This window comes from bacterium, from assembly GCA_035308905.1.
Taxonomy (GTDB): domain Bacteria; phylum Sysuimicrobiota; class Sysuimicrobiia; order Sysuimicrobiales; family Segetimicrobiaceae; genus DASSJF01.
The window spans coordinates 1-57,671 of sequence record DATGFS010000072.1; the positions used below are offsets into that span (position 1 = coordinate 1).

Sequence of the window (57,671 nt, forward strand, 5' to 3'; positions counted from 1 at the left end):
GGAGGTCCTGCGAAGACGGGACAGGAGGCGCGAAGGCGCCGGAGGTCCTGCGAAGACGGGACAGGAGGCGCGAAGGCGCCGGAGGTCCTGCGTAGACAGGGGGAGATGGTGGCCATGGCCGAACGGACGCCGGCAAGAGGCCGCTCTGCGGCCGGAGGTCCCGCGCGAGACGGGGCAAGAGGCCGCTCTGCGGCCGGAGGTCCCGCGCAAGACGGGGCAGGAGGCCGCTCTGCGGCCGGAGGTCCTGACCGGATCACGCTGCGCCTGCCGGACGGATCGACGCGCGCCTTTCCGCGCGGCGTCGCGCTGGCCGAAGTGGCGCGGGAGACCGGGGCGCGCGACGCGCTTGCCGCGCGCGTCGACGGCGAGGTGCGGGATCTCGCGTTCCGCCTGGACGGCGACGCCGCGGTCGAATGGCTGACCTTCGCCGACCCCGGGGGCCGCGAGGTCTACTGGCACAGCACGTCGCATCTCCTGGCGCAGGCGGTCCGCGAGCTGTTCCCCGAGGCGAAGCTCGCGATCGGGCCGCCCATCGACGACGGCTTTTACTACGACTTCGATATCGGCCGGCCGTTCACGCCGGAGGACCTCGAGCGCCTCGAAGCCCGGATGCGCGAGCTCGCCACGCGCGACCAGCGGATCGAGCGAATCGCCGTGCCGCGCGGCGACGCCGTCCGGCTGTTTCGCGACCGGCAGGACGTCTACAAGAGCGAGCTGCTCGAGGGCATTCCCGACGACCCGGTCAGCTTCTACCGGCAGAACGGCTTTCAGGACATGTGCCGGGGTCCGCACCTCCCGTCAACGGGCCTCATCAAGGCGGTCAAGCTGCTCAGCACGTCGGGCGCCTACTGGCGGGGCGACGAGCGGCGGCCGATGCTGCAGCGGATCTACGGCATCTCGTTTCCCACGCAGCAGGCGCTGGACGAGTACCTGGCGCGCCTGGAAGAGGCCAAGCGGCGCGACCACCGCAAGCTGGGCCGCGAGCTCGGTCTCTTCGCGTCGGTCCAGGAGGTCGGGCAGGGGCTGCCGCTGTGGCTGCCGCGCGGGGCCACGGTGCGCCGGATCCTCGAGCGCTACATCATCGACCTCGAAGAGAGCCTCGGCTACCAGCACGTGCACACCCCGGATCTCGCCAACGTCGAGCTGTACAAGATCAGCGGGCACTGGGACCACTACCGCGAGAACATGTACCCGCCGATGAAGGTCGACAACGAAGAGCTCGTGCTGCGGCCGATGAACTGCCCGCATCACATCATGGTCTTCAAGCAGGGCCAGCACAGTTACCGCGACCTCCCGGTGCGCATCGCCGAGCTCGGCACGATGTACCGCTACGAGCGGTCCGGCGTGCTGACCGGCCTCGCGCGCGTGCGGGCGATGACGCTCAACGACGCGCACATCTTCTGCCGCCCCGACCAGCTGATGGACGAGTTCATCAGCGTCGTGCGGCTGATCCAGCGTGTGTACGCGGATCTCGGGCTGCATCCGTTCTGGTACCGCCTGTCCACCCGCGACCCGCACGACCGCGAAAAGTTCGTGCAGAACGACGCGATGTGGGAGTCGGCGGAAGGGCAGCTGCGGGCGGCGATGCAGACGCTCGGACTCGACTATGTCGAGGCCCCGGGCGACGCCGCGTTCTACGGCCCCAAACTCGACGTGCAGGTGCCCAACGTGATGGGCAAGGACGAGACGATTTCGACCGTGCAGCTCGACTTCTACCTGCCGGAGCGGTTCGGCCTCGAGTACATCGGCGAGGACAGCCAGCCGCACCGGCCGGTGATGATCCACCGGGGCGTCATCAGCACGCTCGAGCGCATGATGGCGTTTCTGATCGAGCAGTACGCCGGCGCGTTTCCGCTCTGGCTCGCGCCCGAGCAGGTGCGCGTGCTGCCGATCGCCGACCGGCACCTCGCCTACGCGCGCCGAGTCGCCGACACGCTGCGCGGCCGGGGCATCCGCGTCGAGGTGGACGTCAGCAGCGAGCGGACCGGGCACAAGATCCGGGAAGCGCAGTTGATGAAGATTCCGTACATGCTCGTCGTCGGCGACCGCGAGGAGGCGCAAGATGCCGTGGCCGTCCGCAGCCGGGCGAAGGGCGACGAAGGCACGCAGCCGATCGCGGCGTTCGCCGAGCGCGTCGGCGCGGAGGCCGCGCACCGCGCACCGGCGGCCTCCTAAGGGGCGCGGGCGACGATATGCAGGGTGACCGTGACCGGATCCCGCGCCACGAAGATGAACGCGCGCGGGTAGGGGATGCCGTAGTCGGCCATCCGGACCGTCGCGGTCGCGTCGGCCGCGTACTCGGCGGCGAGCGCGAGCACGCGGGCCGTAAAGGCGGTCTCGCGCGCGACGTCACGGATGACGAGGCGCCCGCGCACTTCCGCGGGGAACGGCTCGACGGCGAGGCCCGGGCGCGCCGCCGCGGTGCCCGTGAACGTGATGGTGGGATACGTGCCGGTCTGCAGGAACGTTGCGTGCATCGCGCGGTCGCGCATCCCGATGCCGGTGGTCAGGCTGCGCGCGTCGACAACGGCGGAAATCCGGGCCGCATAGGCGTCGCCGTCGGCCGGCTCGACCTCGACGCGGCCGCTCACCCGGGCCGTGTGGCCGGAAAACCCTCCGCGGTTGTCGGGGACGGCGAAGGTCACGGACGATTCGCCAGGCACGATCGCGAAGCCGTGGAGCGGGATGGGCGCGGCGCGCGGGGGCGTCGCGGGGACCGGTGCCGCGGCGGCACGCCACGCCATCGTTGCGGCGATCGCCGCCGTCAGCAGGACAATCCGCCGGGTCCGGGCCGAGGTGAGGGTGCGCATCGCCAGATTCTTACCGCGTTCGTGTATCGGGCGCGTCACAGCGGCGCCTCTTCTCGCCGGCGGAAGCATCGCGTGCCGATGTCGCTGACATCGGGTCCGCGGCCGTGAGCGGCCCCCCCTCCGCGGTCTATCTGCTCCTCGGCGAGGAAGACGTCCGCGCGGACGAGGCGCTGCGGACAATTCTGCACGAGGTGGTGCCGGACGAGGAGCGCGCGCTCAACCTCGACGTCATCGACGCCGGCACGATGCCGATCCAGGACGTGATCACGCGGTGCGAGACGCTGCCGTTCTTCGGCGCGCGGCGCGCGGTGGTCTTCCACGTGCGCAATCCGGAGTCGTGGCGCGCGGCCGAGCAGGACGCCCTCGCGGACTATCTGAACCAGGGGGTGCCGCCGTCCGTGCTCGTGATCGTGGCCCCGCGGCTCGACCAGCGGCGCCGGCTCGCCGGGGTGCTGCAGCGCAAGGCGCAGGTGATTCGGTGCGACCCGCTCGACCCCGGGCAGCTCCCGGCGTGGCTCGTCGCGCGCGCCCGCGAGTCCGGCAAGACGATGACGCCGGAAGCCGCGAATCTCTTGGTGGAGCTGGCCGGCGGCGGTCTGCGCGCGCTCGGGCTCGAAGTCGCGAAGCTGGCCGCCTACGCCGGGGACCGCGAGACGATCACCGCCGCCGACGTGCGCGAGGTCGCGAGCCACGTCGCGGCGCAGGTCACGATCTTCGAGGTCATGGATGCCGTCGGCCACCGGCGTCCGGACGACGCGTTTCGTCTCCTCGATTCGCTGATCGCCCTCGGCGAGCCGCCGCTGCGCATCCTCTATATGTTGGAGGATCAGGTGCGCATGCTGGCCCGCGTCCAGGAGCTCGTCGACCGCGGCGTGCGGAACCGCTCAGACGTGCAGAAGGCGCTCGGGTCGCGGGCGTGGCGCTACCGCGATTATCAGAAACAGGTCGATGCGTTTGGGCGAATCGACGTGGAGACGCTGCTGGGACTGCTGCTCGAGACCGACGGCGCGATCAAGACGGGGCAGATGCCCCCGCGCCTGGCGCTGGAAACCTTGGTCGTGCGGATGAGCGGGGTGTAGGGCCGGGTCCTACGCCGACGCGCGCGTCTGCGAGTTCGCCCAGCGCGTCAACCGCGACTTCTTGCGGGCCGCCGCGTTGGGATGCAGGATGCCCTTGCGGGCCGCGGCATCGAGTGCGCTGATCGCGGCGAGCAGGGAGTCTCCGCCGGGCTGCTCCGTCGTGCGCGCGTCCTTGACGACCGTTTTGACCCTGGACCGGATCGCCTGGTTGCGGACCGCGCGCTTGACGTCTTGACGCTTCCGCTTCAGGCCGGACTTCGTTCGCTTCGCCACACCGCCACCTCCACATAATCCCGCCGCGGCGTCGTGCGGCCTCCGCAGCGGGCGACGCCCATTGTAGCACAGGGGCGGCGGGTGCGCGCGCGCTCAGTCCGGGAGGGCATCGGCGTGCTGGAGCGGGTGCCCGTCCATGTCCGCCGCGGGCAGATCAAGATGGCGCAGCACCGTTGGCGCGATGTCGAGCACGGACGTCGGTTCGAAGTGTGCCGCGGCGCCGTCGAATCCGCGGCCATCGATCATCAGGAACGGCGCCTGCTCGTACGCGCCGAGGCCGCCGTGCTGGCCGAATCCAAGGTGGTGCGACTTGCCCGGCCCCGGAAGCGCCTCGAGGCTCAGCCCGGGCACCCCGAAGTCGTTGACGCCGTCCTCGGCCGGCATCGAGACGGCAAAAGCCAACCCTTCCCGCGGCGCCTGGCCGACCTCGCCCAGCCGGTCGGGCGGGAACACCCGGCCCGCCCAGTCGGACGACATGAGGAAATCGCTCAGCGCCGGAATTCGCGTGCCGTTGTCGGGATGTACGTACACCAAGGCGGCCGTCCCGCTGGACACGGACACGACGTCTCCCGACGAGGGCCCGGCTTTGAGACCCGCCGCGATCAGCTCCGCCTCCACGTCCACGACCCCTGTGACCGTCTGGTGCCCATGGTCGGATCCGATCGCGACGAGGACGTCGTCGCCGGCCGCGCGCAGACGGTCCACGGCCGCGATGACGAGCGCGGCATGCGCGTCCGCCTGGCGAAGCACGGCGAGGTGCGCGGGCGAGCCGAGCGGCAGTTCGTGCTGCATGTGGTCCGGCTCGTGCAGCCACAGCACGGCCAGCGCCGGGCGCCTCTCGAAGAGGACCTCGGCGATGAATCGATCCGTCATCGCCCGATCGCCGGCGAGATCGCCCGTCACCCGGAGCTCGTCGGCGGCCGGCACCGGCACCCGCCCGGGCCCGAACGATCCCGCGCGATTGTACAAGAAGCCGTGCCCGTCGGGATCGTGGGCGTAGGCCGCGCCCGGCGAGGCGTTGCTGAACGTGATCGCCGCGCCGCGTCCCTCGAGCCGTTCCGTCATCGTTGGGACGGCGAGCGAGGTCCCGGTGATCCGGCGCTTATGCTGCAGAAAGTCAGCGCCCCCGGCGTCGTGGCGGACGAACACGCCGTTCTCGAGCAGCGCGACCGAGTTGCCCTGCACGCCGTGGCGGGCGGGGTGGCAGCCCGTGGCAAAACTGGCGGCGACGACGCGCGTCGCGGATGGAAAGACCGAACGGTGCGCCCGGAAGTCTTCCGCCCGTGCGCGGAACGCCGCAAGCGACGGCGTATACGCGGCGGTGACGAGATCCCGCCGCAGCCCGTCGAGGATCACCACGACGACGCGTGTCACTCCGTAAAGATACCTCCACGTGTCTTTGGGCGTCCAGGCGCGTGGTCTGAGCCGCGCGTGGCGAAAACGGTTGTCCGGCGGTATAATGGCCGCGATATGACAGCTCCGGATGTGCCCGCGGCCGTGTCCGCCACCCCGGGAACTGCCGCCGGCGCATCGACCGCGGGGACGATCGCGCGGTCGGCGGGACTCATCGCGGCCGGGACGGTCGCCAGCCGCGTGCTGGGTCTCGCCCGCGACGTCATGATCGCCGCGATCTTCGGCGCGACCGCCGCGCGTTCCGCGTTCGTCATCGCCTACTCGCTTCCGTTTTTCGTGCAGCGGCTCTTCCTCGGCGGCACGCTCAGCATCGTGTTCATTCCGGCGATCACGCGCGTGCTGGTGCAGGGCGATCAGGACGAGATCGACCGCGTCGTCTCGAGCACGTTCACCATGGTGCTGCTGATCGGCGCCGCGATGGTCGTGGTCGGCGTGATCGCGGCGCCGCTCCTCGTCCCGATCGCCGCGCCAGGCTACCTTCGCACGAACCCGGGCGTGCTGACCACCGCGGTCGAGCTGACGCGGGTGATGTTCGTCTCGATGGCGTTCCTCGCGCTGTCCGCGTTTGCGACCGGCTACCTCAACGCCCACCAGCGGTTCGGCACGCCCGCGCTTGCCCCGGTCGTCTTCAACGTAGTGATCATCGCGTCCGTGTACGTCCTCGCGCGCAAGATCGGCATCCTCGGGGTGGCGGTGAGCTTTCTCCTGGGATGGGCCGCGCAGTTTCTCGTGCAGCTGCCGGAGGCGCGCGCCGCCGGCTTCCGGTGGCGGTTGTCGATCGACCTCTCCCATCCCGCCGTCCGGGAGATGGGGCGGCTCGCGGTGCCGGCGATGCTCGGCCTCGCGGTGATCGAGATCAACTCGAACGTGGGACGCTTTTTCGCCTCGTTCCTGCATCCGCAGCCCGGGGTGGACTATCTCGCCGTCCTCGACTACGCGTTCCAGCTGGTGCAGGCGCCGGTGAGCATCTTTGCGCTCTCGATCGCCACGGCGCTGTTCCCGACGATGGCGCGCCACGCCGAGTCCGACACCTGCGCGCTGCGCGACGCCACGTCGCTCGGCCTGCGCGGCGTGCTCTTCACGATGATGCCGGTGATGGCGTGGACCCTTGTCGCGAGCCCGCTCATCGTGCGCGTGATCTTCCAGCGCGGCGCCTTCGGCCCCGCCGCGACCGCGGCGGTGGCCGTGGGCTTCGTCGGCTATGCCGTCGGAGCGGTGCCGTACGCCGCCTACTACATCGTCACCCGCACGTTCTACGCGCTGCACGACACGCGCACCCCGGTGAAGGTCGGGCTGTACATGGTGGCGCTCAACGCGCTCGGCGACTACCTGCTGATGCGGTGGTACGGCCACCTCGGCATCGCGCTCGCGACGTCGATCGTCGCGTTTGCCAACGTCGCCGTGCTCATGTGGTTCTTACGGAAGCGGCTCGGCCGGCTCGACGGCAGCGCGCTCGCCTCGACCGCGGCGCGGACCGGCATCGCGGCGCTCGGCCTTGCCGCGGCGATGGCGGTGGTGCTGCGCGCCGGTCCCCATCTCGTGTCGACGGTCCGGCTGGGCGGCGCGGTCACGGTGCTGCTCGCGGCGACCGCCGCCGGGGGGATCGTCTATCTGGCCGTGTGCCGGCTTCTCGGCGTCAGGGAGTTGCGGCTGCTGCGCTTTGGCCGTCCAGGCGCGGCATAGGCGCGCCGGCAGGGGCGCCTTTTGCGACGTCGCGGCTTGACACCCGTTTCGTGGGGATGATACGCTCGGTCCCGGACGTTTAGCACTCTAAGGACGTGAGTGCTAAATCGTTGCGATAGGCATGCGGCGGAGGTCCGGCGATGGAGCCCATCGAGGGCCGGCGGCGCGAGATTCTCAGGATCGTGATCGACGATTACATCGCCACCGCCGAGCCGATCGGCAGTGAGGCGGTGCGGGAGCGCCATGGCCTGAACGTCAGTTCGGCCACCGTGCGCAACGAAATGGCCGCGCTCGAAGACATGGGATACCTGAATCAGCCGCACACTTCGGCGGGACGGGTGCCCACCGACCGTGGGTACCGCGTCTACGTCGACTCGCTCGTCCCGGAAGAGGCGCTGCCCTCCGCCGAGCAGACGCGGCTGCGCGAGACGTTGTTCCTCCGGGAAGAACCGCACCGCGCGATCGCGCGCGTCGCCCACGCGCTCGCGGCCGGCACCGAGTACGCGTCCGTCGTTGAAGCGCCGCACCTGCACGAGCAGGTGATCCGCCACCTCCACTTGATCCCGCTCACGGCGCGGCGGGCGCTCATCGTCGTCGTCACGGACGCCGGCGTCTTCGAGGGGAAGACGGTCGAGCTGGAAGCGGCCACGTCGCCGGACGAGTGCGACCGGCTGTCGCAGGAGATCAGCCGCCGGGTGGCCGGCTGGCGCCTCGGCGATCTGACCGTACGGGCGATGGATCAGGTGATCGGCGAGGTGGCGCTGTACCGCCAGGTCGTAACCGAGGTCGGCCGGCTCATCGGCGATCAGATCGCGGCATCGTCCCGCATTCACACCGAAGGGCAGGCGAACATCTTGAAGCAGCCGGAGTTCCGCGACGCGCGGCGCGCCGAGCCGGTGCTGTCGGCCCTCGAGCGGCACGAGGTCGTGACGGAGATTCTGCACGACGGCGGTTCTGCGCCCGTGCGGATCACGATCGGCGCCGAGCACCGGCGCGGGGAGATGCGCGACACGAGCGTCGTGGCCGCGACCTACTACGTCGGCGGCCGGCCGGCCGGCGAGCTCGCGATCGTCGGGCCGACGCGGATGCGCTACGGACGCGCGATCTCCCTGGTCCGCTTCCTCGCCGATACGCTCGGCGAAGCACTCGGCCGGCTCTAGTCCCGTCGCGATGCCGCGAACCGACTACTACGAAGTGCTCGGGGTGCCGCGCGCCGCGTCCCAGGACGAGATCAAGCGCGCGTTCCGGCAGCTGGCCCGCGAGCACCATCCCGACGTCAACAAGGATCCCGGCGCGGCCGACCGCTTCAAGATCATCAACGAGGCGTATCAGGTGCTCGGCGATCCGGAGCGGCGCGCGCGGTATGACCGCGGCGATTTCGTCGCCGCGGGACGGCCGGACGGGCGCGGCGGCCCCTTCGGCGCGGGCCCGTTCGAAGATCTGTTCGACATGTTCTTCGGACAGACCATGGGCGCCGGCATGCGGTCGGGCGAGCCAGGGCCGGAGCGCGGCAGCGATCTGCGCGTGGCGCTCGAAATCACCCTCGAGGACGCGGCGCGCGGCGCGGAGCACACGATCCCGATCGTCCGGGAGGAGACCTGCCCGGCATGCTTCGGCACCGGGGCGGAGAAGGGCAGCGCGCCCGAGACCTGCCCGTCGTGCCGCGGCGCCGGACAGGTCCGGTACAGCCGTCAGACGCCGTTCGGCTCGTTCCAGCAGATCACGACGTGCCCGGAGTGCCGCGGCGCCGGCAAGGTCATCCGCAAGCCGTGCCGCGAGTGCCGCGGCCGCGGCCGGATGGATACGAAGCGCAAGATTACGGTCGCGGTGCCCGCGGGGGTCGAGGACGGAACGCGGCTGCGCCTGCAGGGCGAGGGCGAAGCGGGCATGCGGGGCGGAGGGCGTGGCGACCTGTACGTCGACCTCCGCCTTGCCGAGCATCCCGTTTTTACGCTCGAGGGACGCAATCTGCACTGCCGTGTGGACGTGTCGATGGCGCAGGCCGCGCTCGGCGCCGAGGTGGAAGTGCCCACGCTCGACGGACCCTCGGCCCTCCGCGTGCCGGCGGGGACGCAGCCCGGCGCCACGCTCGTGCTGCCGGGGAAGGGCATGCCCCGCACGCGCGGGGGCGCGCGGGGCGATCTCGTGGCCCACGTGCGCGTCGCGATTCCGACCCGCCTGACCGCGGAACAGTCCGCCGCCCTCGCCGAGTTCGCCAGACTGCTGGGCGAGGCGCCTCGGACCCGGCGGTCCGGGCCGGCCCGCCGGAAGCCCCTCTTCGGTAAACTCCGTTCGGCCGACTCGTGACGGCGCCGCGGCGGCGTCCCGCCGTGATTCGCTCTCCATGGGTCGAACTGCGCGTGACGGTCTCCGCGGAGGCCGCCGAAGCCGTCGGGGAGATCCTCCGTGACCTGCGCGGCGGCGGGCTCGTTGAGGAACGTCCCGCCGCCGGCCGCGTGCGGTTCCGTTCCTACCTCCCGCCGTCCCGGCTGCTGGACGGCCCGCTGCGGGCGGCGCGCCTCCGGATCCGCGAACTGCCCCGGTACGGGCTCGACCCGGGACGGATCACGATCGCCCGCCGGCGCCTTCCGGCGCAGCGGTGGGGGACGGCCTGGCGGGCCTATGCCAAAGCCGTCCGCGTGGGGCGTCTCCTCATCCGGCCCTCATGGGTGCGCGCGGCGCCGCGGCCCGGCGATCTCGTCATGGCGATCGATCCGGGCATGGCCTTCGGCACCGGGATGCACGCGAGCACGCGCCTCGCGCTGCGCGGGCTCGGGCAGGCGCTTGCCCGGCGGCAGGGCGCCGCCGTCTTCGACGTCGGCACCGGCTCGGGGATCCTGGCGATCGCGGCGGCCGCGCTCGGCGCGGGTACCGTGTGGGCGGTGGACAGCGATCCGGTCGCGACCGCCGCGGCGCGCGCCAACGCCAGGCTGAACGGATGCGCGCGACGGGTCCGCGTCGCGGACGGGTCCGGGATGGGCGCCGCGCCGGGCCGCGCCGACGTCATCGTCGCCAACATCGTGGCCGCCACGATCATCGAGCTGCTGCCGGAGGCCCGCGCCCGGCTGGCCCCGGGCGGTTTGTTCATCGGATCGGGAATCGTCGCGGGGCGGGTGCGCGGGGTGCTGCGGGCGGCCCGGGCCGCGGGGTTTCAGAAGAGGGCGGTGCTGCGGGAGGGGGACTGGCGGGCGGTGGTTCTTAGTGCGAGGCCCAGATCTGGCTCGCCAGCGTCAGCAGCACGAAGAACCCGATCAGCACGACCGCGGTGATCACGAACGCCCGGCGCGGCGGCCGCGCGGCCGAGCCGGAGCTTTCCTCGTGGACGCGGTGCACCGTGCGGAGGGCGACGAGCCCGACGAGCGCGAGGGCGACCAGCACGGCGCTGAGCCCCCACACGCTGGCGACGATCGACAGCCAGATCGTCCCGAGGCCGAAGGCGATGAGCAGTACGGTGCGCAAAACGGCTAATCCCACTCGAGCCAACGGCGTATCCCCCGGGGGACGACGCCGCGCCACCGGGGCGCGGGGCCATCCATTGACGGCTTGTTCTGTGGCCCGGCTTGCATTTCCTCGTCCCTGCGATAGAATAGACTGCGGCAGCGGACCATTAACGATCTCCGGGAGGGATCGATGGTGCGCCGGGACGTCCTAGGTTACGCCGTAGGCCTACCGTGCGCCGATCGGGGAGCCCCTTCCGGGCTCCCTTTCGTTATGCCCGCGACGCCGTCGCATTCCGACGGCCAGTCCCGCGTCAGCGGGGCGACGCCGCACGAATTGTATTTTTATGCATAACGTAGTATAATCATGCGGCGACGAGCCGCGGAGGACGAGGATGCAGGCACGCCTGGCGCTTGAAGACGGCACGATCCTCACCGGGCGCGCGATCGGCGCGCGCGGGTGGGCGGGGGGAGAAGTCGTCTTCACCACCGCGATGACGGGCTATGAGGAAGTGCTGTCGGATCCGTCCTATAACGGGCAGATCGTGACGATGGCATATCCGCTCATCGGCAACTACGGCGTGAGCGGGGAAGCGTGGGAGTCGTTCCGGCCGCACGTCGAGGGATTCGTCGTCGGCGAGGCCGCGGATCTGCCGCACCACTGGCGGGCCGAGAGCACGCTCGCCGCGACGCTCGCGCGGTGGGACATCCCCGGCCTCGCCGGCGTCGACACGCGCTTTCTCGTCCGCCACCTGCGTTCGCACGGGCTGAAGCGCGGCCTCGTGTCCACCGAAGACGTCCCGGACGAGGCGCTGGTCGCGCGGGCGCAGGCGCTTCCCGACATCGGGACGCTCGATCTCGTGGGCGAGGTCAGCACGCCCTCGATACGGCACCTCGCCGGGCCCGGGCCCAAGCTCGCGCTGCTCGACTGCGGCGTGAAGACCGGCATCATCGAAGCGCTGCGCCGGCGCGGCTGCGACGTGTGGGTGCTGCCGCACCGCACCACCGCCGAGGAGATTCTCGAGCTCGCGCCCGCCGGGCTGGTTCTCTCGCCGGGACCGGGCGATCCGCAGCGGCTGCCGCACCAGGTGGCGCAGGTGCAGCGGCTGTGGGGCCGGACGCCGATGTTCGGGATCTGTCTCGGGCATCAGATCATCGGCCGCGCGGCCGGCGCCGCGACGTTCAAGCTCCCGTACGGGCACCGCGGCAGCAACCACCCCGTGAAGGATCTCGTGACCGGCCGGGTCTGCGTCACCACCCAGAACCACGGCTACGCGGTGGACGAGGCGTCCGTCGCCGGCACGGAACTCGCCGTCACGCACCGCAACCTCAACGACGGCACCGTCGAGGGGCTGCGGCATCCGCGCCTGGCGATCATGACCGTGCAGTACCATCCCGAAGGGCGGCCCGGCCCGCTCGACTCCTCTTACCTGTTCGACGCGTGGATGGAGATGATCGGGGCGGCGCCGCACGAGCCCGGCACGGCGGTGGGGTCCGCCCGAGCCTGATGTCCGGCAGCGTCAGCAAAGTTCTCGTCATCGGCTCCGGACCGATCACGATCGGCCAGGCCGCGGAGTTCGACTACTCCGGCAGCCAGGCGTGCCGCTCGCTCTCGGAAGAGGGTGTCGAGGTCATTCTCGTCAACAGCAACCCCGCGACGATCATGACCGACGTCGAGACGGCCGACCGCGTCTATATCGAGCCGCTCACGGTCGAGTTTCTGACCCGCGTCATCGCGCGGGAGCGGCCGCAGGGGCTGCTCGCGACGCTCGGCGGGCAGACCGGCCTCAACCTCGCGGTGGCGCTCGCCGAAGCGGGCGTGCTGGAGGAGTACGGGGTCAGGCTGCTCGGGACGCCGCTCGAGGCCATCCGGCACGCCGAGGACCGCGAGCTGTTCAAGGACGCGATGCGGGCGTTCGGCGAGCCGGTCCCGGAAAGCGTCGTCGCGACCACCGTGGAGGAAGCCCGCGCCTTCGCGGCGCGGGTGGGCTTCCCGGTGGTGATCCGCCCGGCATACACCCTCGGCGGCACGGGGGGCGGCATCGCCCCGGACGCCAGGGCGCTCGACGAGATCGCCGCGCGGGGCCTCGCCGTGAGCCGGATCCACCAAGTCCTGGTCGAGCGCTCGGTCGCCGGCTGGAAGGAGATCGAGTACGAGGTGATGCGCGACCGGCTCGACACGTGCATCACCGTCTGCAACATGGAGAACCTCGATCCGATGGGCGTGCACACCGGCGACAGCATCGTGATCGCGCCGAGCCAGACGCTGAGCGACCGCGAGTACCAGATGCTGCGCAGCGCGAGCCTGCGGATCATCCGCGGCCTCGGCATCGAGGGCGGCTGCAACATCCAGTTTGCGCTCGACCCCGAGAGCACGCGGTACTACGTCATCGAGGTGAACCCGCGGGTCAGCCGCTCCAGTGCCTTGGCCAGCAAGGCGACCGGCTACCCGATCGCGCGGGTCGCGGCCAAGATCGCGCTCGGCCGCACGCTCGACGAGATCCGCAACGCGATCACCGGCGAGACCTTCGCCTGCTTCGAGCCGGCGCTCGACTACGCCGTCGTCAAGATCCCGCGCTGGCCGTTCGACAAGTTTCCCTACGTGGACCGGCGGCTCGGGACGCAGATGCAGGCGACCGGCGAGGTGATGGCAATCGGCCGGAGCGTGGAAGAGGCGCTGCTGAAGGCCCTCCGCTCGCTCGATCAGCGGGTCGACGGGCTCGACTACCCGCCGGCCGCGGACTGGTCGCGCGAGGCGCTGCGGCAGCGGATCGCGGACCCGTGCGACGAGCGGCTGTTCGCAATCGCGGAGGGGCTCCGCCGCGGCATGCTGCCGCAGGAGATCGCCGATCTCTCGCGCATGGATCTGTTCTTCGTCAATAAGATCGCCAACATCGTCGGGATGCTGCAGGGACTGCGCAGCCGGCGCGATCCCGAGACCCTGCGGGCCGCGAAGCGCCTCGGCCTGCCGGACACCGCGATCGCCCGGGCGTGGGAGACGACCGAGGACGCGGTGCGCGCGATGCGGACGGGGGAGAGCATCCGCCCCGTCTACAAGATCGTCGACACCTGCGCGGGCGAGTTCCCGGCGAAGACGCCCTATTTCTACTCCACCTACGCGCGCGAGGACGAGGTGCCGGAGAGCCCGCGCCGCCGCATCGTCGTGCTCGGGTCGGGGCCGATCCGGATCGGCCAGGGCATCGAGTTCGACTACGCGAGCGTGCACGCCGTGAAGGCGCTGCGCGACGATGGGCTCGACGCCGTGCTGATCAACAACAATCCCGAGACGGTCAGCACGGACTTCGACGTGGCCAGCCGCCTGTACGTCGAGCCGCTGACCGTCGAGGACGTGCTCAATGTCATCGAACGGGAACGCGCCGACGGTGTGATCGTCCAGGTGGGCGGCCAGACTGGGCTCAACCTTGCCGGTCCGCTGGCCGAGCGCGGCGTGCGGGTGCTCGGCACGACGGTCGAGGGGCTCGACGCCTCCGAGGATCGCGGCAAGTTCGACGCGCTGCTCCGCCGGCTCGACATCGCGCACCCCGCGGGCGGCGCGGTGCGGTCCGTGGCGGAGGGCCGCGCGCTCGCGGACCGCCTCGGCTTTCCGCTGCTCGTCCGGCCGTCCTACGTGCTCGGCGGCCGCGGGATGGAGATCGTGGCGGCGGCCGACGAGCTCGTCCGGTACCTCGAAGCGGCGTTCGCCGCCGACCGCGAGCATCCGGTGCTCATCGATACCTACGTCGAAGGCACGGAGGTCGAGGTCGACGCGATCAGCGACGGCGACGCGGTGTTCCTGCCGGGCATCATGGAGCACATCGAGCGGGCCGGCGTGCACTCCGGCGACAGCATCGCGGTGTTCCCGGCGCAGCACCTCGGGCCGGATGAGACGGATCAGGTGATCGACGCCACGGTGGCGATCGCGCGCGCGCTCGGCGTCCGCGGCTTTCTCAACATTCAGTTCGTCGTCAAAGACGGCCGCGTCTACGTGCTCGAGGCGAATTTGCGCAGCAGCCGGACGATCCCGTTCGTGAGCAAGGCGGCGGGGGCGCCGTTGGTCCGCCTCGCCGTCCACGTCATGCTCGGGCGGAGCCTCGCCGACCTCGGCTATCCGGGCGTGACACGCCTGCCGGCGCCGGCGCGCGTCTCGGTCAAGGCGCCGGTCTTCAGCAGCGAGAAGATGGCGCAGCTCGACGTGCTGCTCGGTCCGGAAATGACCTCGACCGGCGAGGTGATGGGGCAGAACAGCAGCCTGCCGGGCGCGCTCTACCGCGCGCTCGTCGCCGCGGGGATCGAGATGCCGGACCCGGCCGCCGGCCGCGCGCTGCTCGCCAGCATCGCGGACCGCGACAAGGCCGGCGCCGTCGAGCTGGTGCGGCGGTTCGTCGATCTCGGGTTTACCGTGTACGCGACGGACGACACCGCGAAGTATCTCGCCGACCACGGGGTCCACGCCATCCACGTCAGCAAGAACGGCGATCCCGAGACGGCGCTCCGGCTCGTGCACGAGCGCGCGGTCAGCCTGGTGCTGAACACGCCGACGCGGGGCCGCACGCCCGGACGGGCCGGCTTCGCGCTGCGGCGCGCGGCGTTCGAGCGGCACCTGCCGTGCTTCACGTCGCTCGACACCGCGGAGGCGTTCCTCGACGTGCTCACCGCGATCAAGGCCGGCGAGATCCCGGCGCCGCACGCGGCGATGGAGGTGTCTCCGCTCTAGCCCTCCGCGATGTCATCTACGCCGGCGGACCGCCTACGGCGGACTCGCCGGCTACGATGTCATCTAAGCGCGAAGCCGCCGCTTCAGCCGCTCCGTCGCCGTCACCAGCTCCCGCGCGGTCGCCGGCTCGAACGCGACGTGCCCCGCGTCCGGAACCAGGATGTACTCGGCTTCCGGCCACGCCTCGTGCAGGCGGTGCGCCGTGTAGGGCGGGCAGTCGAGGTCGTACCGGCCCTGGACGATCGTGCCCGGGATCGACCGGATCCGGCCGACGTCCCGCAGCAGCTGGCCGGGCTCGAGGAAGCAGTCGTGCACGAAGTAGTGATTCTCGATACGCGAGACCGGCAGCGCCTTCGCGTCGACCTCGGACTCCGCCTCCGCGACCGGATCGGGCAGCAGCGTCGTGCAGCGCGCCTCGTAGTGCGACCATACGCGCGCGGCGCGAAGGCAGACCTCGGGGTTCGGATCGTTGAGCAGCCGGCGGTAGCGCTCGAGGAGGCCCGCGGTGTCCCGCGGACCCGCGCCGGAGCCCTCGACGAAGTCGTTCCAGGCCTCCGGCGAGAACAGGCGCATGCCGGTCATGAACCAGTCGATCTCCGGCCGCTCTGCGAGGAAGATCCCCCGCACGATGAGGCCGGTGCAGCGCGCCGGGTGCGCCTCCGCGTAGGCCAGCGTCAGCGTCGAGCCCCACGAGCCGCCGAACACCGCCCAGCGGTCGATCCCGCGCGCCTCGCGCAGCCGTTCCATGTCGCCGACGAGGTGCTGCGTCGTGTTGTCGCCGATCTCCGCGAGCGGGGTGGAGCGGCCCGCGCCGCGCTGGTCGAAAACGACGATCCGCCAGGCGTTGGGATCGAAGAACCGCCGGTGCGCCGGCCCGGCGCCGCCGCCGGGTCCGCCGTGCACGAACACGATCGGGACGCCGTTCGGGTTGCCGCTTTCCTCCCAGTACATCTCGTGACGGCCGCCGAGCGCGAGCCGTCCGCTGGCGTACGGCTCGACCGGCGGGAAGAGGTGGCGTTCCGCGTCGGGGTTCATGGAGGGGAGCATTCGGTCCCGGGTGCGGGCGGACCCTGCCGGCGGCGCCGTCCCTCCGGCCCCACCCGCGGCGGAGGCCGGGGGCGGGCGTTGCAACTTTATTCATGTTCGTGTATGATTATTCCACCATGGCCGTTCGCGTGAGCGTGATTGGGGCGTCGGGCTACGGCGGGGCGGAGGCGGTGCGCCTGCTCGCGACCCATCCCGAGGCGCGCCTCGTCCACCTGACGGCCGAGACGCAGAAGGGCCGCCGGTTCTCGGATCTGTACCCGAACCTGCGCGGCTTCGTCGATCTCGTCACGGAAGAGGCGAACCCCGCGGTCCTCGCCGGGGATTCCGACGTGGTGATCGTCTCGCTGCCGAGCGGCAAGGCAATGGCGCTCGTGCCGGAACTGCTCGAGCGGGGCGTCCGGGTGATCGACGTGGCCGCGGATTTTCGCCTGCGCGACGCGGCGCAGTACCCGGTCTGGTACAAGTTTGAGCACGCCGCGCCGGGGTATCTCGCCGAGGCGGTCTACGGCCTCACCGAGCTGCACCGCGGCGAGATTCGCACGGCGCGGCTCGTCGCCGACTGCGGCTGCTATCCCGCCGCGGCGCTGCTGGCGCTGGCCCCGTTCGTCAAGCACGGGCTCGCGGCCCCGGACGCGATCATGATCGACGGCGTCTCCGGCGTCTCCGGCGCCGGCCGGGGCGGCGCCTCCGGGGGCTTCGGATACTCGGAGACGAACGAGGACCTGCGCCCGTACTCGGTGGGGACGCACAACCACACCGCCGAGATCGAGCAGGAGCTCTCGGCGCAGGCGGGCCGTGCGGTGCGCGTGACGTTCGTGCCGCATCTTGCGCCGATGACGCGCGGCATCCTCGTCACCGCGTACGCGCGTCTCGCGCGGGCGGCGGATGCCGCCGCGGCCCAGGCGCTGCTGCGCGACGCGTACGCCGGGGAGCCGTTCGTGCGGGTCCTGCCGGACGGGGCGCTGCCCCAGACCAAGGCGACGCTGGGCAGCAACTTCTGCGACGTCGCGGTCCGGATCGACGCGCGCACGCAGACGCTCATCGCGATGGCGGCGCTCGACAACCTCGGCAAGGGCGCCGCCGGCCTCGCGGTCCAGAACCTCAACGTGATGTGCGGCTTTCCGGAAGAGACCGGGCTGCGCACGCCCGGCCTCTACCCTTAGCCGGATAAGGAGGACGCATGGCGGGCAGCGTGTCGCGGTTGGTGCAGGGCGGCGTCACCTCGGCGCAGGGGTTCACGGCCTCGGGCGTGCACTGCGGGATCAAGCCGCAGAAGAAGGACCTCGCGCTCGTCTTCTCGCGCGTCGCGGCGGCGGCGGCGGGAGTGTTTACGACGAACAAGGTCAAGGCCGCGCCGGTGCTCCTCGACATGGAGCGCGCCCGCTCGGGACGCGGGCAGGCCGTGGTGCTCAACAGCGGCAACGCGAACGCCTGCACCGCCGAGCAGGGGATGCGGGACGCGCGGGAGATGGGGCAGCTCACGGCGCAGGAGCTCGGCATCGCCGAAGACCTGGTGTACGTGTGCAGCACCGGCGTGATCGGACGGGTCCTGCCGATGGACGCCCTCCGGCGCGGCATTCCCGAAGCGGTGCGCCTCTTGAGCCCGGACGGTGGGGCGGCCGCGGAGGCGATCATGACGACGGACACGGTGCCCAAAACCGCGGCGGTGCAGGTGCCGATCGGGGGGCAGGTCGTCACGATCGGCGGCATGACGAAGGGCGCCGCGATGATCCACCCTCAGATGGCGACGACGCTTACCGTGCTGACGACGGACGCCGCGGTCGCCGTGCCGCTCCTTCACGCCGCGCTGCGCCGGGCCGCCGACGTGTCCTACAATCGCATCACCGTGGACGGCGACCAGAGCACCAACGACACGATCCTCCTGCTGGCCAACGGGGAGGCCGGGGCGCCGGAGATCGCCGAGCCCGGCGAGGCGCTCGATGCCTTCCAGGCGGCGCTCACGGCGTGCGCAACGGATCTCGCCCGCATGATCCCGCGGGACGCCGAGGGCGGGACCAAACTGATCGAGGTGACGGTCCGCGGGGCGCAGAGCGAGGACGACGCCTACCGCGCGGCGCGGGCGATCGCGCTCTCGCCGCTCGTCAAGACCGCGATCTACGGCCGGTCGCCGAACTGGGGCCGGATCTTCGTCGCGGTCGGCGGCTCGGGGGCGGAGGTGCAGCCCGAGCGCATGTCGGTGCGGATCGGCCCGGTGCTCGTGGCCGATCGGGGCGGCCCGGCCGGGGAGCCGGAGAGCCTCGCCGAGGTGGCCCGCTACATGGCCGGCGACACGATCACGGTGGTGGTCGACCTCGGCCTCGGCAAGGCCGAGACGACGATGTGGACGTGCGACTTCACGGAGCAGTACGTGAAGGAAAACGCCGACTACCTGACGTGAGGGCGCGATGAGCCGGACACCGATGGTCGCGACCGGCGAGGCCGTGCTCGCGGGCGGCGTGATCGCCCAAGGGCTCGGGTACGTCAACGCCTGGAAGGGCAAGACGGTCGTCGTGAAATTCGGCGGCAGCGTGCTCGACGCCATCGGCCGCTCGACGATCGCGGAGGACCTCGCGCTGCTGAAGGGCGCCGGGATCGACCCGGTGCTGGTGCACGGCGGCGGGCCCGAGATCACGCGGATGCTCGAGCGGCTCGGCAAGCCCTCCACGTTCGTGCACGGGCTGCGCGTCACGGACGCCGAGACAATGGAAGTCGTCGAAATGGTGCTGGCCGGCCGCGCGAATAAGTCGCTCGTCTCGGCGATCACGCAGGCCGGCGGCCGGGCGGTGGGATTGAGCGGCAAGGACGGACGGATGCTGCTCGCCCGGAAGTACGAGTCGGACGTCGATCTCGGGCAGGTCGGCGAGGTGGCGGCGGTGGACCCGGCGCTCGTGCGCGCCGTGAGCGAGGACGGCTACATCCCGGTGATCGCCTCGATCGGCATCGGAGCGGACGGCACGAGCTACAATCTGAACGCCGACACCGCCGCGGGGGCGCTCGCGATCGCGGTCGGCGCGAGCAAGTTCATCCTGCTGACCGACGTCGACGGCGTCTACCGCGATCGCGAGGCCCGCACGCTCGTGTCCGAACTGCGGGCCACGGAGGCCGAATCGATGACACGGGACGGCACGATCAGCCGCGGCATGATCCCAAAGGTGGCGGCCTGCCTCGACGCGATCCGGGGCGGCGTGCCGAGCGCGCACATCATCAACGGAACCGTCCCGCACGCGCTGCTGGTGGAGCTCTTCACCGAGCGCGGCATCGGGACGATGCTCACGCCGTAGACGTTCGACGCGGAGACGGAGGAGGGTGACGATGACGACGCGGGAGATCATCGAGTTGAGCGGCCGGGTGCTGGCCCCGAACTACCGCCGCGCCCCGGTGGCGTTTCGCGAGGGGCGCGGGATGGTGCTCACGGATCTGGAGGGCAAGCAGTACCTGGACTTCGTCGCCGGCATCGCCGTCGACGTCCTGGGACACGCGCACCCCCGGTTCGTCGCCGCGATCCAGCAGCAGGCCGCCCGGCTCGTCCACGTCTCCAACCTGTACCAGATTCCGGAGCAGGCGCGCCTCGCCGAGCGGCTCGCCGGCGTGACCGGCATTCCGGACGGCCGGGTCTTCTTCTGCAACAGCGGCGCCGAGGCCGCGGAGGCGGCGATCAAGCTGGCCCGCAAGGCCGGCCGGGCGCGGCGCAATGCGGACGTCTACGAGATCATCGTCGGCAGCCACAGCTTCCACGGCCGGACGATGGGGGCGCTCGCGGCCACGATGAACCCGAAGTACCACGAGGGCTTCGAGCCGCTGGTCCCGGGCTTCGTGGAAGTGCCCTTCAACGATCTCGGCGCGGCGGAGCGGGCGGTCGGGCCCAAGACCGCGGCCGTGCTCATGGAGCCGGTGCAGGGCGAGGGCGGCATCAATCCGGGAGACGACGCCTACCTGACGGGCCTTCGCCGGCTGTGCGACGCGAAGGGCCTCTTGCTCGTGCTGGACGAGATCCAGACGGGGTTCGGACGGACGGGCCGGTGGTTTGCCTACCAGCACGCCGGCGTGCTCCCGGACATTCTGGCGCTCGCGAAGGGTCTGGGCGGCGGGGTGCCGATCGGCGCGGTCGTCGCGCGCGACGAGATCATGCAGGCGCTGCAGCCCGGCACCCACGGCACGACGTTCGGCGGGAACCCGCTCGTCTGCGCCGCGGCGCTTGCCGTGATCGAGACGATCGAAGCCGAGCGTCTCGTCGACAACGCGAAAGAGACCGGCGAGTACCTGATGACCCGCCTGCGCGAGCTGGCGGCGAAGACGTCGCTGGTGACAGAGGTGCGCGGCCGCGGACTGATGGTGGCGGCCGAGATCACCGTGCCGTCGGACAAGGTCGTCGCCGCGTGCCTCGCCCGCGGCCTGCTGGTCAACAACGTGCGCCCGACCTCGATCCGGTTTGTGCCGCCGCTGATCGCGACGCGCGCGGACGTCGATCGGGCGATGGAACTGTTCGGCGCGGCGCTCGCGGACGTGGCCGCCGCGCCCCCTTCGGGGACTAGCCTGCGGGATGCGCAGGCGTCGCAGGGCAAAGCCCCGGCGTCGGCCGGATAAGGAGCACGGTTCATGGCGCAGCCTAAGAACATCGCACTCGCGTACAGCGGAGGCCTCGACACCTCCGTCATCATCCCGTGGCTCAAGGAGCAATATTCGGGCGCGCGCGTCGTCGCCGTGGTCGCGGACGTCGGCCAGGGCGACGATTTCGACCAAGTGAAGGACAAGGCACAGCGCAGCGGCGCCGACGCGGTGCACGTCGTGGACGTGCGGCGGATCTTCGTCACCGACTACATCTGGCCGGCGCTGCGGGCGGACGCGATTTACGAGGGGCGCTACCTGCTCGGCACCTCGCTCGCGCGGCCGCTGATCGCCCGGGTGCAGGTCGAGGCCGCCCTCGCCGAAGGCTGCGACGCGGTGGCCCACGGCTGCACCGGCAAGGGCAACGACCAGGTGCGCTTCGAGCTCGCCTATCAGGCGCTCGCCCCGCAGCTGGCCGTGATCGCGCCGTGGCGCGAGTGGACGCTCGGGTCGCGCGAGGAAGAGATCGACTACGCGAAGGCGCACGGCGTGCCGATCCCGGTGACGCGCGAAAAACCCTACAGCATGGACCAGAACCTTTGGCACCTCAGCTTCGAGAGCGGCATCCTGGAGGATCCGTGGGCGGAACCGCCGGCGGACATGTTCCGGTTGACCGTCGATCCGTCGAAAGCGCCCGACACAGCCGAGTACGTCGAGATCGGCTTCGAAGCCGGCACACCCGTCTCGCTCGACGGCCGCCGCGTCGATCCGGTGGAGCTGGTCGCGTCGCTCAACCGGCGCGCCGGCGCCCACGGCGTCGGCCGGGTCGACATCGTCGAGAACCGGCTGGTGGGGATGAAGAGCCGCGGCGTGTACGAGACGCCGGGCGGGACCGTCCTCGTCGACGCGCACCACCATCTGCAGACGATCACGCTCGACCGGGAGACGCAGCACTTCAAGGCGCTCGCCGCGCCGCGGTACGCCGAGCTCGTCTACTACGGCCTCTGGTACTCGCCGCTGCGCCGCGCCTTGGACGCCTTCGTCGCGTCGACGCAGGAGACGGTGACGGGCAGCGTGCGGGTCAAGCTCTACAAGGGCACCTCCACGGTCGTCGGCCGGCGGGCCGAGCGGTCGGTGTACAGCCACGAGCTCGCGACCTTCGGGCGGGGCGCGGGCTACGATCAGAAGGACGCGGAGGGGTTCATCCGCCTGTTCGGCCTTCCGACCAAGGTCTTCGCCGCGACGAATCCGGAGAGCACGAAGGACGCCTCCCCGATTCCGCTGGAGATTCCCGCGCACTCGGGCGGGCCCGGCGCCGCCGTCTCCCGCGCGGCGGGCCGGCCGCGCCGCTGAGGCACTCCCGTGACTGAGCGGCAGGAGGGCCCGAAGGGGCCCGGAGGTCCCGCGAAGACGGGGCGGGAGGGCCCGAAGGGGCCCGGAGGTCCCGCAAAGACGGGGCAGCGCGGCCGCGGCCAGGACGATCCCGCCACCGCCCGGATGTGGGGCGGCCGCTTCCGGGGCACGATCGATCCGACGGTCGCCGCGTTCACGACCTCGCTGCCGTTCGACCGGCGGCTGTACCGCGCCGACATCCTCGGCAGCATCGCCCACGCCACGATGCTGGGGCGGTGCGGGATCATCGAGCCGGCCGAGGCGAAGGAGCTCGTCCGCGGCCTGCGCGAGCTCATTCAAGAGATCGACGCCGGCGTCGTCCGGATCCACGGCGCCGAAGACATCCACTCGTTCGTCGAGGCGCAGCTGCGGACGCGTCTCGGCGACGTCGCGGGCCGGCTCCACACCGCCCGGTCGCGCAACGATCAGGTGGCGACGGACCTGCGGGTCTACCTGAAGGGGGAAATCGTCACCCTCGTCGGCCGCACGGTGGCCCTGCAGCAGGTGCTGTTGATGCTGGCGGAGGCCCACCCGTCGGTGATCATTCCGGGCTACACGCACATGCAGCGGGCGCAGCCCGTGCTGCTGGCCCACCATCTGCTGGCGTACGTGTGGATGCTGCAGCGCGACGTGGACCGGTTCCACGAGGTCTTCGCCCGGACCGACGTCCTGCCGCTCGGCGCCGCGGCGCTCGCCGGCACCTCGTACCCGATCGACCGGCGGATGGTCGCCTCGCTGCTCGGGTTCTCGCGCGTCGCGGAGAACAGCCTCGACGCCACCGCGGACCGCGACTTCGCGGTCGAGTTCATCGCGTCGGGGTGCCTGCTGATGTCGCACCTGTCGCGGCTGGCCGCCGAGATCGTCCTGTGGGCCACGTCGGAGTTCGGGTTCGTCGAGCTGCTCGACACGATCAGCAGCGGCAGCAGCATCATGCCCCAGAAGAAGAACCCGGACGCCGCGGAGCTCGTCCGCGGCAAGGCCGCCCGCGTGCTCGGCGATCTCACCGCGATCCTGGCGATGCTCCGGGGCCTGCCGCTCGCCTACAACAGCGATCTGCAGGAGGACAAGGACGCGGTCTTCGACACCGTGGACACCGTCCAGGCGAGCCTGCAGGTGATGGGGATCGTGCTGAACGGCATCCGCGTCGACACCGACCGCATCGCCGCGCAGCTGCGCGGCGGCCTGATGGGCGCGACGGAACTCGCCGACTATCTCGCGCGGCGCGGCATGCCGTTTCGGGAGGCGCACGAGCTGGTCGGGCGCGTCGTGCTCTACGCGCAGGAGCGCGGCCGCGAGCTGTGGGAGCTGTCGCCGGCGGAATACCGGGAGTTCAGCCCGATGCTCGAGCCCGACGTCCTCGACCTCACGACGCCGGCCGGCGCGGTCGCGTCGAAGCGCTCCGAAGGCGGCACCGCGCCCGAGCGCGTTGCCGAGCAGATGCAGGCGGCCCGCGGCGCGATCACGCGGACCCTGTCCTGGCTCGCGGCGCTCCCGGCCGTGCCGGCCGAGCGCGACGCCTCGCCGTCCGCCGCCGTCCCGCCCCGCAAAGACGGGGCCGGCCGGTCCGCGGCGTCCCCGGCGGGCGGGGACCGGCCGCCGGGCGGCGGCCAGCCGGCCTAGCCGATGGCGGGCCGCCGGGGGCGCGAAGCGACGCGCACAGAGCGCGAGCGGCGTATCCGCGAGATTCTCGGCCGGCACGCGATCGAGACACAAGACGACCTCGTCGACCGGCTCCGCCACGAGGGGCTTGCGGTCACCCAGGCCACCGTCTCACGTGACATCAAGCGCCTCGGGCTCGTCAAGGTCCCGCTGTCCGACGGCCGGTCGCAGTACGTGGCGCCAGAGCGCCCCTCGCCCGCGGATGTGCTGCGGCGTCTCCAGCATGCCGCGACCGAGTACGTTCTGTCCGTGGACGCGGGCGAGGATCTGGTGGTAATCCATACGCTCACGGGACGGGCGAACGCCGTGGCCGCCGCGCTCGACGAGATGCAGTGGCCCGATGCGGTCGGCACGATCGCCGGCGACGACACGATCCTGATCGTGCCGCGCCGGCGCGCGGCGCGCGCCAAGCTCCTTGTGATGCTGCGCCGAGTCATGGAGGGCGGGGCGCCGTAGCCGGCGGAGCAAAGGGGTCGAGTTCGGACGGGACGAACCGATCCGGCGACGCCGGCACATCCTGCCGGCCGACACGCGGCCGGCCAACACGAAATTAAAGCCGGCTAGTCCCCGTCAGGCGGGCGACCGGCGATGGACGTCATCGTCACCAATCTTCAGGGCATATCGGTGGACGCGAAGTTCGTCCGCGACGTCCTTCTCCACGCGCTCCGCCTCCAAGGCTACCGCGAGCCGGCCGACGTGGGCGTGGCGCTGGTGGACGACGCCTACATCCGCGTGCTCAACCGGGAGTATCGCGGCGGCGACTACGCGACCGACGTGCTGGCGTTTCCGATGGACGGGGCCGACGGCGGCGGCGGATCGCCCCCGGATCCCGGCGGACGAAGCGGCGCCGACGGGCCGGTGCTCGGAGACATCGTCATCTCGATCCAGCGGGCCCGCGACCAGGCGCGCCAGTTCAAGCAGCCGCTGCGGCGCGAGGTGGCGCTGCTTGCGATTCACGGCCTGCTGCACCTCCTGGGGTACGACGACGAGACGGAAGCCGCGGCGTCGGTGATGTGGTCGCGGCAGAAGGAACTGCTCGAGATGATCCTCGGTCCCCGGCCGCAGGTCCCCGGGCCCGCGGGCCTCTCCGGCTCGCGCCGCAGGCCCAGGGCCAAAGGTGCGCACACAGGGCGCGCGGCGCGGACCGCGCGGGGGGCGCGGTAGTGCCCCAGGCCGTGCGTCCGCGCGCGCCGGATCGCGACTCCGCGGCCGGACGGGGGCATGTGCATTCCTTTCCCGCCGCGGTCGTGTACGCGGCGCGCGGCGTGCGGTACGCGGTCCGCCGCCAGCCCAACCTGCGCGCGCACATCGCGATCGCCGGCCTCGTCCTCTTGGCGGGCGCCGCCGCGGGGTGCTCCGGCGTCGAACTCGCGCTGCTCGCCGGCGCGGTGGGCTTCGTTCTCTCGGCCGAACTGCTCAACACCGCGATCGAGCTGCTGACCGACCTCGTGTGTCCCGACGAAGACCCCCGCGCCGCCGCGGTCAAGGACGTGTCCGCGGCCGCCGTGCTCGCCGCCTCCGGCGCCGCGGCGGCGGTCGCGGCGTTCATCGTCCTGGCCCGTGTCTGGCCGGGGGCTCCTCTGGCCGGCCGCGCGGCCGCCGCGCTCGGGATCGCGTGCCTCGCCGCCTTCGGCTTCGCCGTGCGCGGCCGTGTGGCGCGGGCCTCAAGCGCCCAGTCCGGCGCGGCCGGGCCGCGGATGGTATAATCGCATTATTGGATACAATAATCTCGTCGATATGCCCGCATGTCCGCAGGTGTTCGTCCCGGCACGCGCGCACCGGCGCCGGGGCTGAAGGGTAGGGGTCTTGGGCCTTCGGTTCGTCCTCCTCGGCATGCTCATTCTCTGCGGCGCGTTCTTTGGCGCCGCGGAAACCGCGCTGTTTGCGGCGAACCGGCTGACGCTGCGGCGGCTGCGTGACGCCGGCGACCGCCGGGCGCGCCTCGCGCACCAGCTGCTGGAAAATCCCGGCCACCTCCTCACCACGCTGCTGGCCGGCAACACGATCGCCAACGTCGGTTCCTCCGTCGTCGCGACCTCGATCGCGCTGAGCCTGCTCGGCCGGCGGACGGGCGAGATCGTGGCGTTCGTCGGGGCGACGATCCTCGTCCTGATTCTCGCGGAGATCGCGCCGAAGACGCTGGCCGTGCGCTACGCGGACCGATTCGCCATTCACGTCGCCGGGACGGTCCGCGCGGTGAGCGTCGTTCTGACGCCGCTCGTGCGGGTGCTCTCGCTCGCCGGGACGGCGATCGTGCGTCCGTTCGGCGGCGCCATCACGCCGCACGCGCCGCTCGTGACGGAGGATCAACTGCGCTTTCTCGTGCAGGTCGGCGAGGAGGAGGGCGTCCTCGAGGAAGAGGAGCGCGAGATGATCCACTCCATCTTCGAGTTCGGCGACACCGTCGTGCGCGAGGTCATGCGGCCGCGCGTCGACATCGTCGCGGTGCAGGCGAAGGCGACGATCAACGAGGCGCTCGGGCTCGTCTTGGAGTCCGGCCACTCGCGGCTCCCGGTATACGAAGGCAGCGTCGACCACGTTGTCGGCGTCGTGTACGTCCGCGATCTGCTGCCGGCGCTCCGGCAGGGGCGTCTCGACCAACCGGTCGGCGAGGTGCAGCGCCCGCCGTTTTTCGTGCCCGAGACGAAGAAGGTGGCCGAGCTCTTCCGGGAGATGCAGGGCCGGAAGGTCTCCATGGCGATCGTCGTGGACGAATACGGCGGGACCGCCGGGCTCGTGACGATGGAGGACCTGTTGGAGGAGATTGTCGGCGAGATTCAGGACGAGTACGATCTCGAGGAAAAGCCGATCCAGCTGATCGACGACCGGACCGCCGTCGTCAACGGCCGGACCCACATCGACGAGGTCAATGAAATCCTGGGACTCCATCTGCCGATGGAGGACGTCGACACGATCGCGGGCCTGGTCTACGCGCTCGCGGGGCACGTCCCGGTGCAGGGCGAGACCGCGTCGGTGGCCGGCGCGGAGCTGCGTGTCGAGCGCGCCCTCGGGCAGCGCATCACCAAAGTCCGGATCACGCGATTGTCGCCGGAGTCGCCGCGGCAGGAAGCCGAAGTCTCGAGCCGCTCCCCGGCCGCGGGCACCTGACGCCGCGGCGGCGCTACAACGTTACGCGGCGGAAGGCCCTCAAGAACCTCGGGTCGTCGAGCCGGAAGCTGTCCGGGTTGGTGCCGCGGGCCAGCGCGAGATGGTAGGCGAACAGCTGCAGCGGTACCGCGCAGGTGAGCGTCGTGAAGGGCTCCGGCACCGGCGGCACGCTCCAGCGCGCGGCGAGGCTTCCGGCCGGAATCTCCGCGGTGCCGTCGTCGACGAGGACCGGGCGGGCGCCGATCTCGTGCGCCGCGGCGGCCACGTCGGCCACGCGGCGCTGCGCGGGACCGGACTGGGCGATGAGGAGGAACAGGTCCTCGGGCTCGGTGCTCTGAAACGGCCCGTGGAGCATCGCCTCCGCGCTCATCCCCTCGGCCGTGGCGTATGAGGTTTCCTTGATCTTCAGCGCGCCTTCGATCGCGGCGACGGCGCCGGGCCCGCCGCCGGCGAGCCAGATGCGGGGGCCGGACGCGAGGCCGCGCGCGTGGTCGGCGATTTTCGGTTCGAGGGCAAGCGCCGCCCGGATGGCGGCGGGCACAGCGTCGCGGAGGATCGCGGGATCGAGCGCGGGCCGTCCGAGGCGCGCCGCGCCCACCTGCGCCGCGAGCACCGACAACACGGCCACCGCGCCGGCGTAACTCACCGTATGCGTCGACGAGCGCTCCTGGGGAACGGTGTGGAAGACGGCGTCTGTGCCGGCGGACCCGCCCCCGGCAACGCGGTCATCGGAGCCGCCCCGGGCGTCCGGGCCGTCGCCCGTGATCACCACGGTCGGGCAGCCGGCTTCGCGCGCCCGGACCAGGGCGTCCCGGGTGTACCGTTTCGTCCCGCGGTGTGTCACCGTGATCACGGCATCGCGCGGACCGAGCGGCGGTCCGTAGAGCGCGAAATCGAACGCGTGCGCGGCGTAGACCGGCATGCCGCCGCCGTAGGTCCGCACCAGGTATTCACCGGTCAGCGCGGCGTGATACGACGTGCCGATGCCGACGAGGTAGAGGCGGTCGCATCGGGCGAGCCGGGCCGAGACGGTCTCGGCGGCCGGCGCCGTGCGGGCGGCGACGGCGGCAAACGCGTCGGGCTGCTCGCGCATGGCATCGTACATATGAAACGGATGCGCGGTGCGAGGCTCAGCGGGGGTCATGGTGCACACTTCGCGGCCGTGCGGACCGGCACCCTTAAGCACAGGACGCGGCGTCGCATCAGCGAATCCCTGAGCCGTCCGCCATTCCACGGAGAGTGCGCATGTCTCGTCGTCCTCCAGTCCGTCGAAATATCAAGCGCGCCGGGGCGCGGCGGGGACCCGACTACGGCGCGTTGATCCGCGCCGCCCGTGCGGCCCGCCGCCGTGCCTACGCGCCCTATTCACATTTTCCCGTCGGCGCCGCGGCCCTCGCCTCGGACGGGTCGATCTACACCGGCGCCAACGTCGAAAACGCCTCGTTCGGACTCACGCAGTGCGCGGAGCGGGTGGCGCTGCAAACCGCCGTCGCCTCGGGCCGCCGGCGGATCCGCGCAGTCGCGGTCGCCGCGCCGGCCGGCACCACGCCGTGCGGCGCGTGCCGCCAAGTCATGGCGGAGTTCGGTGTGCGCACGGTGGTGCTCGCCGGGCCCGGGGGCGCGCCGGCGGTGCTCCCGTTCGCGGAGCTGCTGCCGCGCGCCTTCGGCGCGCGCGCGCTCGTGGGTTACCGCGCACGTTCGGCCGCCCGTACATCTTCGTCGCGTGTCGGGCGTCGTCGCGCAAACCGTGCCGGTCTATAAAGTCGACGCGGTCATCCTGCGCCATCAGCCCGTCGGCGAGGCCGATCGGATCCTGACGCTGCTCACGCGGGAGCACGGCAAGATCCGGGCATCAGCCCGCGGGGTGCGCAAGACGACGAGCCGCCTCGCCGGCAGGGTGCAGCCGTATACTCAGGGCCGGTTCCTGCTGGCGCGGGGACGGACGCTCGACGTGGTGGCGCAGGCCGAGGTCGTCCGGGCGTTTGCCGGGCTGCAGCACGACCTGCTTCGAAGCGCCTACGCCGCGTACGTCGCCGAGCTCGTCGACCGGTTCCTGCCGGAGCGGGACCGTCACCCCGAGGTGTTCGAGGCCGTGCTCGACGCGCTGGCCGTGATCGAGACGGCCGCGGAAGACGAAGCCGAGATCTACGCGCTGTGGTTTTCGCTGCATCTCGCCGACAGCCTCGGGTATCGCCCGGAGATGGAGCGGTGCGTGGCGTGCGGCCGCCCGCTGCCCGCCGGCGTCTCGGCGGAGGGGTTGCCGGCGCGCGGGGGGACGGGGTGGACGTTCAGTCCGGCCGCGGGGGGTGCGTTGTGCCCCGCGTGCGCGGCCGGCGAGCCGGCCGGGGTGGCGCCCGGTGTGCTCGCGACCGGCGGCTTTCTGCTGCGCAGCACGGCGGAGCGCGCTCGGCGGCTCCGGGTTCCGGAGCGGGCGAGACGGGAGCTGGCCGGCCTCGTGCAGGCGCACCTCGAATATCATCTCGACGGCCGCCTGCGCGCGCCCCGGGTCATCGCGCGGCTCCGCCTCGCGGTGCCGCGCCCTTCCGGCGCGCGCCCCTGATCGCAAATTTCCACGGCATCGTCCGCGCGCCTCGCGCCGGCGCCGAGGGGGCACACACCGTGATAAGATAGCCCTTGGAGGTGGTCCCATGGAAGTCGATCTCGAACGGGCGAAGCGCGCGCTGATCCACTTTGGATCCGCGATGGAGGAGGCCCAAGGGGTGGTCCGCAACGGCCGGCCGGGCGTCGTGCGGTTCCACACCGAGGACAAGGTGCTCGAGATGCCCCTGACGTGGGCCGCCGCCGGGCTGGCGGCGTTCGCCCTCGCGAGCATGCTGACCCAGCTGCCGTCGCTGCGGAGAGTGCGCGAGGAAGAGCCGCTCGGCATTGGCTAGAGGGCAAGAGCGCACGCAGACTCCCTCCCGGCGGTCTTCGGCTAGTCGGGTACCTTTGACTTTTCAAGGCGTACTTGTCACGTTACAGCAGTTCTGGGCAGAGTATGGTTGCGTTATTGAGCAACCCTACGATATGGAAGTCGGCGCTGGAACTATGCATCCGGCGACGTTTCTTCGTGCTTTGGGTCCTGAGCCATGGAAGGTTGCTTACGTGCAGCCTAGTCGCCGTCCAGCGGACAGTCGATATGGTAACAATCCAAATCGTCTTGGACGTTACTTTCAGTACCAGGTTCTGCTCAAACCCGCTCCAGACGATGTCCAAGACCGCTACATTGACAGCATAAAGAAGATTGGAATTGATCTCCGGGATCACGATTTGCGATTTCTCGAAGATGACTGGGAGGATAGGACGCTCGGCGCTGCCGGTCTTGGGTGGCAGGTCTTTTTGGATGGGCTCGAAATCACTCAATTCACCTATTTCCAGCAGGCTGGCGGTCTTGAACTCCCTGTCGTTCCTGCTGAGATTACCTACGGCGTCGAACGCATCGCCCAGTTTATTCAACGAAAGGATAGTGTCTTTCATCTGACTTGGGCGCCTGGAATCCAATATGGCGACATCAGGCAGCGGGAAGAATTTGAACAGTCGACTTACGCACTCGAGGAAGCGGACGTCGCGATGCTCCGGAAACTCTTCGAAATGTACGAGGCCGAGGCAAACCGTTTGATGACCCGCCGCTTGGTTTTGCCAGCATACGAGTATGTGCTGAAATGCTCCCACACTTTCAATCTTCTTGATGCGCGCGGCGCTGTTGGAGTTGCCGAGCGCGCTGGGCTTATGGCACGGTCTCGCACGTTAGCGCGAGGCTGTGCAGAGCGTTTCCTGTTACAGCGTGAGGAAATGGGCTGGCCCTTGTTGCCGCGTCAAAGTACAGCGTGATCTTTCGAACTCAAGCACTGATCGATATTCAGGGGAGTGACGTTGCCCTTGCGCGGGAACTCGTCTAAAGCTTCTAGCGCTCAGCTAGTTTTCGAAGTTGGAACGGAGGAGCTTCCGCCTGCCGCTGTTCGCAATGGTCTCCGTCAAATGCGCGAGGTCGCACCAATATCGTTCCATGATGCGCGCATCCCGTTCGAGCGGTTGAGCTGCTTTGGCACACCCCGTAGATTGGTGCTGATCGTCGATGGCGTCGTTGCAAGACAGGCGGATCTAGTTCGCGACGTTCGCGGTCCAGCGGTTCGAGTCGCTTTCACCCCCGACGGCAAGCCAACAAACGCTGCCCAGGGTTTTGCTCGCGCGCAAGGGGTGGCCGTAACCGACCTTGAGACCCGTGACACTCCTGAAGGTAACTATGTGTACGTCGTCAACCGACAGCGAGGTCGATTCACTTCTGAGGTATTGCGGGAGACATTGCCCGCTCTAGTGCAACAACTGACGTTCGCAAAGTCGATGCGATGGGGCACCGGATCGATGCGTTTTGCCCGGCCGATTCGTTGGGTCTTGGCTCTACTTGGGTCCAAGGTTCTGCGCTTGGAACTCGCCGGACTGCAGGCAGGCCGACGGACCTACGCGCATCGTGTTCTTCATCCGAATCCAATTTCTGTACGCACCGCAAATGCCTATCGCGAAGCCCTGCATGACGGCTTTGTCTTGCTCGACCCAGAAGAACGGCGCGAAAGGATCACAAGCCAGTGCTTTCGGGTGACGTACGACATCGGCGGGCAACCGATTCTGGATCCCGACCTGCTTGAGGAGATTATCCAAATCGTCGAGTGGCCCACGGTTTTTAAGGGGCGAATTGCGGACGAGTTTCTCAGTCTGCCACGAGATGTCCTAGTTACCGTCATGCAACATCATCAAAAATATTTTGCCGTGCAGGGCGCGCAGGGCGACCTACTGCCGTTATTTTTGGCTGTTAGAGACGGTGACGCACGTGGGCTCGAAACCGTTAAGCAAGGGAACGAGTGGGTACTTAAGGCCCGCTTATCGGACGCGAAATTCTTCTTTGATGAAGATAGGCAGCGTCGGCTATCTTCGCGGGTCGCGGAATTGAATGAGCTTACTTTTCACGAAAAACTTGGGACCATGTGGGAAAAGACTCGGCGTTTGGAAGCATTGGCTCTTCTTGCGCCAGATCTCTTTGATGCCAATTCTGACGAAGTCCGCCACCTGAAGAGAGCCGCCCATCTCAGCAAGGCGGACTTGGTTACGCTCATGGTTCGCGAACTACCCGAACTGCAGGGAACCATGGGTGAGTTGTACGCTAAACACGACGGCGAACCCGAACCGGTTGCGCGTGGGATAGGGGAGCAATATCTGCCTCGCGGACAAACATATCCGCGGACAGACGTCGGTACTTACCTAGCGCTGCTGGATAAGGCGGATACATTGATCGGAGCTTTGGCCGCTGGCTTGACCGTAAGTGGTTCGGAAGACCCGTATGGATTCAGACGCGCCGCCAATGGCATCGTTCAGATAATCCTTTTCCGCCGAATTCATTTTAGTGCACGTAGGCTAGTATCTGCCGTCCTAGACGTTCACGGTCTCGAAGATCAAGAGCTGCGGAACTCGGTTTCGGGAACGGCATTGGATCTCTTGCTGCAACGTTTTCGCACGGAGATGACACTTCAACAGAGGGGCCTAAGTTACGACACTGTGGATGCCGTTCTTGCATCTGCTTCGGACGACTTGACCGACGCAGAAGCACGAGCCTGGGCGCTGCAGGTCTTTCGGAACCGCCCCGAGTTTCTTAAACTCTATACTGCATTTGATCGCGCCTCACGCATATTGCCGAGTGGCTTCGCTGGCGAGATTCGTGATTCGCTCCTGACGGCACCCGCAGAGGTTCAACTTCTTGATGCTTTGCGGAATCCAGACTTGCTTAAGACTGCGGATCGAGTCTCTTCTGTCAGTTCTTGGAAGGCGCTGAACGCCAACCCCAATAAATTGTCAACAGAAAAGGCGAAAGACTACAGTGAAATCCTGCAGCGACTCGCTGCTCTAGCCGGGCCCGTGGATCGATTCTTTAACGATGTACTTGTAATGGATCAAGACATGGCAATCCGCAATAATCGCCTTGCGCTTCTTTCACAAGTCGTACAGTTGGGGCGGTTAATCGCGGACTTTTCCTTACTGGTAGTCAGCGACGCGGCGCGTGAAGGAAAGCCTTCTCCCGTTCCCCAAAGATGAAAAGGTCGCACATTTCCACGTGAGGTGATCTTGGACATGGCTATTCGTCTTGGTGCGAAACCACGGCGTGGGACCGGGAAGCCCGGCCTGCGGGGGGGTACCCGGGCGCGCACACGCGCCGGGCGAGGCGCCGGCCGCGCGGCCGCGAAGCCGATCTGGCTCTTCGAAGAGGGCAACGCGTCGATGCGCGACCTGCTCGGCGGCAAGGGTGCCGGTCTCGCGGAGATGAGCCGCGTCGGCCTGCCGGTGCCGCCGGGCTTCACGATCACGACCGCGGTCTGCAACGCCTACCTCGCGCGCGGCAAGACGCTCCCGCCGGGACTCATGAACGAGGTCCGGCGGGCGCTCGCGACCGTGGAGCGCAAGATGGGCAAGCGGTTCGGCGATGCCAAGAACCCGCTGCTCGTCTCCGTGCGGTCCGGCGCCAAGTTCTCGATGCCGGGGATGATGGATACGGTCCTCAACCTCGGGCTGAACCCGGAGACCGTGCGCGGGCTCGCGGCGCTCACGGGGAACGAGCGCTTTGCCGAGGACGCCTACCGGCGCTTCGTGCAGATGTTCGGGAAAATCGTGCTCGACGTGCCCGGAGAGAAGTTCGAGCACCTCATCGAGGAGCAGAAGCGCCGGGTCGGGGCGAAGCTCGACACCGATCTGTCCGCGGCGGACCTGCGAGAGCTTGCCGGCCGGTTCAAAGACCTGATCGGGCGGGAGACCGGCGAGACGTTTCCCACGGACCCCTGGCAGCAGCTCGAGAGGGCCATCCGCGCGGTCTTCGATTCGTGGGACGGCAAACGGGCCATCGACTACCGCAACTTCAACAAGATCCCGCACGACCTCGGCACCGCGGTCAACGTTCAGACGATGGTCTTCGGCAACATGGGAGACGACAGCGCGACCGGCGTCGCGTTCACGCGCAACCCCGCCACCGGCGAAAAGGGCCTCTACGGCGAGTATCTGCCGAACGCGCAGGGCGAGGACGTCGTCGCCGGCACCCGGACCCCGCATCCGATCAGCCAGTTGCAGTCCGAGATGCCCGCCGCCTACAAGCAGTTTCTCAAGCTGGCGCAGATGCTGGAGCGCCACTACAAGGACGTTCAGGACCTCGAGTTCACGGTCGAGCGCGGGAAGCTATGGATGCTCCAGACCCGCAGCGGGAAGCGCACCGCTCAGGCGGCTGTGAAGACTGCCGTCGACATGGTCCGTGAGCGCCTGATCACGAAGGACGAGGCGCTCCTGCGTGTCGATGCCGACCAGCTCTATCAGTTGCTGCTGCCTCGCTTTGTTCAGGAGGACAAGGACGCGGCCGACCGCGAGGGTAAGCTGCTCACGCGCGGCCTCAACGCGTCGCCCGGCGCCGCGACCGGCATTGCCGTCTTCGACCCCGATACGGCCGCCGAACGGGGCGGCAAGGGCGAGGCCGTGATCCTGGTCCGGCCCGAGACCAGCCCCGACGACGTTCACGGCATGCTGGTGGCCCGCGGCATTCTCACGGCCCGCGGCGGCGCGACGAGCCATGCGGCGGTCGTGGCGCGCGGCCTCGGCAAGCCCTGCGTCGCCGGCGCGGAGGCCATTCGCGTCGACCTCAACGCGCGCCAGTTCAGCGTGAACGGCCAGGTGATTCGCCAAGGCGACCCCATCTCCATCGACGGGACGACCGGGGAGGTCTTCGGCCGCGCTGTTAAGACGATCGATCCGGACGTCACGAAGGACCAGGACCTCCAGACGCTGCTGGGCTGGGCGGACAAGACGCGCCGGCTCGGTGTGTGGGCGAACGCGGACTACCCGCGGGACGCGGAGCGCGCCCGGGCGTTCGGCGCCGAGGGTGTCGGCCTGTGCCGGACGGAGCACATGTTTTTTGAGGAGGAGCGGCTCCCGATCGTCCGCCGGATGATCCTGGCGGAGACCGACGCGGAGCGGCAGCTCGCGCTCGACGAGCTGCTGCCGGTGCAGCGGCAGGACTTCGTCGGCATCCTGCGCGCGATGGCCGGCCACACGGTCGTCATCCGCCTGATCGATCCGCCGCTGCACGAATTTCTGCCCCACTACGACGAGCTGCTCGTCGAGGTCACGCAGCTGCGGGACCGCGGCAACGATCCCGCGGCGCTGGCCGAGAAAGAGCACCTCCTCCGCGCGGTCCAGGGGATGCGGGAGCAGAACCCGATGCTGGGCCTGCGCGGCATCCGGCTCGGCATCCTGTTCCCGGGCATCATCGACATGCAGGTGCGGGCGATTCTCGAGGCCGCGTGCATCCTGGCCAAGCAGGGCGTGAAGACGCATCCCGAGATCATGATCCCGCTCGTGGGCCACGTGAACGAGCTGCGGCTCGTGGAGGAGCGGGTCCGGCCGCTCGCCGAGCGCGTGATGAAAGAGCAGGGGATCCGCGTCGTCTACAAGTTCGGGACGATGATCGAGATCCCGCGCGCGTGCGTCGTGGCCGCCGATATCGCCAAGCTCGCCGAGTTCTTCTCGTTCGGCAGCAACGATCTCACCCAATTGATCTTCGGGTTCAGCCGGGACGACGCCGAGGGCAAGTTCCTGCTCCAGTACGTCACCCGCAAGATCCTGCCGGAGAACCCGTTTCAGGTGCTCGACGCCGACGGGGTGGGCGTGCTGATCGACATGGCCGTGCGGGAGGGGCGCAGGACCCGGCCCGACATCGAGTTGGGGATCTGCGGCGAGCACGGCGGCGATCCGGCGAGCATCGAGTTCTGCCACAAGGTCGGGCTCAGCTACGTCAGCTGCTCGCCGTACCGCGTGCCGACGGCGCGGCTGGCGGCGGCGCAGGCCGCGCTCCGCGAGCGCCGCGCGCGCGCCGAGCGCGACAAGTAACCGACGCGCCCGGGCGGCGTCAGGCCGTCCCGGAAGTGAGAGGCGGGGGACGTGCGGCGCCACGCAGACCTCGGCAGGCGGTCGTGAATCCTCGCGAGAGGACCGAGGCGTGGGAGGAACAACTGCTCGCGCCCTACGCCGCCCGCAGCGCCGCGACGCGGGGGCGGACCAGGCCGGAGCTTCCGGACTCCATCCGCACCGACTTCCAGCGCGACCGCGACCGGGTCGTTCACTCGAAAGCGTTCCGGCGCCTCATGCACAAGACGCAGGTCTTCATCGCGCCCGAAGGCGACCACTACCGCACGCGGCTCACGCACACCCTCGAGGTCGCGCAGATCGCCCGCACGATTGCCCGCGCGCTCAGGCTCAACGAGGACCTCACCGAGGCGATCGTCCTCGCCCACGACCTGGGCCACCCGCCGTTCGGGCATGCCGGCGAAGAGGCGCTGAACGAAGTGATGGCCGCCCACGGCGGCTTCCGTCACGACGTGCAGAGCCTGCGGGTCGTGGAACTGCTGGAACGGCGCCGTACGAGCGACGGCAGGATCGAACACGGGCTCAACCTGGCGTGGGAAGTCCGCGACGGGATCGGCGGGCACTCCAAGGGACCGACGGATCTCGAGACACTGCCGCCGATCGACGAGACACCCGCGGACGCCCTGCCGCACACGGTGGAGGGACAGCTGGCCCGCGTCTCCGACCGCATCGCCTACGTCCACCATGATACAGACGACGCCATCCGTGCGGGATTGATCGGCGAACAAGACGTTCCGGCCGCGGTGCGAGAGGTGCTCGGCGAGACGCGCGGCCAGTGGGTCGACGTCACGGTGCGCGACATCGTCGAGCGCTCGGCGGAAAGGCCCCGGATCGAGATGGGCGACGCGATCCGGCGCGCGCTCAACGAGCTCAAGGACTTTCTGTTCGAGCGGGTCTATCGCGGGTCGGCTGCCAAATCCGACGTCGGTAAGGCCCAGCGGCTGCTGCGCGAGCTGTTCGACTACTTTGTCGCGCACCCCGGCGAGATGGGCGATGAGTCGCGGGAGCCGCTCGAGAGCGGGCAGACGACTGTGCCGCGCGCGGTCTGCGACTTTCTTGCCGGAATGACCGACCGCTTCGCGATCCGCACCCACGAACGGCTCTTCGTGCCGCGCGCCTGGGAGAGCAGCGAGTAGCGCCGACTGGTGGTGTTCTTACCGCGCCCCGAACCGCTGCGCCGCGTCCGGCGCGATCATGAAGAACATCAGCACCGCGAGGAGCAGCGGCGAGACCGCGATGCCGATCATCGCCACCCGTTCGAACTTGAGGTTCATGTAATAGGCGCCGATCAGCGAGGCCTTGATCGACGCGGAGATGATCAGGACTGTCACGCGAACGGCCGCGGGCAGGTGCCACGCGAGGACGGTGCTCGCCTCGATCGCGGTGAGCACCAGCAGCACCACGAAGCCCACCAGATACGCGCGCGTGACGCTCTCCGGAAGCGGCTGCGCGTGCACGACCTCCGCCTCGCCGTGCTCCGGCGCGCCGTGACCCGCCTGCGAATCGCTCATGTGCACCGGGCGCTCCTCCCTACAGCAGATAGATCGACGGCCAGATGAAGACCCACACCAGATCGACGAACCCCCAGTACAGGCCCGCGATCTCGAGGCCGTCTTCGGACGACAACCCCTTGGCGAGGCGAACCGCCATCGCCCACAGATAGATGACGCCGCCGAGCACGTGCAGCCCGTGCAGGCCCGTGATCGTGAAGAACGTGAAGCTGAACGCGGGCACGCCCCACGGGTTGCCGGCCAACCCGGCGCCGTCCCCGATCAGATGCGACCACTCGAGCGCCTGGAGGCTCACGAACACGGCGCCCGCGACGACGGTCGCGGCGAGGAACCGGACCGCCGGCCGCCGCCAGCCGCGCCGCATCGCGTAGACGGAGAGGGCCATCGTCGTGCTGCTGAAGATCAAGATCGCGGTCATCCCGGCGGCGAGCCGGATGTTCAGGATCTCCGCCCGGTTCGGCCATATCGGGGCGCTGAACCGCGCCGCCCAAAGCGCGACGAGGAGTCCGGCGAACGTCATCGCGTCCGAGGCGAGGAACAGCCACATCATCAGCTTGCCCCAGCTGACGTCCCACGGCGACCGTCCGCCGGCCCAGCGCTCCGCCAGCGTCGTGCCTTCTCCCCGAGTCTCGGTTGCCGCCATCATCGCCTCCCTGTGAGCGGGCCCGTCAGGCCCAAAACAGCAGGGCAAAGAGATAGAGCCACAACAGGTCCATGAAATGCCAGTACAGCGCGAACACGCCGATGCCGGCGTGCGAAGCCACCCCGTACCGCCCGGCGTGCGCCTTCCAGACGATGACGCCGAGCGCGGTGAGGCCGCCGAGGAGATGGGCCCCGTGGGCGCCCGTGAGCAGGTAGAAGAACCCGCTGTGTTGGTTGGACGAGATGTACGCGCCCTGCGCGGCGAGCGACCGCCACGCGACGATCTGCCCGAGGACGAACGCCCCGCCGAGCCATGCCGTCGCCGTGAGACCGCGCTGCAGGCCTCGGATGTCGCCGGCGGCGATGCGGCGGCGCGCCCACTCGAGCGTGCCGCTGCTGGCGAGAAGAATCGCCGTGGTGAGCCAGAGGACCGGCGGCATCACCAGCGCGCCCCAACCCGGCTCCTGCCGCCGCGCGAGATACGCCGTCGTGAACGCGACGAACAGCATCGTCACCGCGGTCAGCGCCGCGATCATTCCGATCACGGCCGTGCCGACGGCGGGCCCCGATGCGGCCGGGCCGTCCCCGCGGCCGCCGGGCCCAACGCCGGCCGGCCCCGACGGGCGGCGGGCTCCCGGGCCGCCCCGGTGCGTCTCGATCGCGCGCGCGGTCACGGCGTCCAGCTTAGTGCTCATCCCCTGAAGGGGACGGGCCCGCGGTATGCGCGGGCCCGGCCGCGACCGCCGCGACGGGTTCCGCCTGCCACTGCGGGCTGTAGTCCTGGGCCGCGCCGGGCACCGAGTAGTCGTACGGCCACCGGTAGACCACCGGCAGCGACGGTCCCCAGTTGCCGTGCGGGGGCGGCGACGGCGCCGCCCACTCCAGGGAGTTGGCGTGCCAGGGGTTCTGCTCCGCGACGGGCCCGTGGAGCATGCTCTTGAAGAAGTTGTAGATGAACACGAACTGCGCCGCGCCGAGCATGAACGCGCTCAACGAGATGAAGACGTCGATCGGGCCGGCGTGGCTCAGAAACGGGTACGTGCTCGTGTCGTACAGCCGGCGGCTGTTCCCCATGAATCCAAGGAAATGCATCGGGAAGAACGTCGCGTAAATCCCGAGGAACGTGAACACGAAGTGGATCTTGCCGAGGCGCTCGTCCATCATGCGCCCGAACATCTTCGGGAACCAGTAGTAGGTGCCGGCGAAGATCGAGAAGAGCGCCGCGGCGGCCATCACGAAGTGGAAGTGCGCGATCACGAAGTACGTGTCGTGCAGGTAGATGTCGACCGGCGCGGCCGCGAGGAAGATCCCGCTGAGCCCGCCGGTCACGAACAGCGACACGAACGCGATCGCGAACAGCATCGCGGTCGTGAAATGGATGCGGCCCTGCCACAGCGTCGTGCACCAGTTGAACGTTTTGATCGCCGACGGCACGGCGATCGCGATCGTCGACCCGAGGAACGCGGCGCCGAGCAGCGGCGACATCCCGCTCACGAACATGTGGTGGCCCCACACGAGGAAGCTCAGGAACCCGATCGCCGAGATCGACAGCACCATCGCCTTGTAGCCGAAGATCGGTTTGCGCGAGAACGTCGAGATCACATCGGAGACGATCCCCATCGGCGTGAGGATCAGGATGTAGACTTCCGGATGGCCGAAGAACCAGAACATGTGCTGCCAGAGGAGGGCGTCGCCGTTCTTGTTGCCGAGCACCTGCCCCGCGACCAGCAGATTCGCCGGGACGAAGAAGCTGGTGCCGGCCGTCCGATCCAGGATCAACATCACCACGGCGGCCGTCAGCACGGGGAAGGAGAGCACGGCGAGGATCGCGGTGATGAAGATGCCCCACAGCGTGAGCGGCAGCCGGCCCATCGACATCCCGCGCGCGCGCATGTTGATGATCGTGGTGAGGAAGTTGAGCGAGCCGAAGAGCGACGAGAACAGCACGAACATGATCGAGATCGCCCACAGCGTCTGGCCGAGGCCGGAGCCCGGGGAGAACTTTGCCACTGCCGACAAGGGCGCGTACGACGTCCAGCCGTTGCCGGCCGGCCCGCCGGGCACGAAGAACGACGCCAGCACGACCAGGACCCCCGGGACCAGCGTCCAGTACGACAGCATGTTCAGGAACGGGAACGCCATGTCCCGCGCCCCGATCATCAGCGGGATCAGGAAGTTCCCGAACGCGCCGGTGAGGATCGAGGTGAGGAAGAAGAAGATCATCACCGTGCCGTGCATGGTGGCCGCGGCCAGGTACTGGCCGGGGTCCAGGGTGCCGTTCTGGGGCCAGCCCAGGTGGGCGCGCATCAGCATCGCCAGAGCGCCGCCGACCATCGCCATCAACAGCGTTGTCAGGTAGTACTGCTTGCCGATCATCTTGTGGTCGAGACTGAAGATGTAGTGGCGGACGAAGCTCTCGGTGTGGGCCTCGTGACCGGCCGCTCCTTCGTGTACGGCGAGGGCATCCATCAGGCGCGACTCCTTATCCCTGTCTGACGCAGGACCTCCGGCCGCGCGCGTCGCCGCGCGGCCTCCTGCCTACCTCGGGCTAGTGCTGCCCTTGCTTCGCCAGCCAGGCGTCGAACGCGGCCTGGTCGGTTTCAACGACGATGTTACCACGCATCGTATAATGGCCGACCCCGCAGAGCTGCGCGCACGCGATCTGATACGCGCCGGCGCGGTCGGGCGTGAACCAGACGGACACGGTGCGTCCGGGGACGGCGTCCTGCTTCACGCGGAAGTTCGGCAGGAAGAAGCTGTGAATGACATCGAGCGAGCGGATCTCGACGCGGACGGGGCGGTTGTTTACGGCGTGGAATTCGTTCGTGACGACCACGTTGGTCTTGCTGTCGGGGTCGCCGGGATCGAGGCCGAGCGGATTGCCGGCGCTGATGAACTTCGGATCGGTGCGGGCGAGCTTGCCGTCCGGGCCGGGGTAGCGCACGTACCATAGAAACTGCCGGGCCGTGACCTCCACCAGCTGCGCATTCGCCGGCGGCGGGCTGTAGACGTGCGCCCAGACGATCTCCGCGAGAATGGCGAGGATCACGAGGCCCGCCGCGGGGACGAGGGTCCACGTCAGCTCCGCGCCGAGGTGCTCGTGCCAGTGGGCCGCCGGCCGCCGGCCGTGCGCGGCGTAGCGGATCAGCGCGATCGCGATGAACAGGTGAACGGCGATGAAGGCGATCGCCGTCGCGGCGAGGATCGCGTTGAACATCTCGTCGGCCGCCGCACCCTGTTTGGACGCGAGCGGCTGCAGCCACCAGATGTGCGCCGCGACGACGAACGACACGATGCCCGCGGCGAGGATGAACAGAATCAGCACGCCCATCCAGCGCCCCGCGGTCCGTTCGTCGCGCGGCATAGTCGACCCAGAGTCCATTGGCACTGCCCCTCCGGGGGAACTCATCGGTCCGGCTTCCGAGGTTGGAGAATCTTCGTCCCGGGCCCCGGGCTTCCCTCCGGATGCCGCCGCCGGCCTATTTCGCGACGGACAGGCTGGGTTTGGCGCCCGGCGTCACGTTGAACGTTCCGTACATGCCGAGCAGCGCGTGGCCGGGGTATCCGCAGATGAAGAGGTAGTGGCCCGCCTTTGACGCGGTGAACCGCACGTCGACGGTTTTGCCGGGCGGCGTGCCCGGAATCCCGGCGTTCGGCGTTTCGGCGCCCGGGAAGGCGGGCTGCGGATCGGCCTGGGCGGGAAGAACGGGCGACTGCGCGGAGCCCCTGAGCGGGATCACCTGAAGGCTGTGGGGCAGCGCGGCCGTCTTGTCGTTGACGAACTTCACGTGCACGGGCGTACCGGGCGCCACGGTGATGACGAGGCGCCCCTTGGCGACGCCGTTGAAGTTCTGCCCGGCGTTCGCCGCGGTCTGGTTGGCGATGACGGTAAACGCGGCCTCTGCCGCGGCGTGCGCGCGGGGAACCGACGACAGCGCGGCGGCGGCCGCCGCCGACGCGGCGAGACAGAGCACCCGGACCAGCGTGCGCGAAACGAACATTGCCACCTCCTGTGACCCGAGAGCGGGGAGTGGTCCTGCGAATTACCGACCTTCATTATATTAACCGGATCGTCTCGCCACCGTCAAACGTACGTTCGCGGGCCTCCCGGCCGCGCACGGGAAGCCGCGGCCCGCAAATTATTATCAGAACGCGAAGATGGTGTTGTTACGTACAGAGGAGAAGGCATGGCAATAGGGAATCCATGCCGGGCTCGGCCGAGGGCCGCCGCCGTCCGCGGCGGCACCAGATGGCCGGCCAGGGGAGGGGAGGGACTTTATGGTAGGAACTTGGCGTCACCGTGTGCTTGGGCTCGTCGTTGCGGCCATGCTGGTGGTCTCGATGGTCGCTCTGGGCAGCCTCCCACGCACGCACGCCGCCGCATCCAAGACGCTCTTCGTCGGCATTACGCTGCCGTTGACCGGCGCGGATGCCGAGGACGCGGAGCTGATCAAGGACGGCGCGATGCTTGCGATCGACCAGGCCAACGCGAAAGGCGGGGTGGCGGGCTACAAGATCGAAGCGATCATCCTCGACTCAGGGACGGCGACTGCCGGACAGTACGATCCGGCGCAGGCCGCCACCAACACGCGCAAGCTCGTCGCGAACATGGGGGTGGTCGCGAACATCGGCCCGCAGATGAGCGGCGAGGGCAAGGCGATGTCGGCGATCTTGAGCGAAGCCGACATGGCGACGATCACTCCCAGCTCGACGAACCCGGACATCACGAACCCAGCGATGGCGTCTCAGTATCGGCCCAAGGGCAAGGCGGTCTACTTCCGCACCGTCACCACGGACGCGTTCCAGGGGCCGAACATGGCCAACTACTACGCCGAGACGCTGCACGTGAAGACGGTGTACGTGCTGGACGACTCCGGCGCGTACGGCGTCGGCATCGCGGACTCGTTCTCGAAGCGGGCCGCGGAGAAGGGCATCAAGATACTCGGCCGCGACCAGCTCAACCCGAAGGAAGCCGACTACACGACGATTCTGACCAAGATCAAGGGGCTCAACCCCGACGCGCTCTACTACGGCGGCGTCGGACAGGCCGGCGTCAAGCTGACGAAGCAGGCCTACGACGTAATCCCCAAGATGCCCAAGGGCGGCGGAGACGGCATGTACGGCGGCACCATTCTGACCGGCGGCGGGTTCCCCGCGGTGGAGGGCTGGTACGCGACGATCGCCGGCCCGCACCTCCTCGAGAACCCCGAAGCGCAGCCGTGGCTCAAGGCGTTCCAGGCCAAGTACAACAAGGTGCCGCAGGACTACTCGATCACGGCGTACGATGCGGCGCTCGTTATTCTGGATGCGATCAAGCGGGTGGCCGCGACGGGCAAGACGCCGGACCGGCACAACGTGCGCGACGCGATCCAGACCAGCAACCTGAAGACCCTGCAGGGCACGATTTCGTTCGACAAGAACGGCGACATCAACAGCCGGGTCGTCAGCGTGTTCAAGATCGTGCACGATGCGAAGTACAAGGATGACGACATCATCCACCAGTACAAGTACGTCGGCGTAGCACCTCAGAACTAGGATGCGAAGCAGGTAACGACGTGACGGGAGCGGGCCGCCTGCGCGGCCCGCTCCCCGCGTTGCAGGCTATGCGCGGATCCCAACACCCTCCGGGCGGCGGTCCATGACCCACCACGACGTACTCGTGCAGCAGGTCATCAACGGCCTGAGCCTGGGGGCGATGTACTCGCTGCTCGCCCTCGGCTTCACCATGGTCTACGGCATCATCGAGCTGATCAACTTCGCCCACTTCAACATCTTTATGGTCGGGTCGTTCATCGCGGCGATCGCGCTGCACACCTTGGGCGTCTCGGGACAGGGGCGGGCCCTCTACGGACTGCCGCTCATCGCGGCGCTCGTGTTCGCGTTCGCGGCGGCGATGCTGTTCTGCGGCGCGCTCGGCGTGGTGATCGAGCGCGTGGGGCTCCGGCCGATGCGGCATGTCAAGGGCACCGCGGCGATGATCACGACGATCGGCATCTCGTACATTCTGTTCAACGTCGTGCTGCTGCGGACCGGCGCGTCGACCATGAACTATCCGAACCCCGTGCCGGTGTTCGGATGGCCGATCGGCGGGGCGACGCTCCGGCTTCGCGAAGTGCTGCTGTGGAGCGTGGCGTTGATCCTCATGACCGTGCTGCAGATTTTCGTGCGCCGCACCAAGATCGGCAAGGCGATGCGCGCCACGGCGCAGGATTCGGAGGCGGCGCGGATGATGGGCATCGATGTCGACCGGGTGGTGATGCTGACGTTCTTCATCGGGTCGGCGCTCGCGGGCGCGGCCGGGCTGATCTTCGGCCTGTACTACAATTTCACGAGCTTTCTCATCGGCTACACGGCGGGCCTGCGGGCGTTCACCGCGGCGGTCCTCGGCGGCATCGGGAACATCGTGGGGGCGATGATCGGCGGGCTGGTCATCGGCCTGATCGAGTCGGTCGGCGGCCAGATTCTCCAGGTGCGGTGGACGGACGTCATCATCTTCTCGATCCTGATTCTCGTGCTGGTGTTCCGCCCGACCGGTCTGCTCGGGATCTCCACCCCGACCAAGTCGTGAGGACGTCCCGTGGCTGACGTCTCGCCGGCTGAAGTCTCGTCCCTCCACACGATCGACGGGGAGCCGCAGGTCGCGCCGCCCCCGACGCAGACGCCGGCGTGGCGGGCGATCGCCGCCCCGGTCCTCCGGCCGTTCGAACGGATCCCCGCGGCCGCCCGGGCGCGCCTCGCCGGGGTGCTTTTGCTGGCCGCGGCGCTGGCGTTCCCGGTGCTGCACTCCAACGGCGGCGATGTGGACGCCGCGACGAACGCGCTGTGTTTTGCCGCGCTCGCGCTCGGCCTCAACATCGTGGTCGGCTTCGCCGGCCTGCTGGATCTCGGCTACGCCGCGTTCTTTGCGATCGGCGCGTACACGTACGGCATCCTGGCGTCCGGCCAGCTGCACCCGCTGTGGACCCCGGCCTGGCAGCCGCTCGCGTGGCTCGGCCTCGTCGGCCGGTTCCACCTCGAAGGTGTGCCGGACGTCGTGCAGTTCCAGTTCTCCTTCTGGTATATGTTGCCCGGGGCGGCGATCGTCGCCGCGTTCTTCGGCCTGCTGTTCGGCGCCCCGACGCTGCGGTTGAAGGGCGACTACCTCGCGATCGTGACGCTGGGGTTCGGGGAGATCGTGCCGATCGTCGTCCGCAACGAGCAGAAGCTGACGAACGGCGCGATGGGGCTGAACGGGGTGCTTGCGCCGACGGCGTTCGGCCACAACTTCGGCGTCAACGCAACCCCGTACTACTACGTCGCGGTTGCGATGATCGTGCTCCTCATGTTTGTGAGTTACCGCCTCAAGGCGTCCCGTGTCGGCCGCGCCTGGATGGCGATTCGCGAGGACGAGATCGCCGCCGGGGCGATGGGCGTCAACCGCACGCGTCTCAAGCTGCTGGCCTTCGCGACCGGCGCGGGGTTCGGCGGCATGACCGGCACGCTGTACATCGCCAAGCTGCAGACCGCGACGCCGGACATGTTCCAGTTCCCGGTGTCCGTGATGATCCTCGTCATGATCGTGCTCGGCGGGATGGGCAGCGTCCCGGGCGTGGTCCTGGGCGCCCTGCTGCTGCAGTTGCTGCAGTCGTGGTTCCTCCAGGACCTGACGCAGTGGCTGCACGCCCTGGGTCGCCTGACCGGGATCGTCTCGCTCCAGCACGTCGAGCTGGCGCAGACGATCGAACTGCTCTTCGGCATCATCCTCGTGACAATGATGCTGTACCGCCGCCAGGGGCTGATTCCGGCGTCCAGAACGACCGCGCCGCTCTCGATGGAGGAGCAGGCGGCGGCGCCGACGCGCGGCGGCATCGGGATCTCGCTCAGCCGGCTGGCGCGGACGAAGGTGCCGGAGAACACGCCGCTCCTGGAGACGCGCGGGCTGACGAAGCGTTTCGGCGGGATCACCGCGGTGCGCGGCGTCGATCTCGTGGTCCCGCCGCACTCTATCGTCGGCCTGATCGGGCCGAACGGCTCCGGCAAGACGACTTTCTTCAACCTTGTGACCGGGCTCGACACTCCGGATTCCGGCCGTATTCTGTTCGCCGGGCGCGACGCCACGGGGCTCCCGGCGCACGCGGTCGTCGAGCGCGGCATCGCGCGTACGTTCCAGTCGCTGCGCCTGTTTCCGGACATGACAGTCCTCGAGAACGTCCTCGTCGGCATGCACGCCTGGACGCATGCCAACGCGCTGGGCGCCGTGCTGCACACGGCCGCCGTCCGCACGGAGGAGCGCGAGTCGGTCGAATGGGCGATGGAGGTCTTGAAAATCTTCGGCAACCGGCTCGCGCCGCGGGTGAACCATCTCGCGAGCAGCCTCTCCTACGCCAACCGGCGGCGGCTGGAGATCGCCCGCGCGATCGCGGCGCGTCCGGCGCTGCTGCTGCTCGACGAGCCGACCGCGGGCATGAACCCCGCGGAGACGCTCGAGTTGGCCGACCAGATTCGCAGCCTGAAGGACATGGGTCTTACCGTGCTGTTGATCGAGCACAAGTTGAACGTCGTCAACACGATTTCGGACAAGGTCGCCGTGCTGGACTACGGCGAGAAGATCGCCGAAGGCACCGCGGAGGAGGTCCATCGGAACCCCGATGTCATCCGAGCCTATCTCGGCCGGACGTCCGCTGCTCGAGTTTAAGGACGTCGACACCTACTACGGGGAGCTCCATGCCCTGAAGCGGGTCAATTACGAGATCGGCGTCGGCGAGATCGTCTGCCTGCTCGGCGGCAACGCGTCCGGCAAGTCGACGACAATGAAGACCGTGCTGGGGCTCGTGCGGCCGACGCGCGGCACCGTCATCTACCGCGGCGAGCAGATCTCCCGGCTCTCAACCGCGGAGCGCGTCCGCCGCGGCATCGCCCCGGTGCCGGAGGCCCGCCGCCTGTTTCCGCGGATGACGGTCTTCGAGAACCTCGAGATGGGCGCGTTCACCCGCACCGACCCGGCCGGCATCGCGGAAGACCTCGACCGCGTCTACGCGCTCTTCCCGCGCGTGAAGGAACGCCGCACCCAGCTGGCCGGCACGCTCTCCGGCGGCGAGCAGCAGATGGTGGCGATCGGCCGCGCGCTCATGGCCCGGCCGCAGCTGCTCTGCATGGACGAGCCGTCGATGGGGCTCTCGCCGGCCTTCGTCGAGCAGGTCTTCGATATCATCCAGATGATCAACAAACAGGGGACGTCGATCTTCGTCGTCGAGCAGAACGCGAACATGGCGCTCAGCATCGCGCACCGCGGCTACGTGCTGCAGACCGGCCAGGTCGTGCTGTCGGGCACCGCGAAGAGCCTGCGCGAGAACGAGATGATCCGGCAGGCCTACCTCGGAGAGATCAAGACCGCCTAGCCTATCTCCACAATTGCCCGGCCGACGATCTCACCCCGGTTGAGCGCGTCGTATGCTCGGGGTGCGTCCGCGAGGGTATAGCGCCGCGAGATCGTGCGCGCCGGATCGATCACGCCGCCCTCCGCCAGCCGCAAAAGCGCCGGCACGTCCGTGCGAACCCGGCCGCCGTACGACCCGATGAGCCGGATCCCGCGGCGAACGAGACGGGTAATCTCGATCGGCGCCGCGGTCGTGCCGGGCGCGATCCCGACGATCACGGCGCGTCCGCCGTCGCACACCGCGCCGAACGCCTGGACCACCGTCTCCGGCCGGCCGAGCGCCTCGAACGCGACATCGACGCCGCGCCCCTTCGTGTATTCGAGGATCGCGGCGGAGGCGTCCACGCGCGCCGCGTTGATCGTGTGCGTGGCGCCGACCGCCCGCGCGGCCTCGAGTTTGTCATCCCGCACGTCGACCGCGATGATCGCGGACGCCCCGAAGGCCGCGGCCAGCTGAATGATGTTCGAGCCGACGCCGCCGGTCGCGACGACGGCGGCGGTCTCTCCCGGGAGCAGGGCGGCCTGGTGGCGCACCGCGCCGTAGGCCGTCATGAGCGCGCAGCCGATGATGCACGAATCGGCGAGCGGCAGCCTCTCCGGCAGCGGAAACACGTCGGTGGCGGGGACGACCGCGTAGTCGGCGAGTCCCCCCATGCTGTACATGGCCAGCGGCGAGCCGTCGGCGCGGGCGAGGCGGCTCGTCCCATCGTAGAGCGTGCCGCGGAGGCGGTTCATCGCGAAGAACGTCTCGCACAGATCGTCGCGTCCCTGCGCGCACCACGCGCACGTGCCGCACGGCATGATAAAGCTGCACACGACGGGCATCCCTTCGATGAGGCGGGGGCCGCCGCCGGGCGCGGTGTCCGTCCCCACCGCCGCCACGGTGCCGGATATCTCGTGGCCGAGCACCGCGGGCGTCGGGAACTTCACCTCGCCCTTGATGACGTGCAGGTCGGTGTGGCAGACGCCGCACGCGGCCACCCGTATCAGGACCTCGCCGGCGTGGGGACGCGGCGCCGGGATGTCCTCGATCACGAGCGGAGCATGCACCTCGGAGAGCACCGCGGCGCGCATTGGACTCCTACTGTTCGGTGTGGATGAGAGGACCGCCTCCGCCGAATGGAGAATTATGCAGAAGACAATTCCAGCGTGGCGGGCGCGGCCTTATCTGCTTCACCGATAAGGCCCTTTTTCGCGGGTGCGTGAGATGGCCGGACGGTCACGAGAGGTCACAGACGAGATCCGCCGGCGCATCAGCATTCTCGACGTCGTGTCCGCGCACGTCACGCTCAAGCGGTCGGGCCGGCGGTACACGGGCCTCTGCCCGTTTCACTCCGAGAAAACCCCGTCGTTCACGGTGAACCCCGAACTCGGGTTCTTCTACTGCTTCGGGTGCCACGCCGGCGGGGACGTGTTCGATTTCGTGATGCGCATGGGCGGCGTGGCGTTTCCCGACGCGCTGACAGAGCTCGCCGGCCGGGCCGGGATCCGGCTCGAGCGGACGGTCGAGGAAGAGCGGCAGGGCGGCGAGCGGGAACGTCTGCTCCGCACGGTGGCCGAGGCCGCGGCGTACTACCGCGCGCAGCTGGCGGCCGAGGCGGGCGGGCCCGCGCGGCGTTATCTGGCGGAGCGGGGCGTGGACGCGGCGGCGACCGAGGCGTTCCGGCTCGGGTACGCGCCCGCGGGGTGGGACGGACTTCTTCGGGCCCTGCGGACCCGCGGCTTCGACGGCGCGGCGCTCGAGCAGGCGGGGCTGGCGGTGGCGCGCACCGGAAGCGACCCCGCGCGCGGGCCGGCCGGGCACTACGACGCGCTGCGGCAGCGCCTCGTCTTTCCGATCCACGATCTGCAGGGCCGGCCGGTCGCCTTCGGCGGCCGCGCGCTCGACGACGCGACGCCGAAGTATCTGAACACGCGCGAGACCGCGCTGTTTGCGAAAGGGCGCACGCTCTACGCGCTCGACACCGCCCGCGCGGCGATCCGGGAGAGCGGCGAGGCCGTCGTGGTAGAAGGGTACATGGATGCGCTGGCGTGCCACCAGTTCGGCATCACGAACGCGGTCGCCTCGTTGGGCACGGCGCTCACGCAGGACCAAGTCCTGCTGTTGAAGCGCTTCGTGGGCCGCGCCGTTCTGGTCTACGACGCGGACGCCTCCGGCATGGACGCGGCGGAGCGGGGCCTCGGGATCTTCGAGCAGGCGGAGCTGCCCGTGCGGGTGGCCGTCCTGCCCGGTGGGGCCGATCCGGACGAGTTCTTGCGGAAAAAGGGTGTTGAGGCCTTCCGGGCGGTGTTGGCTGGGGCGCGGTCGGTGTTCGACTACCGGTTCGCGATGGCGTCGGCCCGGCACGACGGCAGAACGGTGGAAGGAAAGGTGGGAATTGTTGACGAAATGAGTCAGTTAATCATTATAGCACCGAATCCGGTCCGGCAGTCCGAGTACGTCCGGCTGCTGGCGGAGCGCCTGGGCGTCCGTGAAGACGCTATCAGAGGACAGTTCCGCCGTCTCGCGAAGGATCGTGAAGACACGAGGCGGCCGGCCGCCACGCCCCGGAAGGTTCCGGAGGCGGACGGCCGGATCGGAGCGGAGGCGCTGCTTCTCCATCTCCTGGTGGCCGATGCGTCGGTGCGGGCGGGTGTCCGCAACCTGCTCGACGCGAACGGATTTCGCGAGCCGGTTCATCACCTACTTGCGCAGGCGCTCCTCGATCCGGAGGCGGAGGGTATCGAACCCGGCCGGCTTCGCGAACGGCTGCGGGATGACCGCGCGATCTCGCTGTTGAGCCGGTTTTTGATCGAGGAGCCGCCGGTGCGCGGGGATGCGCGCCGCGTCGCGGAGGGGTGCCTCCGGACCATGCGGCTTGTTGAAGTTGAGGAGCGGATCGACCGCCTGACGGCGGCGCACGCGGAAGCGGTGCGCGGCCGCGACGACCACCGCCGGGACGAGCTCGCGGCGGAGCTGCTCGAAGCACGCAAGGAAAAGGAACGCATCAGGGAGTTGAAGGTCAGTGTCTAAACCGCGTCGCGCACACGTCACCGCCGAATCGGAGGCCGCTACGACGAAGCGCCGGCTGGAGGCCGAAAAGGCCCTGGCCACGCTGCCGGCCGAAATGCGCCAGCTCGTCGAGCAGGGCCGCCGCCGCGGCTACGTGACTTACGAGGAGATCCAGGAGGCGGTGCCGCAGGTCGAGCACACCCTGGACGAGTACGACCGCATCTACGGGATGCTCGGCGATCTCGAGATCAAGGTCGTCGACGATCCCAAGGAGGCCGAGAAAGAGAAAGAGGAAGAAGAGGCGGAGCCGGTCGAGCTCGAGCCGCTCGAAGGGGTCAGCATCGACGACCCCGTCCGGATGTACCTCAAGGAAATCGGCAAGGTGCCGCTGCTCTCCTCCGCGGACGAGGTCAAGCTGGCCAAGCGGATGGAGCGCGGCGACGAGGACGCGAAGCGCCGCCTGATCGAAGCGAACCTCCGGCTCGTCGTCAGCATCGCGAAGAAGTATGTGGGCCGCGGTATGCTCTTCCTCGACCTCATCCAGGAAGGCAACCTCGGCCTGATCCGCGCCGTGGAGAAGTTCGACTGGCGCAAGGGCTACAAGTTCAGCACGTACGCGACGTGGTGGATCCGGCAGGCGATCACCCGCGCCCTCGCGGACCAGGCGCGGACGATCCGCATTCCGGTCCACATGGTCGAGACGATCAACAAGCTGATCCGCATCTCCCGGCAGCTGCTGCAAGAGTACGGCCGCGAGCCGACCCCGGAAGAGATCGGTCACGTCATGAAGATGCCGACCGAGCGGGTGCGGGAGATCATCAAGATCGCGCAGGAGCCGATCTCGCTCGAGACGCCGATCGGCGAGGAAGAGGACAGCCACCTCGGCGACTTCATCGAGGACCAGGATGCGCTGGCCCCGGCCGAGGCCGCGTCGTTCACGATGCTCAAGGAGCAGCTGGAGGGCGTGCTGGATACCCTCACGCCCCGCGAGCGGAAGGTGCTCAAGCTGCGCTTCGGGCTCGACGACGGACGCCCGCGCACGCTGGAAGAGGTGGGCCGTGAGTTCGGCGTGACGCGGGAACGGATCCGTCAGATCGAGGCGAAGGCCCTCCGCAAGCTGCGGCATCCGAGCCGGAGCAAACGGCTGAAAGACTTTATCGAATAGACCGCATATATCGGTAGGTGCGCGCCCGGTTCGCGGACCAGTCGGCAACTGCCGAACGGCCGCTCGCCCGGCGCGCACCTACCATCACAGTGCGCCCCTCGATCAATTTCTCATCCGGTAGCCGACAGCACACCAAACCGCGGGCACACCGCGGGGCCTCCGCATCGCCGCCCTTACTGGCTGCGGGGCGCGATGTTTTTGTTCATGCGGAAGAAGTTCGTGGGATCCCATTTGGTCTTGATCTCGATCAGACGGTCGTAGTTCGCGCCATAGGCGTTGCGAACGCGGTCGTCGCCTTCGTCCTCGGTCTGAAAATTGATGTAGGTGCCGCCGGTGGAAAAGCGGCGCATATCGCGCCAGGCCGCGCGCGCCCACTCCACGTTGGCGGCGTCGTCCTCCGGCCGCTCCCAGGACGCGGTGATGTTGAGGGCGACGCGCGCGCTCCGATTGCCCACCGCCGAGTGATCTTCCGGCAGCCGCTGCACCGCGCCGTCCACCGGAAAGAGGATGACGGCGGAGTGGGGCGACGGCAACCGTCCCGCGTGCTCGATGGCCTTTGCCACTAGATCGCTCGATACTGCCGGCAGATATTCGGACTTCCAGTAGTACCGGCGGCCTTTCGGCTGCGTCGCGTCGAGCAGGCTCTGCTGGGTGACATATGGGCGGCGCTGCACGATGTCGCCGATCGGTTTGCCGAACGACTTGATCGGCGCCACGGCCTTCTCGCCGTCCGCGACGGGGCCGGAGTGGCAGACCACGAGCACGATGACCGGCTGACCGTGCACGTCTTTCGGCAGCCATGGAGCCGGCGGGGCCTTCCGCAGAATGGCCACACAGGTCAGCTCCGGCGGGGCCTGCTCGCGGAACGTCCGGTACATCTCGAGCACCTCGGGCGCCGCATCGGCGCGCCACGCGATGGCGCCGGCGACGATCTCGGGCCCGACCGGGTACAGCCGGTACTCGAAGTTCGTCACCACGCCGAAGTTGCCGCCGCCGCCCCTGAGTCCCCAGAACAGGTCGGGATTTTCCTCTTCGCTCGCCCGCACGACGCGCCCGCCTGCCGTCACCACCGTCATCGAGCGCACCGTGTCCGAGGTCCAGCCGAACCGGCGCGTGAGATAGCCGAAGCCGCCGCCGAGCGTCAGGCCGGCCGTGCCCGTCGCCGAGACGAATCCGAGCGCCGCGGCAAGGCCCTGGAGCTGCGTCTCGCAGTCTACGTCCCCAAGGAGGCAGCCGGGCTGGACCTGCGCCGTTCGGGCGGCCGGATCGACCCAGACCCCGCGCATCGACGACATGTCGAGCATGAGGCCGCCGTCGGATGCGGCAAGACCGGCGATGTTGTGGCCGCCGCCTTTGATCGTCAGGGCGATCTTCTGCTCGCGGGCGAACTGGATGGACGTCACGACGTCGGCCGTGCCGAGGCAGCGAACGACCGCCGCCGGCCGACGGTCAATCATCGCATTCCAGAGCGACCGCGATTCATCATAACCGGCATCCGTGGGCAGCAGCAGTAGGCCGCGCAGACGCGCTTTCAGATTGCTGAGGGCCGTTGCATCAATGCCGGACTCGGCCATGGTCGGGGCCTCCCCTCCGTGGTCGCCGTCGTCGCGCGACGGCGCGGCTTGTCGTCCGCCGGTCTCGCAATCCGAGTCTACGCCGGGCGGCCGCTCCTGAGAAGTTCAGAAAAAGGACTGGGCGCCGGGCAGCGCGTATGGCAGAGTCCAGGCATGGGGACGTACGGACAGTACTGTCCGATCGCCAAGGGCGCCGAAATTCTGGCCGAGCGCTGGACGCCCTTGATTATTAGGGACGTCATGCTGGGCGCGCATCGGTTCAACGACATCGAACGGGGGTTGCCCGGCATCTCCCGTTCCTTGCTCGCGGGCCGGCTGCGACAGCTGATCCGGTCCGGCGTGATCGAGCGACGCGCGGGCGAGGGCGGCGGGCGCGCGGAGTACCATCTCACGCTGGCTGGGCGGGAACTCGGTCAGGTGGTCGACCGGCTCGGCGAGTGGGCGGCCCGCTGGGCCTTCCGCGATCCCGATCCGGAGGACCGGGATCCCGTGCTGCTGATGTGGTGGATGCACGGGCGCATCAACCGTGATCTACTTCCGCCGCGCCGTGTCGTCGTTCGGTTCGACTTTCGGCGTGCCACGAAGCGGTGCATCTGGCTGGTGCTGGAACGGAGCGACGTGTCCGTCTGCCCGACGGATCCCGGATTCGACACGGATCTTGTGGTGACGACGGACATCGGCGATCTGTACCGAGTTTGGCTGGGCCGGATCACGTTCGGGCGGGCCGTCGAGGACGGGCTCATCGAGATGGACGGTCCGCCCGCCCTCGCGCGCGCCTTTCCGCGCTGGCTGCAGTTGAGCCCGCTGGCCGGAGCGGTACAGGCGGCCGCGAGGAGTTCGGCCGGGTAAAGGGCCGGCGCGACCGGCGCTCGTGGGTCGCCTTACTCGATCGTGACCGAGGACGCGGTGATGACGCCGTACCCGTCATTGTCACCGCGGACCGTGACGTGCTCGCCGGCCTTCAGGTCGGCGACTTTGCCGAGCAGGATGCGGCGGATCGGCGTGCCGGCGGGCACGACGATCGACGTGTTTTGGTCCTGGTAGCTCAGCTTGAGCGTACGGCCCGACTTGCCCTCCACGATGCTGGTCACGTTCATGTTCGTCATGATGTTGCCGGACTCCATCGGCCACTGGCCCTTGCGCGCGCTCGGCATCGCGTCGAGGATGGTCATCGACACCGCGGTGAGCGTGCCGTCGGCGGCCTTGCTGGCGGTGATCGCCAAAAAGGTCCCGACCTTCACGTCGGCGAGCGTGGCCGGCAGCCGGCGTATGACCCGCGTCTGGTTCGTCAACACGACCGTGGTGCTGCCCATTTTCGTCGCGATGGTCGCGGACGTGGGCGTGGCGTTCGCGATCGTGCCCTCGACCGTGGTCGTGGATTGCGCCGCGGCGCTCAGCGCACCCCCGGCGATCGCCGCGACGGCGAGCGCGGCCGCGAACGCGCGGACTCGAGACGATGTCATCAAGGATCCCTCCCAGGTCACAACTGTCTTGCGATCTTGGCATCTCCGTCTCGTCTATCCTTCCGGCGTTTCGTACATGTTACAATCGGTGGCGCAGATTCGTGGAGCGAGGTGATCGCCGCATGCCCGGCCGGTTCACGCCCGATGCCCTGACCACGCTCGGCGCGAAGATTTTTGCGGCCCTCGGCGCCCCGGACGACATCGCGCGCATCGTCGCCGGGTCGCTCGTGGACGCCAACCTCACCGGGCACGACTCCCACGGGGTGCTGCGGATCCCGCAGTACGCGCAGCGAATCCGCGACGGCCTGGTCCGGCCCGCGGTGCGGCCCAAGCTGATTGAAGCGCGGCAGGCGGTCGGCATGGTCAGCGGCGAGTGGGGGTTCGGTCAGCTCGCCGGCCGCCTGGCGATGGCCGAGGCCGTGCGCCGTGCGCGGGAGTTCGGGGTCGGCGCCGTCGGGGTGGTGCGGTGCAACCACTTCGGCCGGATGGGCGAGTACATGGAGCGTGCGGCCGACCAGGGCTGCGTCGGGCTTGTGTGGGTCGGGGGCCTGGGCCAGCGCGCGGCGGTGCCGCACGGCGGCAGCCGTCCGACGCTCGGCACGAACCCGATCGCGGTCGGCTTTCCCGTGGAGGGCGAGCATCCCGTCGTGATGGATTTCGCGACGACCGCCGTCGCGGCGGGGAAGATCATGGTGGCCCGCGCGAGACACCTGCCGCTTCCGCCCAACTGCATCGTCGACAAGGACGGAAATCCGACGACGGACGTGGAGGACTACTACGCGGGCGGCGCGCTGCTGCCGGCCGCGGCGCACAAGGGCTTCGGCCTATCGGTCGCGGCGGAGCTGCTCGGCCAGGCGCTGACGGGCGCCGACGCGATTCGCGACGCGCCCGGGACAGCGGCAGAGCCCGTGCACCGCAATTCGGGCGCGCTGTTCATGGCGATCGATCCGGGGACGATGCGTCCGGCGGATGAGGCGAAGGCGCAGGCGCGCCGGATTGTGGACCGGATCCGCGGGATCCCGCCCGCGTCCGGCGTGGACCGCGTGCGAACCCCGGGCCAGCCGGAAGTCGAATCACGCCGCGAGCGCTCGGCCGGCTTCGAACTGCCGGACGATACGTGGCGCGCGATCGCCGAGTGCGCGCGCAGCGTGGGCCTTCGCGACGAGGATCTGCCCGCGCCGATCTAGCCGCACGCCGTTCAGGCCGGCGGCCACACCTCGAAGAATACGGGCGTCCGGTCCGCGCCCGCCTGGATGCGGTAGAGGACCATGCGCGTCAGACTCATGACCTGATGAGCCTCTCCGGCCGGGAACAATACGGTCCCGCCCGCGCCGAGCCGGTGCTCGGCGCGTCCGTCGCGGAAGACGCCTTCACCCCGCAGGACGTGGTAGATCTCATCCGCCCCGGGATGCGCATGAATCGGCGACACCTGCTCGGGCTCCCAACACGCGATGCTGATGCCGCACCGCGGTGAGGCGGCCAGCGTCTTCTGCATGTGGTGCGTGGGCGAGAACTCTTCCGCCTGCGTCAGATCGAGGATCCGCATCGGCCGCCGCCTCCCCGCACGAAGTGTAGCGTGACGACGCGTCACCGCGCCGCCGGTGCGCCCAGGTGGCGGCGCAAGAACTCCGCCGTCCGCCGGTGCGCGTCGATCTCGTTCTCGCGCCGCCGGAAGCCGTGGCCTTCGTCAGGATAGATCTGCAGCTCCGCGACCCCGCCGTTGGCCCGAACCGCGCGGGCGATTTGCTCCGCCTCGTCCGCCGGACACCGCACGTCGTTGGCACCGGCGAGCACGAGGAGCGGCGCCCGGATGCGGTCGGCAAAGAAGATCGGGGACCGGTCGCGCCAGAGCTCCGCGTCGTCGACCGGATCGCCCATTCGCGCGCGATCGGAGTCGCGCAGGGTTTGGTCCTCGTGTTCGTATTCCGTGAACCAGTTCGCAAACGGCACGATCGCGACCCCGGCCGCCCAGCGGTCCGGATGCTTCGTGAGCGCCATCAATGTCAGGTAGCCGCCGTACGATCCGCCCATGACGGCGACGCGGCGCGGATCGACGTAGCCGGAGGCGGCGATGGTCCCGGCCGCGGCGACGACGTCGCGCAGGTCGCCGCCCCCCATGTCCCGCATGTTGGCCTCTTCGAACGCGCGGCCGAATCCGGTCGACCCGCGGTAGTTGGGGGCGATGACCGCGAAGCCGTGGGAGACGAGGTACTGCACGAGCGGTACCCAGCCGTTCATGTGCTGCGCGGCGGGGCCGCCGTGCACGTAGACGATGGCGGGCGCGGCGCGATCGGGCCGCGCGCCCCGCGGAAGGTACACGAACGCCGAGATCGGCGTGCCGTCGAACGACGGATAGGTGACGAGGCTCGGCCGGACAAAATCGTCCGCGGCGAGGCCGCCGACGAGCGAGCGGCTCACCTGGACGGGCGGCGCGTCCGCGCCGCCCCGCTCACGCGGGACTGGCCGGCGAGATGCGCCGGCGTCGTCGCATACCCACAACTCGAACGGCGACGTCGCGGCGCCGTGAAGCAGGGCGAGCGAGCTTCCGTCGGGGGAGAACGCGGCGTCGGCCACCATCCCCGGCGGCAGCGCGAGCGTCCTCGCGCCGCCGTCCGGCGCGCGCAGCACCACCGCGTGCGTTCCGCCCTCGTTGCGCGCGCAGACGTATCGATCGCCGCCCGGCGCGACGTCCAGCAGCTCGACGTCCCACTCGCCGGCGTCGAGCCACGTGACCGCGGCCGTGGCGGCGTCGACGCGGGCGATGCCGTAGGTGCCGTGCGGCGTCGCGTTGGACGAGACGAGC

The 57,671-nt window shown here is 69.4% G+C and carries 50 protein-coding genes (1 of these 50 running past the window's edge); 33 read left to right on the plus strand and 17 right to left on the minus strand.

The window, feature by feature from the left end; genetic code table 11:
* Nucleotides 1-114 precede the first annotated feature (114 nt).
* A complete protein-coding gene (gene thrS, locus VKT83_18385) occupies nucleotides 115-2,175 on the plus strand; it encodes a threonine--tRNA ligase (protein HLY24439.1) in 2,061 nt (686 codons plus the stop codon).
* On the opposite strand, the gene VKT83_18390 is transcribed toward thrS, so the two are convergent.
* Nucleotides 2,172-2,849: a YceI family protein gene (locus VKT83_18390; protein ID HLY24440.1), complete on the minus strand. Its 678-nt coding sequence runs from the start codon at nucleotides 2,847-2,849 to the stop codon at nucleotides 2,172-2,174. The two genes, thrS and VKT83_18390, sit on opposite strands and share 4 nt — an antisense overlap.
* A gap of 65 nt (nucleotides 2,850-2,914) precedes the next feature.
* Here VKT83_18390 and holA point away from each other — a divergent pair, with 65 nt between their 5' ends.
* Nucleotides 2,915-3,889, plus strand: a complete 975-nt coding sequence (gene holA, locus VKT83_18395; protein HLY24441.1) for a DNA polymerase III subunit delta — start codon at nucleotides 2,915-2,917, stop codon at nucleotides 3,887-3,889.
* A gap of 9 nt (nucleotides 3,890-3,898) precedes the next feature.
* Here the strand turns inward: holA and rpsT are convergent, their stop codons facing one another.
* Both rpsT and VKT83_18405 read right to left on the minus strand, forming a co-directional pair.
* Complete coding sequence (gene rpsT, locus VKT83_18400; GenBank protein HLY24442.1) at nucleotides 3,899-4,162, minus strand: 30S ribosomal protein S20; 264 nt, start codon at nucleotides 4,160-4,162, stop codon at nucleotides 3,899-3,901.
* Nucleotides 4,163-4,255: 93 nt separating this feature from the next.
* Nucleotides 4,256-5,536, minus strand: coding sequence for an alkaline phosphatase family protein (locus VKT83_18405; protein HLY24443.1), 1,281 nt, complete (start codon nucleotides 5,534-5,536; stop codon nucleotides 4,256-4,258).
* Between the two features lie 96 nt (nucleotides 5,537-5,632).
* Between VKT83_18405 and murJ the strand changes: the two genes are divergently transcribed.
* The 4 genes from murJ to VKT83_18425 all read left to right on the plus strand — a co-directional run bounded on the left by murJ (nucleotide 5,633) and on the right by VKT83_18425 (nucleotide 10,527).
* Nucleotides 5,633-7,258 carry a murein biosynthesis integral membrane protein MurJ gene (gene murJ / locus VKT83_18410; protein HLY24444.1) on the plus strand — a complete coding sequence of 542 codons (1,626 nt, stop codon included), beginning with the start codon at nucleotides 5,633-5,635 and terminating at the stop codon, nucleotides 7,256-7,258.
* A gap of 140 nt (nucleotides 7,259-7,398) precedes the next feature.
* Complete coding sequence (gene hrcA, locus VKT83_18415) at nucleotides 7,399-8,418, plus strand: heat-inducible transcriptional repressor HrcA (protein HLY24445.1); 1,020 nt, start codon at nucleotides 7,399-7,401, stop codon at nucleotides 8,416-8,418.
* A gap of 10 nt (nucleotides 8,419-8,428) precedes the next feature.
* A complete protein-coding gene (gene dnaJ, locus VKT83_18420) occupies nucleotides 8,429-9,565 on the plus strand; it encodes a molecular chaperone DnaJ (protein HLY24446.1) in 1,137 nt (378 codons plus the stop codon).
* A gap of 23 nt (nucleotides 9,566-9,588) precedes the next feature.
* Complete coding sequence (locus tag VKT83_18425; protein HLY24447.1) at nucleotides 9,589-10,527, plus strand: 50S ribosomal protein L11 methyltransferase; 939 nt, start codon at nucleotides 9,589-9,591, stop codon at nucleotides 10,525-10,527.
* Here the strand turns inward: VKT83_18425 and VKT83_18430 are convergent.
* On the minus strand, nucleotides 10,457-10,717 hold the full coding sequence (locus VKT83_18430; protein ID HLY24448.1) for a hypothetical protein: 261 nt from the start codon (nucleotides 10,715-10,717) through the stop codon (nucleotides 10,457-10,459). The two genes, VKT83_18425 and VKT83_18430, sit on opposite strands and share 71 nt — an antisense overlap.
* 373 nt (nucleotides 10,718-11,090) lie before the next feature.
* Between VKT83_18430 and carA the strand changes: the two genes are divergently transcribed.
* The gene (gene carA, locus VKT83_18435) at nucleotides 11,091-12,203 is read left to right on the plus strand and encodes a glutamine-hydrolyzing carbamoyl-phosphate synthase small subunit (protein HLY24449.1); all 1,113 of its coding nucleotides are present in this window, start codon (nucleotides 11,091-11,093) and stop codon (nucleotides 12,201-12,203) included.
* Complete coding sequence (carB, locus tag VKT83_18440) at nucleotides 12,203-15,409, plus strand: carbamoyl-phosphate synthase (glutamine-hydrolyzing) large subunit (GenBank protein HLY24450.1); 3,207 nt, start codon at nucleotides 12,203-12,205, stop codon at nucleotides 15,407-15,409. Before carA ends, carB begins: the two co-directional genes overlap by 1 nt.
* Nucleotides 15,410-15,472: 63 nt before the next feature.
* Here carB and pip read toward each other — a convergent pair whose 3' ends face one another.
* Nucleotides 15,473-16,444 (minus strand): prolyl aminopeptidase, encoded by a 972-nt coding sequence (gene pip, locus VKT83_18445; GenBank protein ID HLY24451.1) that lies wholly within the window; start codon nucleotides 16,442-16,444, stop codon nucleotides 15,473-15,475.
* A gap of 128 nt (nucleotides 16,445-16,572) precedes the next feature.
* Between pip and argC the strand changes: the two genes are divergently transcribed.
* The 10 genes from argC to VKT83_18495 all read left to right on the plus strand — a co-directional run bounded on the left by argC (nucleotide 16,573) and on the right by VKT83_18495 (nucleotide 27,160).
* Nucleotides 16,573-17,619 carry an N-acetyl-gamma-glutamyl-phosphate reductase gene (gene argC / locus VKT83_18450; protein ID HLY24452.1) on the plus strand — a complete coding sequence of 349 codons (1,047 nt, stop codon included), beginning with the start codon at nucleotides 16,573-16,575 and terminating at the stop codon, nucleotides 17,617-17,619.
* Between the two features lie 17 nt (nucleotides 17,620-17,636).
* Nucleotides 17,637-18,854 carry a bifunctional glutamate N-acetyltransferase/amino-acid acetyltransferase ArgJ gene (gene argJ / locus VKT83_18455; GenBank protein ID HLY24453.1) on the plus strand — a complete coding sequence of 406 codons (1,218 nt, stop codon included), beginning with the start codon at nucleotides 17,637-17,639 and terminating at the stop codon, nucleotides 18,852-18,854.
* A 7-nt stretch (nucleotides 18,855-18,861) separates the two neighbouring features.
* Nucleotides 18,862-19,737 carry an acetylglutamate kinase gene (gene argB, locus VKT83_18460; GenBank protein ID HLY24454.1) on the plus strand — a complete coding sequence of 292 codons (876 nt, stop codon included), beginning with the start codon at nucleotides 18,862-18,864 and terminating at the stop codon, nucleotides 19,735-19,737.
* Between the two features lie 31 nt (nucleotides 19,738-19,768).
* The gene (locus VKT83_18465) at nucleotides 19,769-21,040 is read left to right on the plus strand and encodes an acetylornithine transaminase (protein HLY24455.1); all 1,272 of its coding nucleotides are present in this window, start codon (nucleotides 19,769-19,771) and stop codon (nucleotides 21,038-21,040) included.
* 12 nt (nucleotides 21,041-21,052) lie between these two features.
* A complete protein-coding gene (locus VKT83_18470; protein ID HLY24456.1) occupies nucleotides 21,053-22,354 on the plus strand; it encodes an argininosuccinate synthase in 1,302 nt (433 codons plus the stop codon).
* A 9-nt stretch (nucleotides 22,355-22,363) separates the two neighbouring features.
* A complete protein-coding gene (gene argH / locus VKT83_18475) occupies nucleotides 22,364-24,013 on the plus strand; it encodes an argininosuccinate lyase (GenBank protein HLY24457.1) in 1,650 nt (549 codons plus the stop codon).
* 3 nt (nucleotides 24,014-24,016) lie between these two features.
* Nucleotides 24,017-24,508: an arginine repressor gene (gene argR / locus VKT83_18480; GenBank protein ID HLY24458.1), complete on the plus strand. Its 492-nt coding sequence runs from the start codon at nucleotides 24,017-24,019 to the stop codon at nucleotides 24,506-24,508.
* A 132-nt stretch (nucleotides 24,509-24,640) separates the two neighbouring features.
* Complete coding sequence (ybeY, locus tag VKT83_18485; GenBank protein HLY24459.1) at nucleotides 24,641-25,216, plus strand: rRNA maturation RNase YbeY; 576 nt, start codon at nucleotides 24,641-24,643, stop codon at nucleotides 25,214-25,216.
* Entirely contained in the window at nucleotides 25,216-25,758 is a 543-nt protein-coding gene (locus VKT83_18490) for a diacylglycerol kinase family protein (GenBank protein ID HLY24460.1), read from the plus strand. Before ybeY ends, VKT83_18490 begins: the two co-directional genes overlap by 1 nt.
* Before the next feature lie 100 nt (nucleotides 25,759-25,858).
* On the plus strand, nucleotides 25,859-27,160 hold the full coding sequence (locus VKT83_18495; protein HLY24461.1) for a hemolysin family protein: 1,302 nt from the start codon (nucleotides 25,859-25,861) through the stop codon (nucleotides 27,158-27,160).
* Between the two features lie 13 nt (nucleotides 27,161-27,173).
* Here VKT83_18495 and VKT83_18500 read toward each other — a convergent pair whose 3' ends face one another.
* Nucleotides 27,174-28,304, minus strand: a complete 1,131-nt coding sequence (locus tag VKT83_18500; GenBank protein ID HLY24462.1) for an SIS domain-containing protein — start codon at nucleotides 28,302-28,304, stop codon at nucleotides 27,174-27,176.
* A gap of 101 nt (nucleotides 28,305-28,405) precedes the next feature.
* On the opposite strand from VKT83_18500, the gene VKT83_18505 reads away from it, so the two are divergent.
* The 7 genes from VKT83_18505 (at nucleotide 28,406) to VKT83_18535 (ending at nucleotide 37,242) form a co-directional block, all read left to right on the plus strand.
* Nucleotides 28,406-28,921, plus strand: coding sequence for a cytidine deaminase (locus tag VKT83_18505; protein HLY24463.1), 516 nt, complete (start codon nucleotides 28,406-28,408; stop codon nucleotides 28,919-28,921).
* Complete coding sequence (gene recO, locus VKT83_18510; protein HLY24464.1) at nucleotides 28,884-29,720, plus strand: DNA repair protein RecO; 837 nt, start codon at nucleotides 28,884-28,886, stop codon at nucleotides 29,718-29,720. Before VKT83_18505 ends, recO begins: the two co-directional genes overlap by 38 nt.
* An 88-nt stretch (nucleotides 29,721-29,808) precedes the next feature.
* The gene (locus VKT83_18515) at nucleotides 29,809-30,054 is read left to right on the plus strand and encodes a hypothetical protein (GenBank protein ID HLY24465.1); all 246 of its coding nucleotides are present in this window, start codon (nucleotides 29,809-29,811) and stop codon (nucleotides 30,052-30,054) included.
* A gap of 55 nt (nucleotides 30,055-30,109) precedes the next feature.
* The gene (locus VKT83_18520; GenBank protein ID HLY24466.1) at nucleotides 30,110-30,991 is read left to right on the plus strand and encodes a glycine--tRNA ligase subunit alpha; all 882 of its coding nucleotides are present in this window, start codon (nucleotides 30,110-30,112) and stop codon (nucleotides 30,989-30,991) included.
* Between the two features lie 36 nt (nucleotides 30,992-31,027).
* Nucleotides 31,028-33,241: a glycine--tRNA ligase subunit beta gene (gene glyS, locus VKT83_18525; protein ID HLY24467.1), complete on the plus strand. Its 2,214-nt coding sequence runs from the start codon at nucleotides 31,028-31,030 to the stop codon at nucleotides 33,239-33,241.
* A gap of 36 nt (nucleotides 33,242-33,277) precedes the next feature.
* The gene (ppdK, locus tag VKT83_18530) at nucleotides 33,278-36,070 is read left to right on the plus strand and encodes a pyruvate, phosphate dikinase (protein ID HLY24468.1); all 2,793 of its coding nucleotides are present in this window, start codon (nucleotides 33,278-33,280) and stop codon (nucleotides 36,068-36,070) included.
* Nucleotides 36,071-36,153: 83 nt separating this feature from the next.
* Nucleotides 36,154-37,242: a deoxyguanosinetriphosphate triphosphohydrolase gene (locus VKT83_18535; GenBank protein HLY24469.1), complete on the plus strand. Its 1,089-nt coding sequence runs from the start codon at nucleotides 36,154-36,156 to the stop codon at nucleotides 37,240-37,242.
* A gap of 18 nt (nucleotides 37,243-37,260) precedes the next feature.
* On the opposite strand, the gene VKT83_18540 is transcribed toward VKT83_18535, so the two are convergent.
* The 6 genes from VKT83_18540 to VKT83_18565 all read right to left on the minus strand — a co-directional run bounded on the left by VKT83_18540 (nucleotide 37,261) and on the right by VKT83_18565 (nucleotide 42,260).
* On the minus strand, nucleotides 37,261-37,617 hold the full coding sequence (locus tag VKT83_18540; protein ID HLY24470.1) for a cytochrome C oxidase subunit IV family protein: 357 nt from the start codon (nucleotides 37,615-37,617) through the stop codon (nucleotides 37,261-37,263).
* Between the two features lie 19 nt (nucleotides 37,618-37,636).
* Entirely contained in the window at nucleotides 37,637-38,260 is a 624-nt protein-coding gene (locus tag VKT83_18545) for a cytochrome c oxidase subunit 3 (protein HLY24471.1), read from the minus strand.
* Between the two features lie 25 nt (nucleotides 38,261-38,285).
* A complete protein-coding gene (locus tag VKT83_18550) occupies nucleotides 38,286-38,954 on the minus strand; it encodes a cytochrome c oxidase subunit 3 (GenBank protein HLY24472.1) in 669 nt (222 codons plus the stop codon).
* Nucleotides 38,944-40,728: a cbb3-type cytochrome c oxidase subunit I gene (locus tag VKT83_18555; protein HLY24473.1), complete on the minus strand. Its 1,785-nt coding sequence runs from the start codon at nucleotides 40,726-40,728 to the stop codon at nucleotides 38,944-38,946. The genes VKT83_18550 and VKT83_18555 overlap by 11 nt, the downstream gene beginning before the upstream one ends.
* 79 nt (nucleotides 40,729-40,807) lie before the next feature.
* Nucleotides 40,808-41,641, minus strand: a complete 834-nt coding sequence (locus VKT83_18560) for a cytochrome c oxidase subunit II (GenBank protein HLY24474.1) — start codon at nucleotides 41,639-41,641, stop codon at nucleotides 40,808-40,810.
* Nucleotides 41,642-41,738: 97 nt separating this feature from the next.
* Nucleotides 41,739-42,260: a sulfocyanin-like copper-binding protein gene (locus VKT83_18565; protein ID HLY24475.1), complete on the minus strand. Its 522-nt coding sequence runs from the start codon at nucleotides 42,258-42,260 to the stop codon at nucleotides 41,739-41,741.
* Nucleotides 42,261-42,537: 277 nt separating this feature from the next.
* Here VKT83_18565 and VKT83_18570 point away from each other — a divergent pair, with 277 nt between their 5' ends.
* From VKT83_18570 to VKT83_18585, 4 genes are all read left to right on the plus strand, one after another.
* A complete protein-coding gene (locus tag VKT83_18570; GenBank protein HLY24476.1) occupies nucleotides 42,538-43,794 on the plus strand; it encodes a branched-chain amino acid ABC transporter substrate-binding protein in 1,257 nt (418 codons plus the stop codon).
* A gap of 103 nt (nucleotides 43,795-43,897) precedes the next feature.
* Complete coding sequence (locus VKT83_18575; GenBank protein ID HLY24477.1) at nucleotides 43,898-44,827, plus strand: branched-chain amino acid ABC transporter permease; 930 nt, start codon at nucleotides 43,898-43,900, stop codon at nucleotides 44,825-44,827.
* Between the two features lie 9 nt (nucleotides 44,828-44,836).
* Nucleotides 44,837-46,933 (plus strand): ATP-binding cassette domain-containing protein, encoded by a 2,097-nt coding sequence (locus VKT83_18580; protein ID HLY24478.1) that lies wholly within the window; start codon nucleotides 44,837-44,839, stop codon nucleotides 46,931-46,933.
* A complete protein-coding gene (locus VKT83_18585) occupies nucleotides 46,887-47,636 on the plus strand; it encodes an ABC transporter ATP-binding protein (protein HLY24479.1) in 750 nt (249 codons plus the stop codon). The genes VKT83_18580 and VKT83_18585 overlap by 47 nt, the downstream gene beginning before the upstream one ends.
* Here the strand turns inward: VKT83_18585 and VKT83_18590 are convergent.
* A complete protein-coding gene (locus VKT83_18590; GenBank protein HLY24480.1) occupies nucleotides 47,633-48,748 on the minus strand; it encodes a zinc-binding dehydrogenase in 1,116 nt (371 codons plus the stop codon). The genes VKT83_18585 and VKT83_18590 overlap by 4 nt on opposite strands.
* A 133-nt stretch (nucleotides 48,749-48,881) precedes the next feature.
* On the opposite strand from VKT83_18590, the gene dnaG reads away from it, so the two are divergent.
* Nucleotides 48,882-50,687, plus strand: a complete 1,806-nt coding sequence (dnaG, locus tag VKT83_18595) for a DNA primase (protein HLY24481.1) — start codon at nucleotides 48,882-48,884, stop codon at nucleotides 50,685-50,687.
* 55 nt (nucleotides 50,688-50,742) lie between these two features.
* Entirely contained in the window at nucleotides 50,743-51,831 is a 1,089-nt protein-coding gene (rpoD, locus tag VKT83_18600) for an RNA polymerase sigma factor RpoD (protein HLY24482.1), read from the plus strand.
* A 173-nt stretch (nucleotides 51,832-52,004) separates the two neighbouring features.
* Here the strand turns inward: rpoD and VKT83_18605 are convergent, their stop codons facing one another.
* The gene (locus tag VKT83_18605) at nucleotides 52,005-53,405 is read right to left on the minus strand and encodes an FAD-binding oxidoreductase (protein HLY24483.1); all 1,401 of its coding nucleotides are present in this window, start codon (nucleotides 53,403-53,405) and stop codon (nucleotides 52,005-52,007) included.
* 153 nt (nucleotides 53,406-53,558) lie between these two features.
* Here VKT83_18605 and VKT83_18610 point away from each other — a divergent pair, with 153 nt between their 5' ends.
* Nucleotides 53,559-54,254 carry a helix-turn-helix domain-containing protein gene (locus tag VKT83_18610; protein ID HLY24484.1) on the plus strand — a complete coding sequence of 232 codons (696 nt, stop codon included), beginning with the start codon at nucleotides 53,559-53,561 and terminating at the stop codon, nucleotides 54,252-54,254.
* Between the two features lie 32 nt (nucleotides 54,255-54,286).
* Here the strand turns inward: VKT83_18610 and VKT83_18615 are convergent, their stop codons facing one another.
* Nucleotides 54,287-54,868 (minus strand): DUF5666 domain-containing protein, encoded by a 582-nt coding sequence (locus VKT83_18615; GenBank protein HLY24485.1) that lies wholly within the window; start codon nucleotides 54,866-54,868, stop codon nucleotides 54,287-54,289.
* A gap of 122 nt (nucleotides 54,869-54,990) precedes the next feature.
* On the opposite strand from VKT83_18615, the gene VKT83_18620 reads away from it, so the two are divergent.
* On the plus strand, nucleotides 54,991-56,055 hold the full coding sequence (locus VKT83_18620) for an Ldh family oxidoreductase (protein ID HLY24486.1): 1,065 nt from the start codon (nucleotides 54,991-54,993) through the stop codon (nucleotides 56,053-56,055).
* A gap of 11 nt (nucleotides 56,056-56,066) precedes the next feature.
* Here the strand turns inward: VKT83_18620 and VKT83_18625 are convergent, their stop codons facing one another.
* Both VKT83_18625 and VKT83_18630 read right to left on the minus strand, forming a co-directional pair.
* A complete protein-coding gene (locus VKT83_18625) occupies nucleotides 56,067-56,414 on the minus strand; it encodes a cupin domain-containing protein (GenBank protein ID HLY24487.1) in 348 nt (115 codons plus the stop codon).
* A gap of 41 nt (nucleotides 56,415-56,455) precedes the next feature.
* Nucleotides 56,456-57,671, minus strand: the 3' portion of a protein-coding gene (locus VKT83_18630) for an alpha/beta fold hydrolase (protein HLY24488.1). 695 nt of this gene lie beyond the right edge of the window; the window shows 1,216 of its 1,911 coding nt (coding positions 696-1,911); the start codon falls outside the window, past its right edge — the gene reads right to left on this strand; its stop codon occupies nucleotides 56,456-56,458.

Excerpts from the sequence above, each read along its gene's own strand:
- VKT83_18515 (HLY24465.1), top strand. The coding sequence starts at position 29,809 with ATGGAAGTCGATCTCGAACGGGCGAAGCGCGCGCTGATCCACTTTGGA.
- hrcA (HLY24445.1), top strand. The coding sequence starts at position 7,399 with ATGGAGCCCATCGAGGGCCGGCGGCGCGAGATTCTCAGGATCGTGATC.
- ppdK (HLY24468.1), top strand. The coding sequence starts at position 33,278 with ATGGCTATTCGTCTTGGTGCGAAACCACGGCGTGGGACCGGGAAGCCC.
- VKT83_18560 (HLY24474.1), bottom strand. The coding sequence starts at position 41,641 with ATGGACTCTGGGTCGACTATGCCGCGCGACGAACGGACCGCGGGGCGC.
- VKT83_18570 (HLY24476.1), top strand. The coding sequence starts at position 42,538 with ATGGTAGGAACTTGGCGTCACCGTGTGCTTGGGCTCGTCGTTGCGGCC.
- VKT83_18605 (HLY24483.1), bottom strand. The coding sequence starts at position 53,405 with ATGGCCGAGTCCGGCATTGATGCAACGGCCCTCAGCAATCTGAAAGCG.
- VKT83_18550 (HLY24472.1), bottom strand. The coding sequence starts at position 38,954 with ATGAGCACTAAGCTGGACGCCGTGACCGCGCGCGCGATCGAGACGCAC.
- argC (HLY24452.1), top strand. The coding sequence starts at position 16,573 with ATGGCCGTTCGCGTGAGCGTGATTGGGGCGTCGGGCTACGGCGGGGCG.
- ybeY (HLY24459.1), top strand. The coding sequence starts at position 24,641 with ATGGACGTCATCGTCACCAATCTTCAGGGCATATCGGTGGACGCGAAG.
- thrS (HLY24439.1), top strand. The coding sequence starts at position 115 with ATGGCCGAACGGACGCCGGCAAGAGGCCGCTCTGCGGCCGGAGGTCCC.
- carA (HLY24449.1), top strand. The coding sequence starts at position 11,091 with ATGCAGGCACGCCTGGCGCTTGAAGACGGCACGATCCTCACCGGGCGC.
- pip (HLY24451.1), bottom strand. The coding sequence starts at position 16,444 with ATGAACCCCGACGCGGAACGCCACCTCTTCCCGCCGGTCGAGCCGTAC.
- VKT83_18610 (HLY24484.1), top strand. The coding sequence starts at position 53,559 with ATGGGGACGTACGGACAGTACTGTCCGATCGCCAAGGGCGCCGAAATT.
- dnaJ (HLY24446.1), top strand. The coding sequence starts at position 8,429 with ATGCCGCGAACCGACTACTACGAAGTGCTCGGGGTGCCGCGCGCCGCG.
- VKT83_18585 (HLY24479.1), top strand. The coding sequence starts at position 46,887 with ATGTCATCCGAGCCTATCTCGGCCGGACGTCCGCTGCTCGAGTTTAAG.
- VKT83_18505 (HLY24463.1), top strand. The coding sequence starts at position 28,406 with ATGTCTCGTCGTCCTCCAGTCCGTCGAAATATCAAGCGCGCCGGGGCG.
- dnaG (HLY24481.1), top strand. The coding sequence starts at position 48,882 with ATGGCCGGACGGTCACGAGAGGTCACAGACGAGATCCGCCGGCGCATC.
- VKT83_18470 (HLY24456.1), top strand. The coding sequence starts at position 21,053 with ATGGCGCAGCCTAAGAACATCGCACTCGCGTACAGCGGAGGCCTCGAC.
- VKT83_18465 (HLY24455.1), top strand. The coding sequence starts at position 19,769 with ATGACGACGCGGGAGATCATCGAGTTGAGCGGCCGGGTGCTGGCCCCG.
- VKT83_18565 (HLY24475.1), bottom strand. The coding sequence starts at position 42,260 with ATGTTCGTTTCGCGCACGCTGGTCCGGGTGCTCTGTCTCGCCGCGTCG.
- VKT83_18575 (HLY24477.1), top strand. The coding sequence starts at position 43,898 with ATGACCCACCACGACGTACTCGTGCAGCAGGTCATCAACGGCCTGAGC.
- argB (HLY24454.1), top strand. The coding sequence starts at position 18,862 with ATGAGCCGGACACCGATGGTCGCGACCGGCGAGGCCGTGCTCGCGGGC.
- VKT83_18590 (HLY24480.1), bottom strand. The coding sequence starts at position 48,748 with ATGCGCGCCGCGGTGCTCTCCGAGGTGCATGCTCCGCTCGTGATCGAG.
- VKT83_18545 (HLY24471.1), bottom strand. The coding sequence starts at position 38,260 with ATGGCGGCAACCGAGACTCGGGGAGAAGGCACGACGCTGGCGGAGCGC.
- VKT83_18615 (HLY24485.1), bottom strand. The coding sequence starts at position 54,868 with ATGACATCGTCTCGAGTCCGCGCGTTCGCGGCCGCGCTCGCCGTCGCG.
- VKT83_18625 (HLY24487.1), bottom strand. The coding sequence starts at position 56,414 with ATGCGGATCCTCGATCTGACGCAGGCGGAAGAGTTCTCGCCCACGCAC.
- VKT83_18500 (HLY24462.1), bottom strand. The coding sequence starts at position 28,304 with ATGACCCCCGCTGAGCCTCGCACCGCGCATCCGTTTCATATGTACGAT.
- carB (HLY24450.1), top strand. The coding sequence starts at position 12,203 with ATGTCCGGCAGCGTCAGCAAAGTTCTCGTCATCGGCTCCGGACCGATC.
- murJ (HLY24444.1), top strand. The coding sequence starts at position 5,633 with ATGACAGCTCCGGATGTGCCCGCGGCCGTGTCCGCCACCCCGGGAACT.
- VKT83_18620 (HLY24486.1), top strand. The coding sequence starts at position 54,991 with ATGCCCGGCCGGTTCACGCCCGATGCCCTGACCACGCTCGGCGCGAAG.
- VKT83_18555 (HLY24473.1), bottom strand. The coding sequence starts at position 40,728 with ATGGATGCCCTCGCCGTACACGAAGGAGCGGCCGGTCACGAGGCCCAC.
- VKT83_18540 (HLY24470.1), bottom strand. The coding sequence starts at position 37,617 with ATGAGCGATTCGCAGGCGGGTCACGGCGCGCCGGAGCACGGCGAGGCG.
- argR (HLY24458.1), top strand. The coding sequence starts at position 24,017 with ATGGCGGGCCGCCGGGGGCGCGAAGCGACGCGCACAGAGCGCGAGCGG.
- argJ (HLY24453.1), top strand. The coding sequence starts at position 17,637 with ATGGCGGGCAGCGTGTCGCGGTTGGTGCAGGGCGGCGTCACCTCGGCG.